The following is a 57220-nucleotide window of genomic DNA, read 5'->3' on the forward strand; positions in this document are numbered from 1 at the left end:
CGGCGCGGCGCCGGGCCGTGTAGTCGACGTACTCGTCGAGGGACTTCGGGTCGAGGAGGGCGCCGGGGCTGGCGACGGACTCCGGGTCGGCGCCCTGCACGATGCGTTTGACCGGGACCTCGAGCTTCTTGCCCGTGCGTCCGATCGGGATCCTCGTCACCGGCACGATCTCGTCGGGCGTGTGCCGTGGGGACAGGCGGGTCTTGAGCTGCCTGCGGATCGTCGTGGCGAGTTCGGGGGTGAGGTCGATCCCGTCCTCGCACCGGACGAAGAGCACGAGATCGCCCATCCCGCCCTCGGGATCCTCGAGGTGGATGACCAGGCTGTCGGCCACCTCGGGGAGGGTGTCGAGCACGGTGTAGAAGTCGGCGGTGCCCAGGCGGACCCCGCCCCGGTTGAGGGTGGCGTCGGAGCGGCCGGTGACGATGATCCCGCCATCGGAGCTGAACCTCGCCCAGTCGCCGTGCCTCCACACCCCCGGGTACTTGTCGAAGTAGGTCTGCTCGTAGCGGTCGTCCCCGCCCTCGCCCCAGAACGTCACGGGCATCGAGGGGACGGGCTCGGTGATGACGAGCTCACCGAGGGCGTCGCGGACCTCGCGGCCGTCCTCGTCGAAGGCGGTCGCCGCGAACCCCAGCGTAGGGCTCGACATCTCTCCGGCGTAGACGGGGGTGATCGGGGCGGCGTGGAGGATGCCGGTGCACACGTCGGTGCCGCCGCAGCCGACGTTGAGCAGGACCTCTGGCCCGAATTGCTCGAGCACCCATTCGAAGCCCTCCGCCGGCAGTGGGGAGCCGGCGACGCCGACCTGCTCCACTCTCGACAGGTCGAACTCCGCGGTGGGGGAGAACCCGGTCTTGCGGGCGGCCATGATCGCACCGGGGGAGATGCCGAGGAAGGTGGCGCGGGTCCGCGCGGCGATGCGCCACAGCTCCTTGGCGTCGGGATGATTGGGATTGCCGTCGATCATGACGATCCCGGACCCGAGCACGAGGGCTCCGACGAGGGCGTTCCACACCATCCAGGCCGTGGTGGAGAACCAGCAGAACTGGCTGCCGGGGCCGAGATCGAACTGGAGCCCGTGGCCCTTGAGGGTCTCGAGCAGGATTCCGCCGTGACTGTGGACGATGGCCTTGGGCCGGCCGGTGGTGCCGGAGGAGAAGAGGATGAACAGGGGATGGTCGAAGGGCACGGCGACGAAGTCGAGCTCGGCGGACTCCTCGCCCATGTCGCGGTAGTCGAGCACCTCGAGCGGATGATCGAGCCCGTGTCCGGCGGTCAGCGCCTCCCGCAGGCTGTCCGGGAGTTCGAACTCTCCGTAGTCGACGGCGATGACGCCGCTCAGGCTCGGCAGTGCGGCGACCACCTCGGCGAGTTCCGCGGAGCGGTCGATCGCCTTGTCCCCATACCGGTAGCCGGGCACAGCCAGCAGCACCGTCGGGTCGACCTGGGCGAAGCGATCGATGACGCTCTGGGTGCCGAACTCCGGGGCGCAGGCGGCCCAGATCGCGCCGAGGCTCGCCGTGGCGAGGAAGGCCACAAGGGCCTCGGGCTGGTTGGGCAGGTATCCGACGACGCGGTCGCCCGAGCCGACCCCGGCGGCGGCGAGGGCCGACCGGACGCGAGCGACTTCGGCCCGCAGCTCGGCGAAGGTCAGAGTGATGTCGTCGCGGGTCTGGGACACCGCGGTGACGGCCACGTCGCCGGCCTGCTCGGGGGAGCCGAAGGAGTGCTCGGCGTAGTTGAGGCTCGCCCCGGGGAACCACTTCGCGTGCGGCATGATCCGCTCCTCGAGCACCGCGGTGTGGGGAGTGTGGGACCTGACCCCGAAGTAGGTCCAGATCGATTCCCAGAAGTCCTCGATCTCGGTGACCGACCAGGCGTGGAGATCGTCCCAGCCGGAGAAGTCGTGACCGTGTTCGGTGTTGAGCCAGCGCAGGTAGTGTCCGATGCGACTGGTGTCGAGGGCGTCGGCGGGGACCTCGCGGAGGATGGTCGACATGAGTGCTCCTTGAGCGATGGTGGGATCAGTGGTGGGAGCGGGGCTGGTCAGCGGGTGACCTTGGCCCCGGTGCCGTCGAGGAAGGCGCGCATCAGGTCCTTGGCCTCGGTGCTCGACTGGGCGACCGTGGCCATCAGCGCCTCCATCATGTACCCCTCGTCCCGGCCGGATTCGACGATGCGCGGCAGCGCCTGGGTCACGGCGTAGTTCGTCACCGGGGAGTTGCCGGCGATCGTTCTCGCGAGCTCCTTCGCCCTGCCGGTGCCCTCGCCCGCGGCGACGAGGTAGTTGACGAGACCGAGGGATTCGGCCTCGGCGGCGGAGAAGGAGCGCCCGGTCAGCATCATGTCCTGGACCCGGGAGAGACCGATCAGCCGGGGCACCCGCACCGAGGCGCCGCCGCCGACGAAGAGACCACGCCGACCCTCGGGGAGGGCGAAGTAGGCGGTGTCCTCGGCGACGCGCAGGTGGGCGGCGCTGGCGAGTTCGAGTCCTCCGCCGATAACCGCTCCCTGGAGGACGGCGATGACGGGGATCGCGGAGTCGGTGATGGCGTTCATCGCCGCGTGCCACATCCGGGAGTGGTGGAGACCGGCAACGGCATCGCGGTCGCTGAGCTCGGACAGGTCGAGGCCGGCGCAGAAGTGATCGCCGACCGAGTTGAGGACGATGGCCGCGACCGCGGGAGGGCGGCGGAAGAAGTCGCCGAGCCCGATGACGGTGGCATCGTCGAGGGCGTTGCGCTTGTGGGGCCGGTCGAGGGTGAGGATCCCGATGTCGCCGTCGGTGTCGAAGTGCAGGGTGTCGGGGAGATCGGTCATCGCTCGTCCTTGGTCGTGTCTGTCTGGGTCGTCTCGGTGGTGCTGGTCGCGGCGGGGGTCGAATGGGCGCCGAGGGCGCCGGTGCGGCGCAGGGTCACCTTGTGCACCTTGCCGGAACCGGTGCGAGGGAGGGAGTCGACGATGTCGAAGTGCTTGGGCACCTTGTACTTCGCGAGTCGGGTCAGCAGGAAGGCGCGCAGGTCCTCGGGATCGGTGTCGGGTGCGGCGACGACGAACGCGTGTCCGACCTCGCCCCACCGCTCGTCGCCGGCGGCGACGACGGCGGCCTCGGTCACGGCAGGGTGCTCGAAGAGGACGGATTCCACCTCGGCGGGGTAGACGTTCTCGCCGCCGGAGATGAACATGTCCTTGAGCCGGTCGACGATGAAGAGGAACCCGTCCTCGTCGAGGTAGCCGACGTCCCCGGTGTGGAACCATCCGCCGGGGGAGAAGGCCTGGGCCGTGGCCTCGGGGTTGTTCCAGTAGCCGGAGGTGACGTTGGGTCCGCAGACGACGATCTCCCCGCGGATCCCGGCGGGGCAGGAGTTGCCGGCGGGATCCCGGACCTTGACCTCGGCGAAGGGCACCGCCCGGCCTGCCGACCCGGGCTTGTCGAGGGCGTACGCTGCGGGGAGGAACGTCGCTCCGGGGGCGGTCTCGGTCAGTCCGTAGCCCTGGCAGAACATGATGTTCCTGGCCTGATAGGCCTCGATCAGGGAGACGGGGATCGGGGCCCCGCCGGAGTTGACGAACCGCAGTGACGACAGGTCCGTGGTCTCCCACCGCGGCGAGTGGAGGAGGTCGGCGTACATCGTCGTGACCCCCGCCATCCAGGTCAGTCCCTCCGTCTCGATGGCGTCGAAGGCGCGATCGGCGTTCCACTTGGATTCGAGGAGAACTCGGGCCCCGCGCAGGTAACTGGTCAGCACCTGCTGATTGAGCCCGACGACGTGGAACAGCGGCGCGGCGACCAGGGTGACGTCGTCGGCGGTGAGGTCGGTGTTGAGAAGGAGGTTGAAGGAGTTCCACAGCAGGTTCGCGTGGGAGAGCACGGCCCCCTTGGGCCGACCGGTGGTACCGGAGGTGAAGAGGAGGAACGCGGCTTCGCTGCCCTCGACGTCCGCGGCGGGCACGGCCGGCACCCGCGCCGAGGTGGCCGCCGGGTCCCAGTGCACCGTCTCCTGAGCCACGGCCGCGGTGAGACCGGCGGCGGTCTCGGCCAGCTCGGGGGCGACGAAGAGGCGGGAGACCTCGGCGTTGGTGACCTGGTAGTCGAGTTCTGCCGCCGCCAGGCGCCAGTTGAGGGGGATGAAGATCATCCCGAGGCGCAGGCAGGCGAGCATGACCACGACGGCCGCGGGATGGTTGGGTCCGAGGTAGGCGACGCGGTCGCCTCGGCGCAGGCCCCGGGCCAGGAGGTCGGCGGCACAGGCGAGGGTGCGTTCGTGTATCTGCGTGTAGGAGTAGTCGACCCCGGTGAAGGTGATCGCGGTCTTCTCGTCGTAGTCTGTGGCCTGTCGTTCGGAGAGCCGGGCCAGGCTGGGATGGGTGAAGGTCACGGGAGGGCTCCATCGGTCGAGGCGGTTTTGGCGACATCCGTCGTCGCAGGGCTGTGCGTGCTCTTGCCTGTGGAACCACCTGTGACGTCGGAGAGGCTGCGGGTGCTGGTCTCGCCGAGCTTGAGGATGCACAGGACCGAGATCACGGCGAAGCCTGCGATCAAGAGGGAGAGAGGGATGGTGGTGTCTCCGCCATTGCTGCTCATGATGCCGGCGAAGAGAACCGGTGAGATGCCTGCCCCCATGCCGGCGAGCTGATACCCGAGGGAGGCGCCGGTGTAGCGGTGCTCGGTGTCGAACAACTCCGTGTACAGGCCGGCCAGCGGGCCGTAGATCATCGGATGGATGATGCCTCCGCCGACGACCATGCCGATCGCGATGAGCACCCCGGACCTCGTGTCGATGATGGGGAAGAGGACGAAGCCCCAGACCGCGATGAGCACCGCGCCGGCGATGACGAGAGGGCGCCGACCGATCGCATCGGAGACTCGTGACCAGACGAGAACGCCGATGATCGCGGTGAAGGAGGTGATCGACAGAGCGTTGAGGATCGTCTGCCGTTCGACGCCCACCTGCACACCGTAGGCGACCGAGTAGGTGGTGAGCAGGCCCTGGAAGATGAAGGCGGAGAGACCGACGCCGATGGAGAGGACGAGGGTGAGCGGCTGGCGGCGCAGCGTCGCGAAGATCGGGATCGTCGTGGGTGCTTCTGCCGAGGTCCGCTTCCGTTCCTGAGCCAGGAGGAACTCTGGGGACTCATCGACCTTGGCGCGGACGATCATGCCGACGACCAGGAGGAGGATCGACGCCAGGAAGGGCAGGCGCCAGCCCCACGCAATGAAGTCGTCGACGCCCATGACCGCCATGGTCACGGTGACGACGAGGGAAGAGGCCAATGTTCCGCTGGGGCCTCCGGCGTTCGTGAAGGAGGCCCAGAAACCGCGGTTCTTCGTCGAGTGCTCGGCGGACATGAGCACCGCACCGCCCCACTCGCCGCCGATGGCGACGCCCTGGGCGACGCGGATGAGGATGAGGAGGATCGGGGCGATGACCCCGGCCTGCTCATAGGTGGGCAAGAAGCCGATCGCCGTCGAGGAGATGCCCATGACGGTCATCGTGAGGACGAGCATCTTCTTACGGCCGAGCTTGTCGCCGAAGTGCCCGAACACGATGCCGCCGATGGGCCGGGCAAGATAGCCCGTGGCGAACGTCGCGAGGCTCGCCAGAGTTCCGACCAGGGGAGGGAGATTGGAGAAGAAGATGTCCTTGAATACAAGGGCGGCGCAGACCGAGTAGATGAAGAAGTCGTAGTACTCGATGACGCTGCCGAGATACGCCGAGGCGGCTGCTCGCTTGAGCATGGAGGGGGATTTCGTGGTCGCCATGAGGTCCTCGCTGATCGTGTGGCTGAAGTTGTCTGTCATCCGTGCGAACGGAAAGCCGGTGAGTCCGGGCCACGGTGACCGGACTCACGAACAATACTATGCAATTTCATGCCGGGTCGTCAACAGAATGCGATATAAAGATCGGCCGACGACGATCGTGCCAGATCGGGACCTAGAATCGGGTTATGACCGTCCACCCGCAGTCCCTGTTCCTCTCGCTTGCCGGCCAGCACCTGCTCGATGTTCAGCACCCGCTCAGCGGAGCCTCGATCGTCGAGGTGATGAGTGAGCTGGGTGTGGGGGCTTCGGCGGCACGCTCGGTGCTGCATCGGATGGGCGTCAAGGGGCTCATCGACCGGACCAAGCTCGGGCGTAGGACCTACTATTCGCTCTCGAAGCGCGGACGGAGCATCCTCGCCGAGGGGCGCGAGAAGATGTTCAAGGGCGGGGGTGGCGATGGCTGGGATGGGACCTGGACCCTTGTGCGCGTCCAGGTGCCCGAGGCCAAGCGAGCCCTGCGCCACCGGGTCTCGACGCGTCTGTCCTGGTGCGGTTACGGTCAGCTCGACGGCAGCACATGGGTGGCTCCGGGGCGACACGCCTTTCTGGAGTCGCTCGGCGACCTCGGTGACGAACTTGCCCCGGTTGTTCTCGTGGGGCGACCGCAGCCGCCGACGACCGACGAGCAGCTGGTCGCGGCTTTCGACATCGACGACCTCGCGAAGGCCTATCAGCGCTTCGGTGAGAAGTGGGACGGTCTCGACACCACCGTCCTGACGCCGCGCCAGTCACTGATCGCCCGGGTCGAACTCCATCACGACTGGCTCACACTCACTCGTACCGATCCGCAGCTGCCGATGGCCCTTCTGCCTCAGGGGTGGCCTGGCACGACCCAGGAACGGCTGTTCCGAGCCCTCGACGGCCGATTGACAGAGGCCGAGTCGAGCGTGCTCGACGCGTTCTTCGCCGGGGAGCTGCCCGCTGACGAGGATTCAGCAGGCGTCTGAGGCGCGGAGGGGTGCAGAGTGACTTTCGCAGGGATCGACCTTGCAGCTGAAGCCGACCGGACCGGGCTCGCGATCCTCGGTGAGGTCGGCTCCTCGTGTGTCATCGAGAGAGTTCACGTCGGGGTGGACGATGACGCCATCGTCGCAGAGTTCCTCGCCGCCGAATGTGTCGGCGTCGATATGCCCCTCGGGTGGCCGGTGAGCTTCGTCGACTTCGTCACCGCTCACACGAATGGAACTCTGCCGCGACCCGAGTCCTCCGGCCGCGAATGGCGAAAGAGCTTGGCGATGCGCACGACGGACCTGGTGGTGCGCCGTCGGACCGGAAGCACGCCGCTGAGCGTCTCCACCGATCGCATCGCTCGCGCGGCCATGCGGTCGGCACGAGTCGAGGCGCGGTTGCGCGATGCAGTGGTTCCGGTGGCGAGAGACGGTTCGGATCGCATCGTCGAGGTGTGCCCCGCGGCGGGCCTGAAATGCTGGTCGATGGTCAACCGCGGGTACAAGGGATCGGCGAATCTCATCCGCAGGTCGGAGCTGGTCGTCCGCGCGGCTGCAACCGGCGGATGTGAGCCTCCGCCGGAAGACCTGCGCGACGTCACTCGCCGAGAAGGATGGATCTGGCTTCCTCGCCCGGGCGGCACCGCGCGGGCATGATGGTGCTACTTGTCGACGACGACACCGTCGGCGTCGGCGAAGACCATTGCCCCGGGCCGGATCTCGGCCCCGCCGATGGTGACGGTGACGTCGACCTCTCCCTGGCCGGTCTTCCCGCTCTTGCGGGGGTTGCTGGCGAGCGCCTTGATGCCGAAGTCGAGGGTGGCGAGTTCTACCCGGTCGCGGACCGCGCCGTTGATGACGACTCCGGACCAGCCGTTCTCCATGGCGGTCCTCGCCACCATGTCGCCCATGAGGGCCGCGCCGATCGAGCCCTGGCCGTCGACGACGAGGACAGCACCGTCGCCTTCCTGGGCGACCAGCGATTTCACCAGGGCATTGTCCTCGAAGCAGCGGACGGTCCGCGCGGGTCCCGAGAAGGCGATCTTGCCCCCGAAGTCCGTGAAGTCCAGTGCGATGGAATCGAGCTCGGGACCTCGTTCGTCCCAGAGGTCTGCGGTTGACACGGTCATGGAACTCCCTTTCGAAGCAGCGACGTCACGATCGATGCTCGCATACTTCTTCGGCCTGTCACCAGGCCTCCAACACGACGCAGTGGCGGCCGATGGGTGAGAGACTGCCCCGTCACCTCGGCGCCGGTCGCGTGCTCGCGTCCGGAATGAGCGAATCCGAGGTCGATGAACTCCTGTCAGACCTCGGAGAGATCGACATGCAGTCGGGCATCCTAATTCCGGGCCTCGCTCGATGAGATCCGCGGCAGCGGGTTACCTCGTCGTCAGGAGCTGACGTGCCGCCGGCGTCACCTCGGTGGCGGCACCTGTGGTGAGCATCGAGGTCGACATATCGGAGCCGTCATCGTCTCGGGCACCGAAGCGGGCATTGACGAATCGGCGATCACCCGGGCAGTCTCCGAAGTGCGGCAGGCTGCGCGAGTCAGGGTGCGGCGACGTCCTGGCTCTGGCGCTGATCCATGGTGGGGGAGGTGTCGATGCCACGGGCGTTGAGCTTCTTCTTCACCAGCGGCCAGAACACGACGAGGGCGACTGTGGCGATGAGGCTCGTCGAGACCTGTGCCCGCCCGGTCTCGCCGAGGCACATGATGATGACGACCCCGAGCACGACGGCGATGAGGAAGAAATTGAGGATCGGGGTCATCCACGATCTGATCGGCAGGGCAGCGCGCTCCTCGGGAGTGAGCTTGACTCGCATCCGCCACTGGGCGAGGGCGATGAACACGTAGACGAAGAGCGCCACGAGGCCGCCGGAATTCATGATGAAGTCGAAGATGCCAGATGAAGGAACCGCGAAGTTCGCGACGACCGCGGCGAGAGCCCCGAGGCTGGAGGCGATGAGGGCGGCCACCGGGACGTTGTTCTTCGACCGCTTCGTGATGAAATGAGGTGCGTAGCCCTTGTCCGCGAGCGAGACGAACATGCGTGAGGCCGAGTAGAGTCCGGAATTGAGCACGGAGATGACGGCCGTGAAGAGGACGATCGTCATGATCTGCTCGGCGCCGGGCAGGCCGAAGAGTCCGTAGACGTAGGCGAACGGGGCGACATCGAGCGGGTCGGGGAGCTGGTTCCACGGGGTCGCCATGACGATGATGAGCACGGCGCCCACGAAGAAGAGCATGATGCGCCAGATCACGGTGACCGTCGCCTGATTGATGCCGCGGGCGGGATCGACGGATTCCGCGGCTGCCATGACCGCGATCTCAGTGCCGAAGTAGGAGAAGATCACCGTGGCCACCCCGATCATGACCGCGCTGTAGCCCATGGGGGCGAAGCCCCCGTGGGACCAGAGATTCGGAACGGCGAAGTCCGCGTCCGGCCACAGGCCGAAGGCGAAGAGCGCACCGACGACGAGGAAGACGACGATGGTGATGACCTTGATGCTGGCGAGCCAGAACTCGACCTCGCCGAAGACACGCACGGAGAGGATATTGGTGCCGATGAAGACGAGGACGAGGATCAGCGCCCAGAGCCATTCGGGAAGCACGGGGAACCAAGCGACCAGCAGTCCGCCGCCGACCACCGCTTCATAGGCGATGACTCCCACCCAGAAGTACCAGTACAGCCATCCGACGAGATAGGCGGCCCAGCCGCCCATGCTCTCATTCGCATACTCCATGAAGGATCCGACAGAGGGTTTGCGCGCGGACATCTCGCCGAGCATGCGCATGGCGAGGAACACGAGCACGCCGCCGATGAGGTAGGACAGGATCGCCGCCGGACCCGTCGAGCGGATCACATTGCCCGAGCCGACGAACAGGCTGGCGCCGATGATCCCGCCGAGGGTGATCATCGTGATGTGCCTGTTGCGGAGCTTCGCCTTGGTGACGACGGGCGCGCCGCCGTCCGCGTCTGATGACGAGGTGTGCATGGAGTTCTCTCTCTGCGTGTCGAGAGGATCCGCGCCGTCGGCGGCGGGCCGGTCGTGGCGAGGATCCTGTGGTTCGAAGTGTGATGACGAGATGGGATCTTACCCGTCTCGGGCCATGTCCGGAGTCGCTCCGACCGACCCGGACAGCTCCTTCTACCGCAGCACGGGATCCGTCCCGCCGGCGATGAACCCGTCCAGTTCCTCCGGCGTGGGGGAGGCCTCCCAGTCGCCCGGTATGGTGCACATCAACGCACCGCACGCGTTCGCTCGGGTCAGCTTCTGGTCGATCGGCCAATCCTGCACATCTCCGCTGAGGTATCCGGCGACGAAGGCGTCACCGGCACCCACCGTATCGACGACATCGACCGGATGGCCGGCAGCGATGAACGAGGAGCCGTCGAAGCAGCTGGTGGCGCCGAATGGTCCGCGCTTGACCACGACTTCGCGTCTCCCGTCGGGATCGAAGGTTCGCACGAGGCCGTCAATCCCCTCGTCGTCATCCTCCAGGTTCCTGGCTCGGGCGAGCAGGGACTCGAGAGTTTCGTTCGCCGTCCCGGGCGTCCTCGGGGAGACGAGTGCGATCTCCTCCGGTGACCCGAACACCAGATCCGCAGACGAGGCCAGTTCGCCGATGACCTCCGCCGCCTCATCCGCCGACGCGAGCGACGGCCGGTAGTTGATGTCAAGACTGATCCTGACCCCGGCGACGCGAGCACGTCGGGTGACGTCGAGGCAGGCGGCTCGAGCGGAGTCCGACAGCAGCGGAGTGATGCCGGTCAGGTGCACGAGGGAGGCGCTCTCGACCACCCCGGGTCCGACATCGGTCGGATTGAGGCGGGACCCGGCGGAGTTCGCACGGTAGTAGCTGACTCGGGAGGTCCCGCGGCCGCGGAACTCCTTGAGCATGAGCCCGGTCGGAGCATCCGGGTCGAGGGTGGCTCGGACGTCGACGCCCTCCCCGCGGATCTCGCGCACGACGCGGTTGCCCAGGGAGTCGTCGCCGACCCGACCGACCCACGACACGGGGACCCCGAGGCGGACGAGTCCGACGGCGACATTCGATTCGGCGCCGCCGATTCCCACTTGGGCGTGGGCCACGTGTGCGAAGGACCCCACATGTGAACCGGTGATGAGTCCCATCGTCTCACCGAGGGTGAGGACGGAACCGTCGCTCGTCAGCATCGGGAACGACTCCCCGTCCCCGTGCACACCTCGACGAACGCGCGCGTCCGCTCGGCCAGTTCACCGAGGTCGCCGCCCTTGAGGGCGTCTCCGAGCAGGGGACCGCCGACGCTCACCGCGGCCGCGCCTGCGGCCAGCCATTCGCGCGCAGAGTCGAGGTCCACCCCGCCCGAGGGCACGACGACCATGTCCGGGAACGGCCCGCGCAGGTCCTTGACGTAGCCGGCGCCGAGCCGGCCGGCCGGGAACACCTTGACCGCGGCAACCCCGCGGCTCCACGAGGAGAACAGTTCGCTGGGAGTGAATCCGCCGGGGATCAGCGGCACGGACCTGTCCAGGGCGCGGTCGATGACGGCAGGGTCGGTGACCGGAGTGACCAGGTACTTCGCACCCGCGGCGACCGCCTCGTTGACCTGCTCGGGCGTCGTGATCGTCCCGACCCCGAAGTCGACAGTTGGGCCGTGCTCGGTGATCAGCGTCGGAAGGAGAGCGAAGACGTCGGGCGTGGTCAGGGTCAGTTCGAAGCTCCTGACCCCGGCCTCGGCCATGGTGGCGATGACCGGGGGAAGGTCCTCGGCGCGCTGTCCGCGGAGGACGACGACGAGGCGGGATTCGGAGGTGTTTTCGGGAAGTGTCTGTCGGGTGGTCATCTTTGGTCCTTTGCTCACCAGTCGTGCAGGGAACCGTCGAGGAGACGGTTGACCGGCAGATACGCGGCGGTGTAGGGGTACTGGGCAGCGAGTTCCTCGTCGAGTTCGACGCCGAGGCCGGGAGTCTCACCGGGATGGAGGAACCCACGGTCGAAGGCGTATGAGGTCCTGAACACCTCGAGTGTCGTGTCGCTGTGGGGCATGTACTCTTGGATCCCGAAGTTGTGGATGGCCAGACCCAGATGCAGGGCCGCGGCCATGCCGATCGGGGAGATGTCGGTGGGACCGTGCATGCCCGAGCGGATCCCGTAGATGCCGGCGAAGTCGAGGAGCTTCTTCATCGCCGTGATCCCGCCGGTGTGCGTGACCGCCGATCGGACGTAGTCGATGAGGCGGTCGGTGATGAGGGTCTGGTAGTCGAAGACCGAGTTGAAGACCTCGCCGGTGGCCAGGGGAGTCGTCGAGTGCTGACGGATGAGGCGCACGGCTTCCTGGTCCTCGGCGGGGGTGGAGTCCTCGAGCCAGAACAGATCATAGGGCTCCAGCGACTTCGCCAGCCGTGCCGCCTCGATCGGCGAGAGCCTGTGATGTCCGTCGTGGAGGAGGCGCAGCCCGGGCCCGAACTCCTCCCGCACCTGGGCGAAGACCTGGGGGATGTGGTTGAGGTAGGCGTGGGTGTCCCAGTCCTCTTCCTGCGGCCGGGTCGCGGCTGCTCCGTCGACGCCGCGGTGAGCCGGTTCGTAATCGTACTTCTGGCCGGGCTTCGCGGTGGCCGAGACCCCGTACACGGAGTTGAGGCCGGGTACCCCGGTCTGGATCCGCACGGCGGTGTAGCCCTGGTCGACGTATCCGCGGATCGCGGCCGACAGCGCCGCGTAGTCGGACCCCGAGGCATGGGCGTAGACCCGCAGCCCGTCGCGGCTGGCTCCGCCGAGGAGCTGGTAGAGGGGCACGCCTGCGCGTTTGGCCTTGATGTCCCACAGAGCCATGTCGATCGCGGCGATCGCGGCCATGGTCACCGGGCCACGCCGCCAGTACGCTCCCCGGTAGAAGTACTGCCAGGTGTCCTCGATACGGTTCTCGTCGCGCCCGATGAGCGCGCTGACGAGGTGGTCGCCGAGGTAGGACGCGACGGAGAGCTCACGACCATTGAGCGTCGCATCGCCCCAGCCGACGAATCCGTCGTCCGTGGTGATCTTGAGGGTGACGAAGTTGCGTCCGGGACTGGTGACGATGACCTCGGCGTTCGAGATGCTCACAGTGGTCGCTTCCTTTCGTGGGATTCGGTGGTGTCTGTAAGAGATGACGTGTCGAGTTCGTGCTCATGGTTGTCGTCTGCTTGCCATTGAGCGTATTCCAGTCCATCACGGCGACTCGGAGCGGTCTCGGGGAGGAACTGGATCGCAACGATACTGATGATCACGAGTGCGGCAACATACAGTGCTGACCAGAGATAGGACCCGTTGCCGACGACGAGCAATGCGGTAGCAACAACCGTGAATGGTCCGCTCGCAAGCATCGCACCGAACTGCCACACCACGGATACTCCCGAGTATCGTGCCTGAGCGGGGAAGAGCTCGGGGAAGAACGATGCTTGCGGTGCATAGGTGCCGGCATGACCCAGGGCGAGGCCGGCCGCGAGCAACGCGGCGATCACTGCGAAGTTCTCTGTCTCGACAGCGAGAAACGCCGGCCAGATGAGGACGAGGTTGATTACGGCGGCTGCAAGGTAGACCGGTTTGCGGCCCACTTTGTCGGTGAGTCGGCCGAGCAGCGGAATAGCCACGATTTCGCAGATGATCGCCACGATTACGGCGTCAAGGATGATCTGCGAGTTGTATCCGGAATTGTTCGCATAAGCGACGAGGAATACGGTGTAGAACGGGAAGACCGCCGCCTCGACGAACTTGGTGAGCATGCCGCCGATGACTTCGCGTCGATTGCGGGTCATGATCACTTTGAGCGGTGCTTTGGTCGACTTCTGCTTCTTCTTGATGTTCTGGAAGGACTTCGATTCGGGTACTCGGCTGCGAATGTACAACCCGATTGCAACGACGAATATGCTCAGGAGGAAGGGAACACGCCACCCCCATTCCATGAAGGAGTCGTGGTCCATCGCACCCATCAGCCAGGCGAAGAGGACCGTCGGGATGAGGTAGGCGACGGGAGAGCCCAATTGGACGAAACTTGCGTAGAATCCTCGACGGTTCGGTGGAGAAGCTTCCGCGGTTAGCAGCACCGCTCCACCCTGTTCCCCGCCGACTCCGAATCCCTGGATAAGCCGCACAATGACGAGAATCACTGCTGCCCAGATCCCGATAGTGTCGTAGGTCGGCATCAGTCCAACGGCGAAAGTTCCCAGTCCGGTCAGCAGGAGAGTGAAGACCAGTGCTCGTTTACGCCCGATTCGATCGCCGATGTGTCCCCAGAAGAGACCTCCTAATGGGCGTGCGAAAAATCCGACTGCGTAGGTTGCGAAAGCGGCGAGAGTTCCGACCAACTGATCAGTTTCCGGGAAGAAGATCTCATTGAACGCAAGTGCGGAAGCAGTTCCATAGATGAAGAAATCGTAGTATTCGGCGATGGTGCCGACGACAGATGCACTGATTGTCCGTCGGAGATCCTTCGGCGTAATGGGTGATTCGACCTGGCTGGTCATGTCGTTTTCCTCTCTGAATCTGTCGCCTGTGACAGTTCTGGGCTGTATCGAAATTTCAGACCGCGTTGCGAGGATCGCGCAGGTCGCGGCCGGCCACCTCGGGCATGAGAAATGTGCCGATGAGCGGGCAGGCGGTGAAGAAGGCGAGCATCACGGCGACCGGGATCCACGATCCGGTGGTCGCGCCCACCCAGGCGGCGGCGAGGACGGGGCCGATGCCGGTGGCGATCATCGCCGCGATCTCCCGGATGATGCCGGTCGCGGTGTAGCGGTGACGGGATCCGAAGATCTCGGGCAGGGTGAGGTTCTCCAGCGATGCCAGGGCCATCACGGAGACGTTGTGCATGACGACGTAGCCGATGAGCACGGCGGGCATCTCGGCCCCGGCGATCGCCATCATCGTCGGCACGATGAGGATGAGCGAGATGATGCTCATCACCTGGTACATCCGGCGGCGGCCGAACCGGTCGCCGAGCGCACCGATGATCGGCACGGTGGCGAAGGCGAAGAGCGAGGACACGATGACGACGCTCGTGCCCACGGAGGCGGACATGGCGAGGGTGACGGTGATGAACGAGACCATGTAGGTCTGGAGGATGCCCGAGTTGCCGGCCTGGCCGAAGCGCAGGAGGAACGCGGGGACCATGGCCCGCCACTTGTTCTGGGACAGTGCTTCGAGCATCGCGGTGTCGTTCTCGGCTTCTGCCTTGGACCGGACCTCGTCCTTGGTCAGGGCGATGCCGTGCTCGACGTGGGTGCTGTCCTCGAACACCGGGCTCTCCTTGAGGCGCAGCCGGATCCACACGGCGAACAGGAGGATGAGGGCGCTGGCGAGGAACGGGATGCGCCAGCCCCAGCTGAGCAGCTGCTCCTCGGTGAGGACGGCGACGAGGATGCCCCAGATCGCCGAGGCGCCCAGTGTCCCGCAGTTGGTGCCGAGGGCGACGAGGGAGGCGATGATTCCGCGGCGGTTCTTCGGCGCGTACTCGGCGAGCATGACACCGGCGCCCGAGATCTCGGCTCCGGCGCCGAATCCCTGCACCAGGCGGAGGACGACGAGGAGGATGGGGGCGAGGATGCCGACCTGGTGAGCGGTGGGCAGGGCGCCGATGAGTGTGGTGGCACCGCCCATCAGGGCGATCGTGATGAAGAGGACCTTGGTCCGTCCCACCTTGTCGCCGAGGCGGCCGAAGTACCAGGCGCCCAGCGGCCGGGCCAGGTAGCCCACCGCGTAGGTGGCCATGGCGGAGACGACGGCCAGGGCCGGGCTCTCGCCGACGAAGAAGAGCTGCCCGAACACGAGCGCGGCGGCCAGCGAGTAGAGCTGGAAGTCCATGAACTCGAGGGCGGTTCCCAGCCATCCGGACATTGCGGCGCGCACGAGGTCCGTGGTGCTGCGCTTCGCGACGGCCGGATCGTCCATCGCGGGCTGATTGGTGGAAGCAGACATCATTGTTCCTTCAGTGATCGGTCGGCGCCTTCGTCGGCGCCGGTGAGCTTGGCAGTGCTGAGAACTGGTTCGGCCGGTCAGCCGGTGGGTTCCTCGAATTCGATGAGGACCTTTCCGGAGGCGGCCGAGTCCTTGGCGATTCCGAATGCGGATTCCGCCTCGGCGGCGGGGACGACGTGGGTGACGACCTGGCCGATCGCAGGCTCGGCAGCGAGCAGCTCGATCGCGTCGTCGATCTCGGTGGAGAAGCGGAAGCTGCCGCGCAGCTGGACCTCCTTCGACACGAGGGCGGCGAGATTGACGCTGATCGGGGCGTCGGCGAGCATCCCCACCTGGACGACCACGCCGGCCCTCGTCGCCGAGGTCACCGCCTGGGACAGCGAGGCCGGCGCGGCCGAGCATTCGAAGACGAGCGGGAACGAGGAGGTGGGAATCTCATCGGTGCCGATGAGAAAGGTCTCATGGGCGCCGAGGCCGCGGGCGCGGTCAAGCGCCGGCGTCTGGATGTCACCGACGGCGACGTGCTCCACCCCGCGGGCGACCAGGGCCGCGACGACGAGGAGCCCGACCGGCCCGGCGCCGAGGACGAGCGCCCGTCCGCCCAGCTGCTCTCCGGCGACGGTGAGCGCATGGAGGGCGACGCCGAGGGGCTCGGCCAGAGCCGCGTCGCGCAGTGACAGTCCTGCGGGCAGGGCGCGCAGCATGTGTTTGTCGACGATGAGGTACTCGGCGGCACCGCCCTGCCGGTGAGGCACGGTCGCGGCGCTGCCGAGGTAGTCCCCGCCCGGCCACAGATGCGGGTGCGAAGGGATCTCCTCGACGGGTTCACCAAAGCGGGCGGGGTGGACGGTCACCGGGGTGCCGACCGTCCACTCGCCGGACGGGTCGGTCACGACCGTGGCGGAGAGTTCATGACCGGGCGTGAAGGGCTCACGGATGAGGTTCTCGCCGTTCCTGCCGTGGAAGTAGTAGTGGAGGTCGGAGCCGCAGATGCCGACGAAGCGCACGCGCAGCAGGACCTCACCGTCGCCGGGTTCGGGAACGGCGCGGTCCTCGAGGCGCATGTCCTCGGCGCCGTGGATGAGTAGGGTCTTCATGGTCAGCTCCTGCGATCGTCTGCGGGTCAGTGGGCGGCGTCTGCGGTTGCTGCCGGCACGCCGTCGCGGGTGAGGACGGCGAGCAGCTCCGCCACCCGCTGTGTGAACGAGTCCTCGGCGGCGAGTTCGGCGGGGAAGAAGCCACCACCGAGGATCCGGCGGACATGGTCATCGGTCGTGACCGCGCCGCTGACCGCTTCCGCCAGGGCCTCCCTGGCAGGGTCGCGGATGTCGGCGGCGAGCGGGCCGGGGGTGAAGCCGAGGGGCGGCGCCACGCAGGCGATCCAGGCAGCCGTGCACAGCGCCAGGTGGTGGGGCATCCGTCCCTGTCGGAGGTGGAAGAGGGCTGCGTCCGGAATGCGCTGGAGGAGTTTGAGCGAACCATCGGAGCCGACCTGGGTGGTGGCATGGCCGATGAGCGGATTGCGCCAGCGGGCGTCGAGCTGGGCGACGTAGTCCGTGGCGTCGAAACCGGTCGGCAGCGTGAAGGTGGGAAGGTAGTCGTGTTCGATGCCGCCGAGCACTGCCGAGCGGACGCTGTCGAGGCTCCAGGAGGCGTCGATCGTCGCGGCGCCGGAGAGCACGCCGAGGTAGGCGATGAGGGAATGGGAGCCGTTGAGGAGGCGCAGTTTGACCATCTCGTACGCCTCGACCTCGTCGGTGAAGAGGGCCCCGGCCTGGTCCCAGGCGGGGCGTCCGGCGGCGAAGTCGTCCTCGAGCACCCACATCGTGAAGTCCTCGGCGGGGACGGGGGCCTGGTCCTCGACGCCGAGGAGCCCGGCGACGGCGGCGGTGTGCGAGGCGGTGGTCTTTGGCACGATCCGGTCCACCATCGCGTTGGGGAAGGACACCGACTTCTGCACGAAGTCGACGACATCCTGGGAGGCTCCAGCGGCATCGAGGTAATCGGTGACAGCGGCGCGGGTGACCTCACCGGCGGACTGGAGGTTGTCGCAGCTGAGGACCGTCATGGGTTCGCCGGATTCAACGCGGCGGGTGAGCCCGCGGGCGATCATCCCGATGGTCGACCTCGGAGTCTCGGCGGACTTGAGTTCGGCGGTGAGGGCGGGCGAGTCGACGGCGAGTCGACCGGTGACGGCGTCTCGGGTGTAGCCGGCCTCGGAGACGGTGAGGGTGACGATGCGGTGAGCGGGATCCGCGATGGCCGAGACCACGGCATCGGGATCCGCCGAGGCGATCCCCAGGTTGCGGTGGACATCGATGAGTCCCGCCTGAGCGCCGGATTCGGTGAGCTGGAGGATCGAGTAGAGGTTGTCCTGGGCGCGCAGTGGGGCGACGACCCGGTCCGAGGAGTTCGCGAAGCCGCGGATGCCCCAGTCGCCTCCGGCGGCCGCCATCGCCTGGGCGGTGTAGACCGCGGCGTGGGCGCGATGGAAGTTGCCCAGCCCGAGGTGGACGATTCCGGTGCGATCCGGGGCCGAAGCGCCGACGAGGGCGTCGAATGGTGCATTGGAGCGATTGAGCGCTGCTGTCATGACGTCGTTGGCTTCTCCCCGGAAAGGTCCGATCGATCTGCTATAATTTCGATATACGAAACGCACGTTTCAACGTGCAAAATGGACTGTACTCGCGTGGAGGCGAAGGCGCAAGGCCCTCGGGCCCGCCGGGCAGCGAAGGGAAGCGGAACGATGGCGACGACACGGAACAATGGCCGCATGACTGCAGATCCCTCTTCCCCACCGCCGGTGACGAGCCTCGACCGTGCTCTCGATGTTCTCGAGGCGGTGGCGTCCGCGGGTCCCGAGGGGATGGCGCTCGGCACCGTGGCCGCGCGGACCGGCATCAACAAGGGGTCGGTTCATCGCCTGATCAGCGGGTTGGTGCGGCGAGGGTACGTGGTTCAGAACGACGAGGATCGGACCTACGTCCTCGGTGAGGCCCCGCACCGGCTCGTCCGGTCCTTCAGCGCCGAGGCGAACCTCCCCGTGCTGTTCCGGCCTCTGCTCCTCGAACTCTCCCGGCGGACGGAGGAGCTCGTGCATCTGGGCACGCTCGACGGCCGGCGAGTCGTCTACCTCGACAAGATCGAGCCGGAGCGCTCCGTGCGCGTGTGGTCGCGGGTGGGCCGCCGGGTCCACATCGCCACCACGGCGCTGGGGCGAGCACTCACCGCCGCCGGACCGGACAGCGACTCGCTCATCGACAGTCTCGTCGCCGAGGCGGACCCCGATGGGCGGCAGCCCGATCTGGGATCGCGATTCAAGGCTGCCGTGGATCATGCCAGGCGGCGAGGCTGGGCGATCGAGAACCAGGAGAACGAGGCCGGCATCGCCTGCGTGGGCATCGCGCTGGTGTCGTCGACGTCGAGCGACGTCGCCATCAGCGTCACCGGGCCATCGGAGAGGATGACGGCCGAGCGCCTCGACGAGGTCGGTCGTCTGCTGCGTGAACTGGGGGAGCGGTTGGCACCGGAGGGCTACCGGGTCGCCGGGTGAGGCGCATCCTGTCCGTCGTCGCCGCGACCGAGCGTTCGATCATGACAGCGGGTCTTCGGCTACGGGCTCAACCGCTGACGATCTGCAGGCCCGACCTTTCGACGATCACTGCGATCCGCACGCGGTTGTTGGCATCGAGCTTCGCTCCGACCCGTGCGAGATGAGTCTTGACCGTGGCCTCGCTGGAATAGGTCGCCTCGGCGATCTCCCGGTTCGAGAGGCCCTGGGCCACGAGGACGGCGATCTCCCGTTCCCTGGCGGTGAGGGTCGCCGCGAGGTCGACCGCCTCACGGTGGGCACGACGGTCCTGTTTGGCGACGAATGATCTGATGATCCTCTGCGTCGCGCGGGGAGCGAGGATGTTCTCTCCGCGGTGAACGATTCTGATCGCCTCGGCGAGGTCCGTCGGTCCGACGTCCTTGAGCAGGAATCCCGACGCTCCCGCCTCCAGGGCCTGGAACAGGCAGTCGTCGGAGTCGAAGCTCGTCAGCGAGATGACCTTCGGCGCGCGCACACCGTTGACGATCCGCGCGGTGGCCTCGATCCCGCCGATGCCCGGCATGCGGACGTCCATGAGCACGACATCGGGAAAGTGGAGCGCGGTCTGCTCCAGCGCCCCTTCACCGTCGTGAGCACAGCCCACGATCTCGATGTCTTCGAATCCGGCCAGAATGGCCTGGATCCCGGTGAGGACCATGGAGTCGTCATCGACGAGGAGCACGCGGATCGAGGCGTTGGAGTGAGGCATGGGAGCAGACTACAGGAGGGCTATGACATGGCTTCGGAACTCCTTCCCACTTCTCCCTTCCGCCGCTCGACTGCAGGCCTATCGGTTGTCCATCGCTCCGATCATCTGTCTGTCTGACCGATCAGGTCCGTCCGACGGGGAAAGGGCGGGAAACGGACATCGACGATGAACTCGTGTCCCTGCGGACCGATCTCCGCGCTGCCGTCGAGCATGCGCGCCCTTTCCCTCATGCCTTCCAGTCCCGCGCCCATGCCCGTGCTCCCGAGTTCGCTGTCCTCGTCGACGCGCGGGTGGGCGTCGATGGGATTGGTCACGAGGACGCGAGCGCCTTGGTCGGCGGACACCGCGACGTCGAGTTCGACGGGTGCACCATGCGCGTGCTTCATCGCGTTGGTCAGGGCTTCCTGGACGATGCGGTAGACGGCCTGGTCGAGGACGGACGGGGCGCTCTCCACATCCTGCATGATCACCGTCGGATGCACCGCGGTGCCGGTCGCCTGGACAGACGCGATGAGCTGGGGGATCGACTTCATCGACGGGTGGACCGGGGGATTGGGTCTGCTGCGTTCGGTCTCGAGGGTTCCTTCCCGCACGCCGCCGACGATGTGCCGGAGGTCCTCGAGGCTCGCGTGCGCTTCCTGACGCATCGCCGAGGCGGTCGCCGCAACCTCATCTGCCGATCTCCCGCCGAGCTCGAGCGCCCCGCTGTGCAGGGAGATGACGGAGAGCCGATGAGACAGGGTGTCATGGAGTTCGCGGGCGAGGAGTTCACGTTCGGCCCGGCGTGCCAGTTCCGCCGTCAGAGATTCGTTCTTCTTCGTCTCCCGCTCGGCCACGGTTTCGATGGCCTTCATCCGTCGGGTTCGCCGGATCAGGAAACCGGCCCCGATGCTCACGACCAGTCCGATGACCCCGGCCAGCACGGTGACCACGACCATGCCGAACAGTGAGTCCTCCGATGGAATCGAGGCTTCGACAGCCGGAATCTGATTCGGGTCGGAGAGGTAGAGAAGCCCGAAAGGGTTGAGCGCAGCACTCTGCAGGCAGATTCGCAGCACGCCGGCGACGACGAGCGCGGAGCCGATCACTGCACACGTGACGGCTTGCCGGCGCGGTGCCCGGACGATGAGATGGAACATGCCGATGAGCAGGAGGAGGCTGTCGCACCAGGCAGCGGAGAGAACCGCGCCGATGACGAACGGCACCAGCGGCCAACGGCGGCGGACGAATACCGAGAGCCAGAGAACGCCGACGAGCAGGGCGAAGACGACTCCCAGCACAGTCAGTTCGCCCGCGTCGTCGAACGCCAAGGGGTTGGCGGTCAACGCCATCCACGAGGTGAGCGCGCCGATAGCGTAGATGACCGAGCCGACGATGAGGTCCACAATGACCTGCAACACACGCCGCATGCGACGAGGGCGCCCGGTCGACCGGAGGGTCGACGACATGGTCACGTCGGCCGACCGGGGCCCTGGCGACATGGGGGCGACGGTCGGACGCGGCGGGATCGGCGCCGATCGCTGCGTCGCATCGCGCGGAGGATGAAAGGGATGACTTGGCACACGTCGAATCGTAGTCGGGGGTTCTGACACGCGTAGTCACCCGATCGGCCAGTGCCACCCAGCCGGTCGGTTGCCGAAGTCCGACCGTTCGGTCGATGCCGGGCGACCACGATCGCGGAATGCTGAAGAGGTCAGTCAATGACTCGCCGCCGGCAATAGATTCGGCCACCAGATCACAGCACCCGTGCCACCGGCACCCCACTTCGGAGGAAGACCATGTCCACACCGCACAACTCACAGCAACCCGGTCCGCAGCAGGGACACCCGTATCAACAGCCCCAATGGCAGCCGCAGCAGCCTCAGGGACAGATGCTCGGCGGTCAGTATCCGCCTGCGAACGGCCAGTTCCCGGGTGGATACCCGGGCGGGAAACCGCCGAAGCAGAAGAAGCCGCTGCTCAAACGGTGGTGGTTCTGGGCGTTGGTCGTCGTGTTCCTCTTCATCGGCCTCGCCAGCCTCGGCGGGGGAGGCGACGACACCACGGAAACCACGTCGACCTCGACAACCGAAGAGAAGCCCGCTGCCGAAGAGCCGACGGCCGAGGAGCAGGCCGCTGAGGAACCGGCGGTTGAGGAGAAGGCCGCCACATATGCGATCGGCGACGCTGTAGCTGCCGATGGATGGGAGATCACCGTCAACGAGGTCAAGGACGGGGTGTCCGAGGTCGGAAACGAGTTCCTCAGTGAGAAGGCTCAGGGCCAATTCGTCACGGTTGACATCTCTGTGAAGAACATGGAATCGAGTCCTGAGTACTTCTTCGAGGACAACATCAAACTCGCGGACAAGGACGGCAACGCCTACTCCTCGGACTCGGAAGCGGCGATGTACGCCGATGAGGACTCCATTCTCTTCTTGGAAGAGATCAACCCGGGCAATACGGCCAAAGGTGTCCTCGTCTTCGATGTGCCGAAGGACGTCTCCCCGGACCGGCTCGTCTTCGAAGGCGGCATCTTCTCGGACCCGATCGAGATCGCAATCGACTGAGAGGATCCCGAATCACGGTGGCCCAGAGCTCGTATAGAGGTCGGGGCCACCGGGGCCGTCTTTGAGCCGGGATTCAACCCGGATGCTCACACCGGCCCCAACCTGGTCGGAGAATCAGTCACCATGCGATGGGTCAGGTGAGCTTGGCGAATCGGGAACTGCCGAAACCTGTCTGATCAGGAGTTCAAAAGTCAGTTAGTGAAAATACCCGAGATCTGCTTGAGGCTCCCAATAAGGTGGTACTCGAGCCGGCGTAGCGCTTCTTCCCGGTCGAAGTCCGCCAGAGCCTCGGCGATCCTGGCGTGTTCGTTCACGGCATCACATGGCCGCCTCGAGACCGCACCGAACATCGCGATGCCGATCCTCACCTGCCGGTCATGAAGTGAGTTATAGAGTTGAGCGAACTCAGTGTTACCCATCGCCTTGACCAGGGTCCAGTGGAACTCTTTGTCGATAAGGACCATTTCGACGATCTTGTCCGGATCAGATTCGAGTACTCCCGTCTGTTCGTTCACCAAACGCGTCAATTCGTCAGCGACGGGAATTTTGTTCTCGCAGATCTGTTCGATCCCGTAGCCTTCCAGCACCAGTCGAGTCTGGGCCTGTTCCTGAATATTCCTCAAACTGATCGCCGGTACGGAGGCACCTCGGCGGGGGAGCAGGTCGAGGAGTTTCTCGGCCTGCAGCCGGAAGAATGCCTCGCGGACGGGAGTCCGCGACACACCTGTGGCCGCTGCCACTTCAGTTTCAGTGATGATCGTCTGCGGCGCGATTTGAAGCGTGACGATGAGCTCTTTGAGATATTGGTACGCGTAGTCGGCTGCTTTTACCGACGGATCACGAACGCCCGGTGGCAGCTTAGCCGAAGTCGACCAGCCACCGAACCGGGCTTTCGCGGTGTCATGAAATTGACTCATCTACTCATTGTCGGTCAAGTGGAGTTACTCCGAACCGTCGTCCTTTAAGACTCGGGTTCGTCGCGCGGACGGATTCGATTCTGTCTGATGAAACGATACCCGAAGCGATTGCGCCGGCGGCTTCTCCTGCCGAGGCGATCGTGACACCCATCGGATCGACGATCATACTGTGCCCTGCGCACGATGGACCGGTCTGTCCACTGCCCACCATATAGATCGTGTTCTCAATCGCACGAGCGCGCAGTAAGGTCTCCCAATGAAACTCCTTAGCTGGCCCTGAGGCCCACGCTGCGGGCAAGGCGATGAGATCGGCACCTTCGTCGGCGATCCATCGGAATATCTCCGGGAACCTAAGGTCGTAACATGTCGCCGCGCCGACCTTTATTCCAGCGATTTCGAACATGAGCGGCCTGTCGATCCGTGCCGCAGTGACCTTGTCCGACTCCTTGTAACCGAAGGCGTCGTAGAGATGTATCTTCCGATAGACATCAACGAGTTGACCTTGTGAATTGACGTACACCAGAGTGTTGAACGGACGACGAGGATCGTCTGCATTAGTTTCGGTCATTCCACACACAACATGGACCCCGCTGTTTGCAGCAGATTTCATAAGTGCAGCTACGAACTGTCCGTCGACCGTCTCGGAGTAGCAAAGGTCGGGTTGAGTCTTTCCGGGGTCTGAGTACATCGCGTTTTCGGGGAGCACCACCAGATCTCCGGTGGGGGCGGCGGTAGCGATGAGTTCGGTGACAGCCAAGCGATTGGCTTCAACATCGGTGCCGGCCTCGAACTGGGCAGCGGCGACTCGCAGCGTACTCATGCGACTGGTTTTCCTTTCATGAATTGTTCGGCGGCGCCTGACCATTCCGCAAGGGAGTGCCCAGCGCTGATCCTCGATTTCAAGTCCGGTTCAGCCCCCTCCTTTTGTTTGAGTATTTCGACCACCTCATCGATCTCATCCTCCTTGAGCACCGCAATCCCATCAGAATCAGCAACCACAGCGTCGCCGGGTTCGACAATGCATCCACCCACTGTGACGGGGACGTTGATGCTTCCTTCGACCCCGAGGATCCTCGTTGTTCGAGCGGAAACTCCATTCGAGTACACGGGCAGGCCGAGCTCGAGGACTTCATCGAAGTCATTCATCGCCCCGGCTAAAATCACGCCCTCTGCCCCTCTTGTTTTCGCGGTGAATGCGACCATGCCCCCAAAGCACGAGCGTGGGTCGCCGGATTGTTCGACGACGAGGACGTCACCTGGTCGAAGCTTGTCCGCAGCGACATGAAGGGCAGTTGAATCGAGATGTGGGAGACGCACGGTCACTGCCGTTCCGGCAAACGCGATCGGTCGATAGTTTGGGGTCAGGCCCAGCACGAAACCGTGATCACGCAGGTGCCCGAGGGTGGAAGTCTGAACTTCGAGCAGGGATTTTCGTCGACCATCGTCAATTTGTACAGGCATAGGGTTGTCGATGAACATCAGTGTCCTTTCGCTGTGACCACCCGCGAAAAGCCCGAACGACTGTAGCGTCAGAATGGGGGCGGGCGGGGATGTGAGCACCATCGAATCGTGATTTGTATCAGCCGGGATCAATGCACGAGACGGTGTGTGTACCCAATGTATACACAGGATGTACGTGGAGGCAATAGTTCGTTCTGAAGTTTTTTGTTTCGTGCTGGAAAGTGAGAATTTCTTCATCGAACCCTTGATCGGGCAGGGTGATCGTGGCACTATCGACTCAGCCGGGGTCAATGACCGAGATGGAACCCATTGCGCAAGTGAAGATGCTTGCGGGACGAAGGAGTTCCATCATGTCAAAGAAATCCCTCCTCTCTGCCGCAGTTCTGGTCGCGGCCATCAGCGCAGTTTCCGCGTGTGGTGGATCGGGTTCGGACGCCGGTGCAAACACGGAAGTCAATATCCTTGGCTACGCTGCGCTCTTCGAAGACAAGTACACCGAGGCAGTCATCAGCAAGTTCGAGGAAGAGCATTCCGAGATCGATGTCAATTTCGTGCCGGCTCAGAACAGCGCTGAAATGCTGGGCAAGCTGCGAAGCGAGAAGGCCAATCCCACAGTCGACGTGGCGATAATCGATACCTCCGTTGCCAATACGGGGAACAAGGAAGGTATCTTCTCGAAGATCACAGAGGACGAGGTGCCGAATCTCGCCAATGTTGTCGACATGGGCAAGAGCGCGGATGGATACGGGCCGGCCGTAACGTTCGACAACCTCGTTGTCCTGCACAACACCGAGAAGGTTCCGCAGGCACCGAATGAAGTCGGCGATCTCTGGAATGCCCCCGACAAGTCGGTTGCGATTCCGGCGCCGCCCGACATCCAGGGCATCGCTCTCACCGTGCTCACTGCGAACAACCTCGGCGACGACTACAAACAGTCTATCGATCCGGCCATAGCGAAGCTCGGGGAACTGGCGCCAAAGGTCACGACCTGGGATCCGCAGCCGGACGTCTACCAGACTGTGATTTCGGGTCAGGCCCAGTACGCCATCGGGTGGAACGCTAGAGCACAGGTATTCAGTGATGAATCGGGCGGGACACTTGGGGTAGTCCAGCCCGAAGACGGTGTAGCTTTCCAGATCAACACAATCAACGCAGTGGAGGGAGCGAAGAACGCAGACGCTGCGAAGACCTTCATTGACTTCGCCCTGTCGAAGGAGGCGCAGGAGTCCTTTGCTGACACGATGTTCTATACTCCGACTGTCTCAAATGCCGAACTCTCGGAGGACACGAAGAAGCGGGTCGCGTCGCCGGAGGATCCGAACATCGTCGATATTGACTGGAACTGGATGTCGGACGAGCGCGACTCTTGGACCGAGCAATGGCGCCGCGGCGTCATCGGGGGCTGAGGGATGAGCATCAACACAGCGCACCTGAGTATCAGGAATCTGCAGAAGACCTATCCGAAGACCACGGCGCCGGCTGTCGACGACGTCTGCCTCGAAGTAGCTGAAGGGGAGCTAGTGGCCCTGCTCGGTCCATCGGGTTGCGGAAAGACAACCACCTTGCGCATGGTTGCGGGACTGCTCGACCCAAGCGCTGGTGAGATCGTCGTCAATGGAAAGGACGTCGTCTCGACACCCGTTCACAAGCGCGGAATGGGCATGGTGTTCCAGTCATACGCCCTCTTTCCGCATATGAATATCGCAGAGAATGTAAGCTTCGGTCTGCAGATGCGCAGACTGTCTCGAGCAGAGGCGACGAAGAAGGCTGACGAGGCGCTCGACATGGTTCAGCTGGGACATCTCAGGGACCGCCGTCCGGCTGAACTCTCTGGTGGTCAGCAACAGCGAGTCGCTCTTGCACGCGCACTCGTCATCGAACCAACCCTTCTGCTTCTCGACGAACCTCTATCGAATCTCGATGCGAAGCTCCGTGAGGCGATGCGACACGAGATTCGATCGATCCAACAGCGGCTCGGTACCACCACATTGTTCGTGACCCACGATCAGGACGAGGCGCTTGACATGGCCGATCGAATCGCAATCCTCAACAACGGGCGGATCGAGCAGTACGCCCCACCGAGCGAAGTTTACGACCGACCGGCCACAAGGTTCGTCGCAAATTTCGTCGGAAAAGCCAATTTTCTCGATGTCGAGAACGTCGAGAAACTCGGAAATGACACCTACCGAGTAAAGACTAAGGAATTCGGGATGCTCGATGTGGGCGGTGTCGACGGACTTGATCCCACTCGCGCGAGCCTCGTGATCAGGCCGCATCGGCTCATGACCACCAAGGTCGATGACAGTGCGAAGAGTTCTCGTCCTGCATCGATCGGCGAGGTCATTGCAACGAGTTACACGGGCAATGTTCAGAGCTACGAGGTTCGGCTCAACGAATCCGCGGTTCTCCGCGTGGACCAACTCACTGACACCCTGAGAGATCTGCGGATGGGGGACCGGGTGCAGCTCACCTTCGATCCGGCAGAAGCCTATCTCGTCTCGGACCAGTGAGGAGAGCGCCATGACTTTGACACAGATGGGAAGCCGGAAGCGAACGACCGGATTCCGCAGTAGAAGGCGTTGGGAACTGTTCGGACTGTTGTTCCCTGGACTCCTGGGCATATTCGTCGGTTTCGTCCTTCCCGTATTCGTGATGTTCAGGATGTCCCTGAATACTCATGGAACAGGCGGCCAGCTGGTCGAATCTGTCAGCCTCGGTGCCTATCGGGCTGCCCTGACCGATCCGTTCTACTGGGAGGTCATTGGAAACACTCTCGTGCTCGGACTCGGATGTGGCGCTGCAGCCACAATCCTGTCCTATCCGCTGGCCCTCTTTCTGGTGAGGACTACCTCGAAATGGAAGGGCGTGCTAATCGCGCTCGCCATCGCCCCGCTTCTCACCTCGGCAGTCGCTCGCACCTACGGTTGGATCGCGATCCTCGGTGACCAGGGAGTTGTCAATGACTCCCTCATGAGGATCGGCGTCCTCGATGCGCCGATCCAGCTGAGCAACAATCTGCTCGGGACGACGATTGCGCTCGTCGAGATTCTCATGCCGTACGCGATCCTCGCGATGATCTCCGGATTCGGACGGATCAGCCCCTCGCTCGAGGAAGCTGCTGGTTCCCTTGGAGCGTCGAAGCTCAAGACCTTTGTGCGGATCACCTTGCCGTTGTCACTTCCCGGAGTATTCACGGGATTCCTCCTGGTCTTCGTTCTGGCGATCAGTTCGTTCGTCACACCGAGACTGTTGGGTGGCGGGCGAGTATTCATCCTCGCGACCGAGGTCTACAACGAAGCCACCCAGACTCTTAACTGGCCATTGGCATCGGCGCTGTCCGTGATTCTTCTCGTGGTCTTCGGCCTCATGATTGCCGTGTATCAGCGCCTCATCGCCAAGTTCGAAGGATAGGGAACTGCCATGTGGAAATTCTTCAACCAGGTCCTCGTTACCGTCGTCTACCTGTTCCTCCTGGCCCCAATCATCGCCGTCGTCCTCATTTCATTCAACGGATCGGCGAAACTGTCAATCGATCTGGGTTCTCCGTCGTTGCAGTGGTACGAAAGCATGCTCATGAACGAAGGGTTCATCGAGGGAGCGAAAGTCAGCTTCATCACGGCGAGCATCGTCGCCCTCGTCGTCCTGTGCTTTGGAGTACCGGTCGCTCTAGCCATTGCTCGTTATGACTTCAGGGGCAGGAGCTTCGTTTCCGGACTCTTCCTGTCACCGCTGCTCGTTCCCACGGTGGTCCTTGGACTCGGCCTACTGTTGGTTTTCCAACCGATCGCCCTGACGGGAACATACGCGGGCATTATCATCGCTCACTTCGGAATCACGGTGCCCTATGTTATCCGAACGACTCTCATGAGCTTGACCACAAGCGACGTCTCCTGCGAGGAAGCGGCCAAAGTCCATGGGGCGAACAGCTGGGAGACCTTCCGCCGAGTCACTTTGCCGATCATCTCCCCAGGCCTGATCGCCGGAGCAGTCATGGCTTTCATCATTTCCTTCGACGAAGCGGTCATCTCCCTATTCGTCGCAGGAGCGGGTCGAACGACCCTGCCCGTCGAGATGTTCAGGTACCTGCAGTACAGGTCAGACCCCGGGGTGGCAGCACTGTCCGTGATACTTATTGCGATCTCGGTGGTCATAGTCATCGTTGTCGAACGAGCTGTCGGACTGAGGAAAGTGATGAACAGTTGACTATTTCCTGTTCTTGGATTCAGCGGGAATCAGACGGATATTTCCGTTAGAAGACTTTCACCTCAACGAATGAGGCAGTACCAGCCCGACGCGACACGCCGGTGCTCGGCAGGACCGACACGTCGTCCTGCCGAGCACCGGCGTCGTCGGTCAGTCCCCGCTCACCAAAGAGAGCCGCTCACACATGAGAGCGGGGTGGCAGTGGTCGGGCTGGATCATTCACCCTCGCAGGAGAAGGACCACATCACTCCGAACTTGTCGAAGACCTGGCCGTACCAGCCGCCCCACGGAGCGATCTCGAACGGCATTCCCTCGCTGCCCCCGGCTGCGATGAGCTTCTCGATGTAACCGCGTGCCTCGTCGGGGGTGTCGGTGGTGTAGAGCAGCGAATACGCGGTGCCCCGCACGGCATATTCGTTGCCGTCTTCCATGGCATCTCCGCCGGCGATGATGCCCGACGGCATCTCCAGGGTCGCATGGGCCACCGCCTGCGGATCGGGCTCGAAAGGCATCTCTGGCATCGACATGTCACCATAGCGGAGGATGTTCAGCTCACCCCCGAACACCTCATGCCAGTGTTCCATCGCCTCGCCGGTGGTGCCGGGAAGAGAAATGTACGTTGCGAGTGAATGCGCCACAGTGGTCTCCTTCGTCGCTCTGAGCTGGTCTTCTCAGTATGCGCCCGTTCGGGGGCCCGCGGAACACCTCACCGAGGAGAGCTCACCGACGTCCCCGAGTTCAATGCCGGTCGACGATCCGCCGCCCCGAAAGCCTCCTCCAGGGTGAGCGCGAATTCGAGGAGCCGCTGTTCGCTGCGGGGCGGACCGATGACCTGAAGCCCGACCGGCAGCCCCTCGGAGGTGAAACCGGCGGGCAGGGACAGGGCCGGGCACCCGGTCATGGTCACCGCCGACGGCAGGGTCATCCATTCCAGGTAGTCATGCATCTCCACCCCGGCGACCGAATGGGGGTAGTCGAGGTCGCCGTCGAAGGGCACGACCTGAGCGACCGGACAGACGAGGAAATCGTGCTGGGTGAAGAACTCCCGGATCCGGTCGCTGATGACGGCGGATGCGAGTTCGGCCCGTGACACTTCAGGCCCGGACAGCCGGCGCCCGACTTCGACATTCCAGTGAATCGATTCACCCAGTTGGTCACCGTGGGTCTCGACCAGAGACCCGAGGGCGGCCTCGAACTGCCAGGCTCGAAGGACCCCGAACGCATGAGCGGCACCGGTGAGGTCGGGATGGGTGTCGTCGACGATGACCCCCAGATCGGCGATGGAGCCGACCATCGATGTCAGCGCCTCGATGACCGCGTCTTCGACCGGGATGCCCAGACCGAGGTCGCGACTCCAGGCCACCCTGATCCCATTCGGGTCGAGACCATGGTCGAGGCCGGGGAAGTGCGCACCATAACCGACGGGTGATCGGGGATCGTCTCCGGCCTGGACCGAGAGCAGAAGGTAGAGATCACGCACCGTCCTGGCCAACGGTCCCTTGACCGACAGCCGCGTCCACGGCTGCTTCTCCGGCCAGCTCGGGACGGTGCCCAGGCTCGGTCGCAGCCCGACCACATTGCAGAAGGACGCCGGGGTCCGCAACGACCCTCCGGTGTCGGAGCCGTCGGCGATCGGCAGCATCCGGGCCGCGAGCGCGGCGGCGGCTCCTCCGCTGCTGCCGCCGGCACTGCGTGCGAGGTCCCAGGGGTTGTTCGTTCTGCCGTAGACGGGGTTGAAGGTGTGAGACCCCAGCCCGAGCTCCGGGACATTCGTCTTGCCCACAGTGACGACGCCGGCGGCCTTCTCCCTCTCCACGACACTGTGGTCGACCTCCGGGACGGTGTCGGCGAAGACCGTGGACCCGGATGTCGACAGCCAGCCTCGAACCGGCAGCGTGTCCTTGTGCGCGATCGGCAGCCCGTAGAGCGGCGGCAGGTTCTGCCGATTCCGGGTGAAATGCTTGTCAAGGTCATCGGCCGCGGCGCGCGCCCGCTCACCGTCGAGGGCGACGATCGCGTTGACCTCTGGGTTCACTTCGTCGATGCGAGCGAGGTGGGCATCGAGGACCTCGCGGACGGATGCACTGCCTGAACGCATGAGCTCGACGAGTTCGACGGCGGTGAGGTCAGTGAGATCGGTCGGTGCCACTGAGGAGTCCTTTCGTGAAGCGGGGCGGAAATGTCCTCAGGGGTCAGCCGGAGTAGAGGCCGAGCGACTCGAGGACTTGGACGACGGCGAGGAAGCCGAAGAGGAGGAGGCAGGCGACGAGCGCGATGTTCGACAGCCAGCCGTTGCGCAGGCGCTGCGGCAGTGAACTCCGGTTGAGCAGGCGCAGGAGTGCGAAGGACAGGATCGGCAGCACGAAGGCGCTGACGGTGGCGTAGACGATGACGAGTGTCACCGGTTTGCCCAGGGTCGAGACGGCGAACGTGCAGACGAGTGCGTAGACGAGGGCGACGCGGAACGGGATCGAAGCCGGAGCCATCTCGCGATCGGCGTGCTCGTCGGCGATGCCGCGCAGAACGCGGATGCTGTCGGCGGTGAGATAGCCGATCGCCGAGAACCCGCCGATGATCGAGGTGTAGACGATCGCGACGAGACTGACGAGGAACATGATCCGGCCGATGTCGCCCGCCAGGGGCTCGAGCAGATTCGCGATGGGGATGATGGCCTCGCCCTCGGTGATCGACGTCTGCGTGGTGTAGAGCAGATGCGTGCCGACCACGGACATCGCGATGGCGAAGATGCCGATGATGACATAACTGGTCCCGGAATCGAGGCGCACGACGGACTTCCACTCCTGACCGCTCCAGCCCGACTCCCGGACCCAGTACGAATAGGCGAGGATCCCGATCGCTCCTCCGACGCCGCCGATGAGGGAGAGGACGGTGACGAATGAGCCTTCGGGCAGCGTCGGCAGGAGCGTGCTCGTCGCGGCCGCGGACGCTCCCTCACTGCCCGCCGAGCCGAAGGCGATCCAGATCATGCCGATGAACATGATCACGCCGAAACCGTACATCGCCTTCTCCACGACGCTGTATCGGCCGATGCCGACGAGGACGACGGCGGAGACGACGACGGCGGCGAACGCGGGCCAGTAGGGCAGACCAGGGAAGATCGCCTGGAGGGTGAGAGTGGTGATCGCTGTGAGGCCGGAGCCGTAGAAGAAGCCGACGAGGAGCACGATGACGAGGAAGAGTGCCGGGAAGAACCGACCGCCGAGGTCCGTGAGGTGGGAGAGGAACGTCCGGTCGGAGGTGAGCTGAAGCCGTGCGATCGCTTCGGACAGGGCGAACTTGAGGATGAGACCGACGACGAACACCCAGACCAGCCCGAGGCCGAACTGCGAGGCGGAATTGAGCGTCGTGACCATGTCGCCTGCGCCCACGCTCGCCATCGCCAGGACGATGCCGGGGCCGACGAAGCGGAGCCGGGCTGCCCAGGAGCGTGGGGGAGCGTCCGCCGGCTTGGGGTTGATCTGAGGCTGAGTATTTGCGTTGGCCATGTGTCCTCTTTGACGGTGTGGTCCGATGCGAACGTGCAACAGTGGGATGGGATGGCATGTCTGACGACAACGATGTGTTGCGTCGATTTCATCGTAGGACTCTGCCCGGATCCTGACATCGGCCTGTCGAAGATTGACGGAATCTGACAGAATCGAGGCCTATGTCCTCCAGTTCGTTCGACCCTTTGTCCGAAGACCGGCGTATCCGGGATCCCTCTGTCGCCGCCGGCAGTCGAGATGCGGTCGCGGGTCGGGACAGTGACACAGCACGGATTCTCGCGGCTCTGCAGGTGCATCCGCGAGCTTCCTGGCCGCAGATCGCCCAAGTCCTCGGGATGAACGAGCGCACGGTGGCCCGCAAAGGTCAGGACCTTCTCAGCAGGGGCGTCGTGAGAGTCTCGGTGGTGTCCGTGGGTGCGCGCGGCTCTCTTGTCGAGGTGGTGGCCGAACGGGGTGCCATGCGCATGGCGGCGAAGTATCTGGCGGCTCGCCAGGAGGTCCTCTGGCTGCACATGACGACAGGGCCGCAGGACCTCCTCGGCGAAGTCAACGTGCCCGACTGGGAACTGGCCGACGTCGTCATCGACGAACTGCAGGCAGTGCCCGGAACCCAGGCGGTGCGGACCTATCCCATCCTCGACTATCTGCGACTGGCCAAGGACTGGGACCCGGGGCTGCTGTCCGCGGAGGAGAGAACCGCGCTCGACGAGCAGAACGAGTTCCGCACCCCCTTCTATGAGATGGGGTTCGATGCACCCGCTCTCGATCCGATGGACAGGCGGATCGGAGAGGAGTTGGCCCGCAACGGTCGGGCGACGTTCGTCGACCTCGGCCGTGCTGCCGGAGTGTCCGAATCGACCGTGCGCAGACGGGTCGCGCGGCTGGTCTCGACAGGGCGGATCGCCTTCCGGGCCGTGTTCGACCCGAAGCACCTCGGACTGCCGCTGACGGCAGTGCTGAAGCTGTCGGTGGCGCCGGTCCACCTGACTTCGGTGTGCGCGGCGGTCGCGGGTGATTCCCGGATCCGCAACGCCCTGGTGCTCACCGGTTCCGCTGCGGTCCTCGTCCAGGTCGATGTCACCACTCGCCGGGACCTCCTCGATCTCCTCGCGACTCATCCCATGATGGAGCACGTCGGCTCGGTCGAGACGTCGGTGGTCCTGCAGTCGGCGAAGAGGTCGAGAACACAGTTCGACGTGTGAGCCGATGACGTCTCACCCGCGGACGTTACTGAACCGCGATTCAGTGATCTATGTTACTGTCTGTGGTCATGGCGACAACTTCAACCGCTCACCTCTCCGCCGACTCCCCACTCGCGCACCGCGATCCTGGGGAGCGGGAACCGGTCGAGCTTCCCTCGGCCCGCCGCTACCGGACCGATCCGCGGCCGGTGACGGTCATCGAACACACAAGAATCCCGCTCTCCGACGGTGTCGAGCTCGCTGCCCGCGTCTGGCTGCCCGCCGACCTCGGAACGGACAGTGTCCCCGCCGTCCTCGAGTACATTCCGTACCGCAAGAACGACATGACCGCCGGCCGGGATCAGACGATCCACCCCGAATTCGCCCGCGCGGGCTACGCGAGCGTACGCGTCGACCTCCGCGGCGCGGGGGACTCCACCGGGATCATGACCGATGAATACTCCGCCACCGAACTCGACGACGGCCTCCAGGTGCTCACCTGGATCGCTGCCCAGGACTGGTGCAACGGGAAGGTCGGGATCATCGGCAAGTCCTGGGGAGGGTTCAACGGACTCCAACTCGCGGCTCTTCGACCACCTGAACTCGCCGCTGTCATCACCGTGTGCTCGACCGACGACCGCTACGCCGACGACGTGCACTACAACGGCGGCGCCATCGTCGGCGATCAGATGCTCTCCTGGGCTTCGACGATGTGGGCCTACAACGCCCGACCCCAGGACCCGCTCACCATGGGCGAGGGGTGGGAGGAGGACTGGAGGCGCAGAATCGACGAGTCACCGGTCAACATCGAGGACTGGCTCGGTCACCAGCGTCGCGACGACTACTGGAAGCACGCATCGGTGTGTGAGGCGCCGGACGCCATCCAGGTCCCGGTCCTCGCGGTGGGCGGGCTCCTCGACGAGTACCGCACGGCACTGTTCCGCCTCATGGACAACGCCCACGAGCAGCGGAAGTCCGACCCGGACTGCCCGCCGGTCCACGCGCTGCTCGGGCCCTGGGCCCACAACTACCCCCACCAAGCCGCACCCGGACCGGGAATCGACTTCATCGCCGAGGCGGTGGCCTGGTGGGACCACTGGATGTCCGGGATCGACAACGGGATCAGGGAGCAGCCGCAGCTGCGCGCCTTCGTTCCCGACAGCGCTCCCGTCCACTCGGATCGAAAGCTCAGGCAGGGGCGGTGGATCTCCGAGGACCGCTGGCCCTCACCGCATCTGACCGAGACGACCTTCGACCCCGAGGCCGCTATCCTGGCCGGCCCGACTGAACTGGACAGCACCGCGCTCATCGGATTCAACGGTGGCAGCTGGCTCCAATTCGGAGAGGCTGCAGGAATGGCAGGCGACCAGGCGGTCGATGACGCCCGCTCCTGCACCGAGACGTGGCGCCTCGAGGAGAGCCTCGAGATCGTGGGGATTCCACGGGTCACGATGAGGCTGAGCTCGAGCACGGACAGGGGCGTCGTGGCCGCCAGACTCTGCGACGTCGCACCGGACGGCAGCTCACGTCTGCTGACGATCGGCCTGTTCAACCTGACTCACCATTCAGGTCACGAGCACCCCGCGGCACTGACTCCGGGCGAACCCGTCGACGTCGAGTTCCCGCTGCTGGCGCTCACCCACCGATTCGCCGCCGGACACCGTCTGCGGCTGAGTCTGTCGGCGAGCTTCTGGCCGAACCTGTGGCCCTCTCCCGAAGCCACGACGATCACCGTTGTCGCGGCACCGGAACTGACGCTGCCCGTGCGGGCCGTCGCCTCGGTGGACGACGACGCCGAACGCACCCGTGAACTCACCGCGGCCCTGGGCGTCCCGCCGACTCCGCCGCGCTCGACCATCGACGCCGGCGGAGCACCGATGACCCGGGAACTGGTCGCCGACCTCGTCGCGAGAACCGCCACGGTCACGACCGTCGTCGAGGACTGGCAGACGAACTCCGGCGACGGGCTCTTCTACTCCACCCTCGAACGCGACTCATACGAGCGCAGTGAAACGGATCCACTCTCACCGCGAGCCGTGTGCGAACGGGTCATCCGGTACCGCAGGCCCGCGCTCGCCGCCCCGCTCAGCAGTGCCGGCCAGGACCAGTGGACCGCCGGAGACGCCGAGTCGGCAGCCGACCACGGCTGGGATGTCGAGCTGCGCACCCGCAGCACTATGACCGGGGATGCCGTGAACTTCCTCGTCACCAACGAGCTCGTCGCCTACAAGGACGGGAAGCGGTTCCACTCGCGGACCACCTCGGCGAGCATTCCCAGAGAACTGAACTGAGGGTCCATGCGCACTATCACCAGACGCACCGCTCTGTCCGCACTCGCCGCCCTGGGCACCGGGGCCGCCGCGACCGCGATGGCCGGATGCACGCCGCCCTCGGCCGCGACGGTCGGAGAGCGGAAGAAGGACGTCCGGACGATCACGATCGGTTCGAAGGGATTCGCAGAGAGCTGGATCATGGGTGAGCTCTACGCCCAAGGACTGAGGGCGCTCGGCTATCAGATCGACCTGAAGACGAACGTCGGTTCCAGCGACATCATCAGCGCCGCTCTCACCTCGGGACAGATCGACATCTATCCCGAATACACCGGGGTCATCCTCGTCAGCTTCATGGGGGAGGAGAGCCTCATGGACTCCGCCGAGGCCACGTATGACCTCGCGGGACGCTGGGCGGAGGAGAACTCGATCCGGATGCTCAATGCGACTCCGTTCGAGAACAAGAATGCGATCGCCGTGCGCAAGGAATTCGCGGACGAGCATGATCTGGCGCGAATCTCCGACCTCCAGGGCATCGGCGACTTCCTCTACTCCACCTACCCCGACAACGTCACCGGTGCCCAGGGGTACGAGGGGATCGTCGAGGCGTACGGGCTGGACAATATGGAGCTGAAGACCCTGAGCATCGGGCTCAACTACCAGGCGATAGAACGCGGAGAGATCCAGGCCGCGGACGTCTTCACCACCGACCCGCAGCTGCTGCGCTCCGATCTCGTGGTTCTCGACGATGACAAGAAGCTCTTCGGGTTCCAGAACGTCGTGCCGCTGATCAGAGACGACGCATATTCAGCGATGGATGAGGACGGCCCCGAGTTCCTCAACACCCTTCATTCGCTGCTGACGCTCGAAGCCATCCAGGCACTCAACGAAGCCTCTGCCATCAACAGGATCGACGCTGCACAGGTGGCCAAGGTCTTCCTCAACGACAACGGATTGATGTGAGAATGCGATGACCGAATCACCGAACACCACCACAACGACGATCTCGACGAAGCGGTCGGCGCCCTCGACGGTCAGGTCGACCAAGAACTCCTCCATCGTCTTCGACAACGTAACGAAGACCTACCCGGGCCAATCAACCCACGCACTCGACTCTCTCAGCCTCGAAGTGGCATCAGGCGAGCTCGTCTGTCTCGTCGGACCCTCCGGTGGCGGAAAGACCACGGCATTGCAGCTGGTCAACCGGCTCGTCGACCTGACGAGCGGAGAGATCCGGATCGGGGACACGGACATCAAGGCCCTCTCGCCGATCGAACTGCGACGCACGATCGGCTACGCGATCCAGCAGTCCGGTCTCTTCCCGCACTGCACGGTCGCCGAGAACATCGCCATCGTCCCCACGATCCTCAAATGGGACAGGAAGCGGATCGAGGAGCGCACGAAGGAGCTGCTCGAACTCGTCGGTCTCACACCGATCGAGACCTGGCTGGGACGCTATCCCGGGCAGCTCTCCGGAGGCCAGCAGCAGCGCGTGGGCATCGCCCGCGCACTTGCGGCCGATCCTCCAGTCATGCTCATGGACGAACCATTCGGCGCCCTCGACCCCATCACGAGGGCGGCGGTGCAGGACGAATTCCTGGAGATCCATCGCGCCGTGGGCAAGACGACGCTGTTCGTCACCCATGACATCGACGAAGCGATCAAGATGGCCGATCGCATTGCGATCCTCAAACCCGGCGGTCTCCTCGCCCAGTACGACACACCGGCAGCAGTGCTCGCCCGACCCGCCGACGACTTCGTCGCCGAGTTCCTCGGGGCCGAACGCGGTCTCAAACGACTGGCCCTCACGACCGTCGCCGAGGTGCTCATTGACAGCCAGGCGCGACGGAACGGATCGTCAACCCGCTCGGAGTCAGGTGCGAATTCTCGAACCGAGGCTTCTCCGGCTGCGGACTGGCCGGAGGTCGCCGCCACCATGACACTGCGTGAGGCACTGTCCGTGGTCTCTGCGGCCCACGCCCAGGGAGCGCGCGTCATGGATGCCGGCAACCACCTCGGCGATGTCACCCTCCACGAGCTCGTCTGCCCACCATCGGACGAGCTCGGACGGCAGTCGGAAGGTGCCGGAGTATGAGCGGATTCGCTCCTGCCGGAGACCCCGTCATCCCCGACTACGGGCAGGCCTCTGAATGCGTCATCGACAACGGCGTCTTCTGCACTGACTGGTTCGCCTCTCAGTGGTCGACGGTCTTCTGGCCGCCCCTTGTCGATCACATCTACATGGTGCTCATCGCCGTGGTGGTCGGATTCGTCATCGCATTCACCGCTGCGCTCGTCGCCTACCGGAGGAAGTGGCTGGCAGGCCCGATCGGCGTTGCCGCCACGTTCCTCTACACTCTGCCGCCCCTGGCGCTGTTCCAGCTGCTGGTCCCATTCACCGGCCTGACCCTGCTCACAGTCGAGATCGCACTGGTCTGCTTCACCCTCGTCATCATCTTCCAGGCAGTGCTCGCCGGACTGGCGGCGGTGCCCGACGATGTGAAGAGGTCAGCAGTCGGCATGGGACTCGACAGCAGGCAGCTCATGCTCAAGGTGGAACTGCCCCTGGCGCTGCCGTCGATCATCTCAGGTGTGCGAATCGCCACCGTGCTGACCGTCAGCGTCGCCACCATCGCCGCGTTCGTCGTGGACAGCGGCCTGGGATCGCCGATCCTCAAAGCGGTTTCGTCGCCATTCAACACGCAGTTCATCGCGGCCGGTGCCCTCGCCGTGCTGCTCGCATTCGTCCTCGACGGGCTGCTGGTACTCATCGGCCGAGCACTGACCCCCTGGACGAGAGCGAGAATCTGATGGATGTCGTCGTCGGCGCATTCCCATTCATGACTGCGAACCTCACACTGCTGCTGGAGAAGACCGGCGAGCACCTCGTGATCAGCCTCGTCCCACTGCTGGCGGCCATCCTCGTGGGAGTGCCGCTCGGAGTATGGCTCGGGCACATCCACCGAGGAGAATTCCTGGCGGTGAGCATCACGAACATCGGGCGCGCACTGCCCAGCCTGGCACTCATCGCCATCCTCATCGGCATCGTGGGGATCGGGATGCTCAATGCGATGATCGCGTTGTTCCTCCTCGCTTTCCCGCCCATCCTCAGCTATGCGTTCCAGGCGGTGAACTCGGTGGACGCCGACCTCACCCGGGCCGCCCGCGGAATGGGCCTGTCACCGCGGCAGGTTCTCACGAAGGTCGAGCTTCCCCTGGGACTTCCGATGATCATCAGCGGAATCCGAACCGCCGCCGTGCTCACGGTCAGCTCTGCGACGATCGCGACGATCGCCGGCAGCGGCGGTCTGGGGGACGTCATCCTCAATCAGGTCGCCTACGGAATGGAAGGCGTCATCGCGGCGGCTCTCTGGGTCGCGGCCCTCGCGATCCTCGTCGACCAGTTCTTCGTTCTGCTCCTCAAGATCGCCTCGCCCGCAGGGGTCAGATACCTGCAGGCGGTGGTCGCGCCCTAGATGTGCGAGGGTGCGCCTGTCGGGTTCAGTTCTGAACGGACGGCCGCCGCAGGAACACGATCCCGGCGATCAGCTGCCATACGAGGATCGCATAGAAGGTCATCCGCTCCCAGACACCATCGGGCAGCAGCGTCATCGACAGGACCCGGACGTCGACCTGGAGCATGATGAGGCCGAGCAGACCGAGGGTGCCGAGGACGATGCCGCCCCAGCCGGGCAGTCGTCGATTCCCGGTGCAGACCAGGGACGCCCCGGCCACGACGGCGACGAGGTTCCCGGCGATGAACGCGAGGAAAGCGCCGAGCATGTGGAACGTGTCGAGTCCGAGCTCGACGTTCTGTCGACCCCCGTGGACGAGTGCGATCGTCACCATTCCGACGGCATGCGCGAATGAGAGGACGAGGAAGCTGCGACGCAGTGGGAAGCGGTGAGCCCGGAAGACTCCGACCGCACCGACGGTGAACAGCATTCCCTGGACGATGAACGCCGCCGTGACGAGGAGGTGCAGCGGAGAGTCGATCTCACGACCGGCGAGAACCTCGACATCGGGAACGGCGAGGTCGCTGATGTAATTCGTCGCATACGAATAGCCAGGGAACGTCGAGGCCGCGACCGCCTCGGCGAGGAACCAGAACCCCGCCGCAACGACCCAGCAGACAGCCGGGACTGCTGAAGCCGTCGCGGTCTCCGGCGGCAAGGTGGGTATCCGCATGCCGTCCATGCTAGGGGCACGGCCCCGGGCAGTCAGCCCCTCCCGTCGCCCATGCAGACCTCCAGCGCTGCGGGGCGGATCCGGATCCGGGCGCTGACGATGGACATCCCTGGTCGAGTCGGCGGCGGCCAGGTCGGCAGCCGGATCAACCGTTTCCTCTGCGTCGTGGTCGGGGACGTCGTCGAAGGAGCTCATGGCTTCAGTCCATGGACGCGAACGGACCACCGGCGATGCGTGTTCACCGGTGGTCCGTCGACTCACGGTCGCTGCCAGACTTAGAGCCCGCTGTCGAGCTGCGCTCGCTGATCAGTCCGAAGGCGTGCGCGTCTCGGCACTGAGGAACCAGGCCTGCTGCTCGAGCTTGGCGATGAACTCGTGGAAGATGTCCGCGGTGGTCGGATCGGCCGAGTCGACCTCGTCATGGACCTGACGCATGGTTCCGACCGTCGCCTCGACCGCGCGGACGGTGAGATCGATGGCGTCATGCGTGGTGATCTCCCCGGCGGGGAACTCGGGCAGGGCGGTCTGCTCGGCGACGACGGCCGGGCGACCGTCGGCGGTGGCATGCAGAGCCCGCATCCTCTCGGCGATCTCGTCCGCACCGTCGCGTGCGATGGCGACGACCTCGTCGAGGTTGAGATGGAGGTCGCGGAAGTTGGGGCCGACGATGTTCCAGTGGGCCTGCTTGCCCACCAGCTGGAGGGCGATGAAATCGACGAGCACGGTCTGCAGGTTCTTGGCCAGGGACGGCGAGGCGGTGAAGCCTCGTTCGGCGTTCTCCCGTTCCGTGGTCGAGGTCCCGGCCGGTTGGGGCACTTTGACGGTATCGCTCATGATTCGTTCCTCCCTTGTTGAATGCAACGGAATGCATCGACGTGTCACTGGGGGACACCGATATCCGTCACGTTAATCCGCCTTCTTGAGTATTCGATCAGTACCGGCTGAATGCCGAGCGCACGGTCCCCGCCGCAGACAAAGGGGCTTGTCACCGGATATCAACCGTGCAACTATGAAATGAATCCAGTGGATTCCGACAATCGAATATCTGGAAAGGGAGGAATTTCATGAATACCTCAACCATCATCTGGATCATTGTGGCGATTGTCGTCGTTCTGATCATCATCGGAATCATCGTCGCCGTCATGCGGAAGTCTCCGGACAGGAAGCGCCAGGAGGCGGCGCGGATCCGTGAGGAGGCCGCCGAGAAGCAGGCCGCCGTCCAGGCGAGAGAGGCCGAGGTCAACGAGCAGAGGGCACAGGCGAAGAAAGCGGAGGCCGACGCGGAAGCCCATGCCGCCGAGGCGAAGCGTCGAGAGGCCGAGGCCCAGCAGCGCGCCGCCGAGGCCGATCAGCTCCACAACGACGCCGGAATCCGCGACCAGGAGGTCCAGGAGCAGCGCCGCGAGCAGGAGGAGCGGCTCAAGCGCGCCGACGAGCTCGACCCCGACGTCGACACTCGCCGAGGCGAGGGCACTCAGCTGACCGACGGCCCGTCCCGGGGCCGCCATGAGGGAAACACCACTCGCGACGAGAGCGTCGGCACTCGTGACGAGGGCGTCGACACCCGGGACGAGGGCCTCGACACCCGCCGAGGCGACGGCACCGACCGTCGAGACGACGATGTCGACCCCCGAGGCGTTGGCAGCGAGCGCAGCGGCGCTCACCCTGAAAGGCGACCGGACCTTCCGCCGGACACCGACTCCGGGCACGGCAGACACTGATCATCACACCCGCCTGCTGAGCCGGCACCCGCCGACACAGCCGAAGAATCGAGGTACGTCATGGCAACAATCCTGTGGATCATCGCGGCGCTGCTGGTCATCTCCGGCATCTTCGCCCTCTTCCGGCGGCAGATCGTCTGGGGCATCGTCCTCATCGTCCTCGGTTGCCTGGTGGGCCCCGGGGGCGTGAGCATGTTCGCCTGATTCGGCCGCGTTCGCACAGACGAATGCGGCCCCCCAGGGCGGTGTCGACCCATCCGCTAGACTGCCGATGATGTCGAGAATCACCTGCCCCCAGCTGTCCGAGAAGATCACGTCCGCCGAGGCCGCCGCGGCGGAGATCACGCTCGGCGACCGTGTCGCCATGAGCGGCTTCACCGGCTCCGGGTACCCCAAGGAGGTCCCCGGGGCCGTTGCCGTCCGGGCCCGTGAGGCGCATGCCGCCGGGCAGGACTTCGCGATCGAGCTGTGGACGGGGGCGTCGACCGCACCTGAGCTCGACGGGGTCCTCGCCGAGGCGGGTGCGGTGAGCAAACGGCTGCCGTTCCAATCCGATCCCACGATGCGCAGGTCGATCAACAGCGGGCGGACCGAATACGTCGACACCCACCTCAGCCACTCGGCGCAGCAGGCATGGTTCGGCTTCTACGGGAACCTCGAGGTCGCGGTCGTCGAGGTCGCGGCCATCCTCCCGGGCGGGCTGCTCGTGCCCGGCAGTTCGGTCGGCAACTCCAAGACCTGGCTCGATCTCGCCGACAGGGTGATCCTCGAGGTCAACTCGTGGCACCCCCGCGCCTACGAGGGATTCCACGACGTCTACTACGGCACTCGCCGCCCACCCGAGCGCCTGCCCATCCAGCTGCTCGAACCGATGCAGCGCATCGGCGACCCCTACCTGCGCGTCGACCCCTCGAAGGTGGTCGCGGTCGTCGAGACGAACTCGCCCGACCGGAACCTGCCCTTCAAACCCGTCGACGAGGACTCCGCGGCGATCGCCGGCCACCTCGTCGACTTCCTCCGCCATGAGATCGGTGCCGGACGTCTTCCCGCGCACCTGCTGCCGCTGCAGTCGGGCGTCGGCAACGTCGCGAACGCGGTCATGGCCGACCTCGCGGCGAGCGAGTTCGAAGGACTCACCGCCTACACCGAGGTGATCCAGGACGGAATGCTCGACCTCCTCGACAGCGGCAAGCTCACCTCCGTGTCCGCGACGGCGTTCTCGCTGTCGGCGGAGAGGGCCGCGGATTTCAACGAGCGCATCGAATCGTACAAGGGCAGGATCCTCCTGCGGACGCAGGAGATGTCGAACCATCCCGAAGCCATCCGGAGACTGGGGATCATCGCCATCAACGGTATGGTCGAAGCCGACATCTACGGCAACGTCAACTCGACGCACGTCATGGGCAGCTCGATCATCAACGGCATCGGCGGCTCCGGGGACTTCGCCCGCAACGCCTACCTCAACTTCTTCGTCTCCAACTCCCTGGCCAAAGGGGGAGCGATCTCCTCGATCGTTCCCTTCGCCAGCCACATCGACCACACCGAGCACGACACCCAGATCCTCGTCACCGAACAGGGACTGGCCGACCTGCGCGGCCTCTCACCCCAGGCCAGGGCACGGCGGATCATCGACAGCTGCGCCCATCCGGACTACCGCGACCGACTCCGGGACTACCTCGACCGAGCCGTCTCCGCGAATCCGGACGGTCAGCACACCCCGCACCTCCTCGCCGAGGCCCTGTCCTGGCACGGTCGGTACCAGGAGACCGGAACGATGCGCGCGTGATATGCATTCACCGACTCAGCAGAGTCGGTATCGCGGCGACGACCCACGCCAGTGCCGGTCCGATGAGGCACATGAGCCCGGCGTATCCGATCATCTGCCGATAGTAGCGATCGCGGATCGTCTGATCGACATTGGCGAGGAGCATTGCGCCGTTGGTGGAGAACGGACTGATGTCGACGATCGTGGCGGAGATGGCGAGCGCTGCGACGAAACCTCCGACATGGACTTCGCCTGATTCCAGGAACGGCACTGCCAGTGCGATGACCACACCAATGATGGCCAATGACGAAGCCAGTGCCGAGACGATGCCGGATAGGTAGAAGAGCAGGAGAGCAGCGAGGAGCGGAACACCGATCGCTGTGATGGATGCGGAGACCCATTCGACTGTCCCTGCTGATTGGAGCACTTCGATGTAGGTCAGGACTCCGGTGATGAGAATGACGACGGACCACGAGACCTTCGTCATCGCCGCTCGTCCGGCCGACGGATAGATCGCCGCCAGGAACACGGCGATGACAATCGTCACCAGGCCGACGTCCCAGCTGAATACGAGCACCGACACGGCCATGAGCGCCAGACCGATCAGGGTGAGCACCTGCTGACCATTCAGCTTCGGCCGGAGGACGGTATCTGTCGGGTTGCCTGCTTGCTCGACCAGCGTTGAGTCCTCGTCGTCGTGCGGGGCACGCAGACCTTCTCTACGGTGGAGAACGAGGTGGACGACGGCGGAGAGAACGGCATTGAAGATGAACGGCGCGAAGAACAGAGTGGTGGGTGCCGGCTCGAAACCCTTGCTGTCGAGATAGTCATTGATGAAGATCCCGTACACACTGATCGGAGAGAAGGCCCCAGCCAAAGCGCCGTGAACGACCATGAGGCCCATCATGAACTGATTGATGCGATGTCGCCGGGCGAATGACAGTGCGAGCGGTGCGACGATGGCCACGGCGAAGAGCGCTCCGAATGCGATGAGCACGGCGGTGAGGACGAAGAAGACCCACGGCATCGCGGCAGTTCTGCCGCCGACGAGCCTGACGCACCAATCGACGAGGATCTCGATGGCTCCGTTGCTCTGAGCGAAGCCGAACAGATAGGTGAGGCCGACGAGGGTGAGGAACAGGTCGACGGGGAAGCCGGAGAGGAACTCCTCTGGGGCCTGACCGAGGACGAGGCCTCCGAGTCCAGCCGCCGCGATGAACCCGAGGAGGCCCATGTTGATGTCACGCCACGTGGCGATGATGAACATCGCAGCGAGAACGATGATCGAAATCAACTCAGCGTGCAACGATATCTCCTCGTCCCGTCCGACCTTTGCCGACTCCGGAATGCATGGTCTCTGCGCTCCGACCACACCAGAAGATATTCGAAAGTCTCCGGCTTCGAAACTGTGTCTCAGATTCCAGTTGTCCCCAGTCGGACGGCGACGGATCTGCGGCTGACGCTCACATCCGATCGTCGTCGGACCGGTCCTCATCGTCGCGGAGGTTGACCTTCTTCACCCCGTCGAGATCGAGGAGCTCGGGGATCAGCGCCTGCAACGGGGGTTTGCCGAGGAATTTCACGTCGATCTGGACGAGTCGGGTGCCGTCCTCGCCCTCGATCCTGTCGGTGTCGAGAATCGAGTTCGTGAACCCCATGGTGCTGGCCACGCCGAGGATCTTGCGGAGGAGGCCTTCGCCGTCGACGTAGGTGATGCGCAGCAGCCGGTGCTTGTTGTGGTCGGGCAGCTTGGCGATGAGCGGGGCGATGACGAACAGGGTGAGCAGGTGGACCGCTGTGACGATCGCGGCAAGGGACAGCATTCCGGCCCCACACGCCATGCCGACTGCAGCCGCCACCCAGATGGTCGCGGCGGTCGTCAGCCCGCGGACGACATTGTGGCCCTTGAAGATCACGCCCGCGCCGAGGAAGCCGATCCCGGACACGATCTGCGCGGCGATGCGCGAGGGGTCGAGGACAGTCTCCTTGTCGAGGACGGCGGCGAAGCCATACGTCGAGACCAGGGTGAAGGCACAGGACCCGATGCCGACGAGCACGTGAGTGCGGTACCCGGCCGCCTTCTGCCGGAACTGGCGTTCGAAGCCGATGAGCGAGCAGAGGACGAAGCTGGCCAGCAGCAGCTGAGCCTCGACGAGGCTCGTGGATTCGAAGAACCCGACGAGCGACTGCGCGGTGTTGTCCATAGTGAGCTACATTAGCGCGCAATCACGCGAATGGGGACGTCTCAGTCGCAGCCCTCGGGACCGCACGCGGCGCCACCGGTCGAGTCGGAGCCGGAAGGGTCACCGGCGAGGACCGAGAGCTTGCCGCTCTCCTGCCAGGAGGTCTCGAGCGCCTCGGCGAACACTGCAGACGGCTGCGCTCCGGAGATCCCGTATCGGCGGTCGATGACGAAGAACGGGACTCCGCCGATGCCGAGGGCTCGGGCCTCGGCGATGTCGGCCTCCACCTCGGCGACGAACTCGTCCGAATCGAGGACTCGGCGGACCAGTGCGGGATCGATGCCCACCGCCTGCCCCACCTCGGCGAGGTAGTCGTGGTCGGAGATGTCGCGACCCTGCTCGAAGTGGCCGGAGAGGAGGGCCTCCTTGGCCTCGCCCCCGACTCCCTGGGCCTTGGCCAGTTGGAGGAGCCGATGAGCGGTGAAGCTGTTGGCGACGACGACGGAGTCGAAGTCGAAGCGCAGCCCCTCGCCGGCGGCCTGTGCCTCGACATGCCTGAACATCTGCTCGACCTGGTCGAGAGCCATCCCCTTCGAACGGCTGAGGTAGTCGGCCTCGCTGCCGTCGGCACGTGTGGGCAGCGTCGGGTCGAGCTGGAAGCTGTGCCATTCGACGTCGACCTCATCCCTGTGGACGAAGGCGTCAAGAGCGGCCTCGAACCGGCGTTTGCCGATGAAACACCACGGGCAGGCGATGTCGGACCAGACGTCGATTCTCATGTCGGTGCCAACCGGTGCAGGGGAGGCGATATTCCGCTGGGGATCACTCGGCGATGTTCTTGAATGAGCTGCGATGGAAGACGAGTGCGTCGGGGGACGTCGAGGTGGAGGCGTCGAGGATCTCGAGCAGCGCAAGGGTGTGATCGCCGGCGGGCATCTCACTGTGGACGTGGGTCCACAGGTGTGCCGGGCTGTCGGTGACGGTGAGGGCTCCGTCGAGATCGACGGCGGTCTCGATGCCGGTGAACCTGCTCGCGTGATCGGGGGAGGCCAGCTGACGTACGAGCCCCGACTGATGCGATCCGAGGAGGGAGACCCCGATCGATGGGGCGGCGCGAAGGCGGTCCCACGTCCAGGAGCCGAGTTGGATGGCGACACTGGCCAGGGGAGGGTCGAGCGAGATCCCGACCGTGAAGGTGGAGGCGATGAGGCCGTGCCGGACGCCGTCGACCTCGGCACCGAGCAGGACCACTCCCTGCGGGAAGTGGGAGAACGTCTCGCGAAGGGTGTGTGGGGTGAGTCCTGTGTCGCCGATGGTCGTGGTCACCCAATCGCTCCTGGTGCTGACGGTGCTGTTCCCTGCTGGTGGGGTAACGGCTGAGCGCCGTGCGCTATTCCCGGACGTTCCGGCGTGGGCGCAGGGTCACATTCGGTCCTCGGCACAGCGAGTGCTGCTCCGGCGCAGGGTCACTGGCCCTGCCGAGCCTCAGAACAGTGCGTCCTGGACGGGTGGAGGCGGTGCCGGCCCCCATTCCTCGCCGCTCGCCGGACGCAGTTGATCCTGGTCGGTCGGGCGCAGCCGCATCTGCTCCCGGCGAGCTCGGAACCGCCGCCAGCTCATCGGCCGCCGGGCCGCCGGAGGACCGCCGGCCGCCAGGTCGCGTGGAGCCGGATCGTCCGCGTCGGCCCCGCGCAGCCCGTACCTGTCGATGAGAGGATCGATCCGCGCGGCCAGCCACCGCCGATACTCCTTCGAGGCGTAGGCCGAGTTCGCGTACATGCGCCGGTAGCGGGGGATGAGCTGCGGATGCTCGCGTTCGAGCCAGGTGAAGAACCACTCGCGGGCGCCCGGGCGCAGGTGCAGGGCGCCGTAGACCACGCGCGCCGCGCCGGCCTCCGAGATCGCCCGGAGGGCGGCGTCGAGGTGGTCCATCGAATCGGTGAGCTTGGGCATCACGGGCATGAGGAACACGGTGACGTCGAAGCCGAGCTCCGCGGCGGCCGCGACCGTCGCCAGACGTGCGGTGGTCGTCGGGGTTCCCGGTTCGATCGCCTGCTGGAGCTCGTCGTCGTGCACGGCGATCGACATGCCGAGCTCGACCGGCACCTCCTCGGCGGCGCGGGACAGCAGCGGCAGGTCGCGGCGCAGCAGGGTGCCCTTCGTGAGGATCGACATCGGGGTGTCGTGCTCGGCCAGCGCCGAGATGATGCCGGGCATCAGCCGGTACCGGCCCTCGGCGCGCTGATACGGGTCGGTGTTGGTCCCGAGCGCGACGAGGTCGTGTGCCCACTTCGGCTTCGCCACCTCGGCGGCAAGCACCTCGGGGGTGTTGATCTTGACGATCACCTGCCGGTCGAAGTCCGCCCCGGCGTCGAGGTCGAGGTAGCGATGAGTGCTGCGGGCGAAGCAGTAGACGCAGGCATGCGAGCATCCGCGGTAGGGATTGACCGTCCACGAGAACGGCATGGAACTCGAGGCCGGCACCTTGTTGAGGGCCGACTTCGCGAGCACCTCGTGGAACGTCATTCCGGCGAACTCGGGGGTCGTGACGCTGCGCACGAGCCCCTTGACCCCGAAGAGCTGCCCGGTCGGCTGTTCCCACCTCATACCTACATTCGAACACGTGTTCGATGGTTCGTCAATGTGCGAGTTCGATCACCGAACTACCGCGCGCACGCGCGCATCGTGGATAATGGTCTGCGGCCATTTTCTCAGCAGACCCGAAGCCCCCAAGCGCCCGGACCTTCGCCTGCCGAACTCCACGAGGACACCCATGACAGCCGCCACGCCCAATACCCCCGGCGCCCCCGAGGCGACGACCGACCCGCAGCCCCGGTATCGGGTCAAGGCGCTGTTCGCGGCGGCGGTCGGCTACGGGCTCGACGGCTTCGACCTGCTCATCCTCAGCTTCGCGCTCAGCGGCATCATCGTCTCGTTCGGGCTCACCGACGTCCAGGCCGGATCGCTGTCGACGATCACCCTGCTCGGCGCGGTCCTCGGCGGAGTGGTCTTCGGAGCGCTCGCCGACCGCCTCGGTCGCATCCGCGTCCTCACGTGGACCGTCCTCATCTTCGCCGTGTTCACTGGGCTGAGCGCGTTGGCGCAGGGGTACTGGGACCTCGCGGCATATCGGTTCATCGCCGGCATCGGCATCGGCGGTGAGTTCGGAATCGGCATGGCCCTGGCCGCCGAGGCGGTCCCGGCGAACCAGCGAGCGCGAGCGACATCATGGGTCGGGGTGGGCTTCCAGCTGGGCGTGTTCGTCGCGGCGATCATCTCCGCGCCCATCATCGCCCTCTGGGGCTGGCGGGCACTGTTCGTCGTCGGCCTGCTCCCGGCCGTCTACGCCTTCGTCGTCCGCCGAGGGGTCGACGAACCGGAGAAGTTCAAACAGGCCCACGCCGAGGACAAGGCCGGACCGAGCCACGAGACCTTCGCCGCGAAGATCTCGGCGCTGGTCAAGGACAGAGCGACCGTCAAGATCACCATCGCCCTCATCATCCTCACCACCGTGCAGAACTTCGGGTACTTCGGCATCATCACCTGGCTGCCGAACTACCTCTCCGAGCAGATGGACCTCGGTGTGACGAAGGGATCGCTGTGGACCGCGGTCACCGTCGTCGGAATGCTCACGGGGATCCTCGTCTTCGGCCAGGTCGCCGACCGCCTCGGCCGTCGGCCCGCCTTCTGGATCTTCCAGGCCGGTGCGATCGTCTCGATCCTCATCTACAGCCAGATGGAGAACCCGACCGCGCTCCTCGTCGGCGGATTCTTCATGGGAGCCTTCGCCAACGGCATGCTCGGCGGCCATGGGGCACTGCTCGCCGAGATGTACCCCACCCACGTGCGAGCGACCGCTCAGAACGTCATCTTCAACATCGGGCGCGCACTCGGCGGGCTCGCGCCCGTCGTCATCGCGGTGCTCGCAGGTTCCTTCGGCTTCGGCGTCGCGCTCGCCCTCCTGCCGGTCATCTACCTCATCCAGTTCCTCGCGATGTTCCTCCTGCCCGAGAAGCGCGGCGTCGAACTCGACTAGCCGCCGAGGCGCGGCCGCCGTCCGGTGGCTCGCCTCACGTGAGGTCGTCGAACTCCCCGGAGACCCACCGGGCATAGCGGTCAGCGGACTCCCGGACCGCCGCATGGGCGCCCTGCGCGAGCTGCTGACCGAAGTTGCCGTACATGCGGTCGAAGTCGAGATCCGCGACCGAGGACGCGATGCGCCGGACCACGGCGGCCGAGAGCGGCAGATAGTTGGGGAAGCTGCGCATGAACGTCACCCACCCGGTGCGGGCCACCGGCCCGATCGAATCGCCGCTGAGCATCACACCGCGACCGTCCGCGCCGGTCCACAGCGCCACGGCGCTGCCGGCGAAATGACCGCCGACGCGTCGCACGCGAACACCGGGCAGGACCTCGGCTTCATCGTCGTAGCAGACGATCGCCTCACCTCGGCGCTGGAGCCACGAGGAATCCGCCGAGCACACGTGGACCGGGGCGCCGTCGAACGCGGCACTCCATTCGAGCTGGACGCCGTACATGTGCGGATGACTGGGCACGATCGCGGAGACCCCGCCGAGGGCCGAGACGGCGGCGACCGCGTCGGCGTCGATGTAGGGCGGGACATCGAAGAGCAGATTGCCGTGCTCCGTCTGCGCGAGGTAGCAGGTCTGGCCGATGGCGAACCGCGGTTCGACGCGGACGGCATGGAGGCCGGGCTCGCGCTCCTCGACGACCACGGAATGGCCGGCGGAATCGAGCTCGGCGCGGGTCGTCCACTCCTGACCAGAAGCGGGCACGAACTGGCGGTCGTCCGCGCAGATCGGGCACACCGGGGGAGTGGGCTCCGCGAACTCGACACCGCACGTCCGGCAGAGCGTGACATTCGTCAATGGGGGCATTCGCCGTCACCTCCTGTCCTCCGAGCATAGTGTCCGGGCAGGTGCCGGCCATGCGCGGCGATCCGGACGGTTCCCTCCCGCGCCAGCCACTGACGGCACGACTTGCTCTCAAGGGCACTGGTCGCACACAGTGCCCTTGAGAGCAACCAGTGCCGCAGCCTACCGTGACGGAGTATGACGGTGCGCGTCCGCGATCGGACGGTCCGGCTTCACACTGGACCCTCGTGACTGAATCAGATCCCACTCCCGCATCAGGGGGCACCGCACAGACCGCGAACGAGCACTCCGTCTCGACCGAATCTGCCTCGACGAACCCCGCCACCACCTCGACGACACGCGTCGTGCGCTCGGCCACGGACGTCAACTCCCTCCTGGCCGAATTCGGCTCGCAGGGCACGAAGACGACCGCCGTGATCATCCTCGCTCTCGGCGGGATCTTCATGGACGCCTACGACTTCTCCTCCCTCGCGTTCGGAATCACCGCGATCAAGGAGCAGTTCGGGTTGTCCGGCTTCATGACCGGCCTCGTCAACGCCTCGATCATGGTCGGCGCCGTCATCGGCGCCCTCTTCGGCGGGTACCTCGTCGACCGGTTCGGCCGCTACAAGCTCTTCATGGCCGACATGGTGTTCTTCGTCGTCGCCGCGATCGGCTGCGCCCTCGCCCCCGAGGAGTGGACGCTGATCTTCTTCCGCTTCATCATGGGCATCGGCGTCGGCCTCGACCTGCCGGTGGCGATGGCCTTCCTCGCCGAGTTCTCCAAGCTCAAGGGCAAGGGCAACCGCTCCCAGCGCGTCAACGCGTGGTCGCCGGCCTGGTACATGGCCACCGGCATCGGCTACCTCATCGTCCTCGTCTTCTTCGTCTCGCTGCCGTATGACCAGCACGACATCCTCTGGCGCATCGTCGTCGGGTTCGGCGCGGTTCCGGCCGTCATCGTGCTCCTCGTCCGCCGCCGCTACCTTGCCGAGTCGCCCCAATGGCTGGCCGACCAGGGCGATCTCAAGGGCGCCGTCGACGTCATGCGCTCCCATCACGGTCTCGACGTCGAACTCGCCCCCGAGACCGCGGCGCCGGCGTCGGCCGAGCGCGCCGACAAGCGGTGGGCCGTCTTCGCCGAGCTGTTCTCGCCCAAGTACCGCATCCGCACGATCGTCGCCCTGTGCGTCTCCGTGTTCTCGACCTTCGGCTACAACGCCGTCGCTTACGGCACCCCGCTGATCATCTCGACCCTGTTCCAGCAGGGACCCTTCGTCACGATCGTGTCGTCGCTCGTCATCAACCTCGGGTTCGGGGCGATCGGCGGTCTGCTCGGCATGTCGATCGTCAACCGCTTCGGCAGCCGGACGATGACGCTGATCGGATTCTCGATCCAGGCGGCCTCGCTCCTCCTGCTCGCGATCGTCGGCATCCCCTCCGGCGCACTCGTGCTCGTGTCGGTGGCGATGCTCGCCGCCTTCGTCTTCGCCCAGGCCGGCGGCCCCGGTGCCAACCTCATGAACTACGCGACCCTGTCCTACCCGACGAGGCTGCGCGGCGTCGGCATCGGCTTCAACCAGTCGGTGCTGCGGTCGTTCTCGATCGTCTCGCTCATCATGTTCCCGATCCTCGCCGCCTCGCTGGGCACCGGGGTGTTCTGGATCGTCGCGTGCGCACCGCTGGCCGGAGCGATCGCCGTCGGACTCATCACGTGGGACCCGACCGCCAAGGACGTCGATGCCGAGGTGTGAGTCCGCTGAGGTGTGAGCCTGCCGAGGTGTGAGCCCGCGGAGGTGTGACGATGGAGCCCGCGGAATCCGCGCGGCCCCATCGTCACATCGGTCGGCGAACCGCTGCGGGACCTCAGTCGGCGAACGGGTCCGTGATCACCTCGAAGGGCCCGGCCGGGGGCGTCTCCCGGAAGTGGGACTCGACGTAGAGCGTCTGTCCGCGCAGCTGCGCCACGGTCGTCAGCACCCGGTCCGGGTCGGTGTTCTGCTGCCGGGCGGAGCGCACCTGAGACCCGTCGGCGCTGATTCCCAACGTGCTCAGCCTGTGATTGAAGTTCTGGACCACCTGCAGCGTGGTGCCGCGGAGGAGGAGTCCATCGGCGTTGGTCAGATCGACATCCTGCGTGTCGATGGCGGTGGCCCCACCGGTCCGAGCGTCGAAGCGCCAGAGCCGGCCGGTGTTGCCCTGCGCGACGACGAACCCGGAACGGTCCTGGCTGAGCACGATACCGCCGAGGTTGAAGCCCGCCTGCCTCGTGATCGTGCCGGAGGCGTCCGCCCACAGCTCGACGCCGAAGCGCCCGTCTTGGTCATCGGACCCGGCGAGGTCGGCGGAGACGCGGAAGATGCGCGGATCGTTGGAGTCGGTGAAGTAGGCGGCTCCGTCGGCCCCGATCGTCACATCGTTGAGGAACACATCGTCGCCGGGGGCCTGGAGAGCAGCGAGCAGCTCGCCCTCGGGGGAGTAGACCCAGAGATCCGGCGCTCCCGGGTTGGTGATCCCGTTCGGGCCGCCGGCGATGTAGAGGTTGCCGTCCCCGTCGACGGTCATGCCGCGGGCGGTGAAGCGCCCGTCGGTGCCGTCTCCGGGAAGCCATTCCTCGGTGTCCTCGGTGCCGGAGCGCCCGCGGTGGATCTCCCCACCGGTGGTCTCACTGACGTAGAAGGAGCCGGACTTCTCATCGGCGGCGATGCCCTCGAACATCGATCCGCCCTCATCGGCGTCGAGCAGGTAGGTCGAGGCGCGGCCGGAATCCGGCTGCGCGGCCGCGGACCCGACGGCGCCGGCGGGCGAGGTGATGAGAGTGACGGCGGTCAGGGCGCCGGCGAGGACGGCTCCCGACAGCAGAGTGCTGGTCACGACGTGGCTGCGATTCACTGAGATCTCCTTGACAGGTGGACGGGCATTCCGATCGGTGGTCCGATCACCACCGATTCTTCTCGCCCTGCGTTCCCCGCGCGTCTGGCACTCGGCCAGCGGTGAATGGCCGATCGGATGATGCCGGCAGCTCTTCAGCCTCCTTATGCTTGAGTACGATGCCCGCTCTGCTCGCTCCCGTCCGCCGCCTCGACGTGTGGCTGTTCGTCGTCCTCGTCGTCCTGCTCGCGACGAGCTCCCTGCGCTACATCGTCCGCCATGGACTCTCACCCGTGGGCGTGCTCATCCTCCTCGGTGCGGCGGCGCTGCTCGCGTGCTCCGCCCTGCGGCCGATCCTGCCGGAGGAACCTGCCTGGCCCCGGGCCTGGGCGCTCACCCTCGCCCTGCTCGTCGCCTCGCTCACCGTCGCCGCGCCGTCGTTCGCGTGGTGTGCGGTCCCCGTCGCGTTCTCCGTGCTGCGCACCCTGTCCTTCACCTGGGCGACGGTGTGCGTGAGCGCGCTGATGATCGTCGTCACTGCCTCCTGGCTGCGGATCAGCACCCATCCTGACCCGACCCTTGTCGTCGGTCCCCTCGGCGTCGCCCTCGTCACCATCATGTCCTTCCGCGCCCTCGATCGGGAGTCGAAGGCGCGGTCCGAGCTCATCGACCGCCTCGTCGCCGCCCAGGACGAGCTCGCCGCCGAGCAGCGGCGGGCCGGTGCTCTGCGCGAGCGCACCCGCCTGTCCCGGGACATCCACGACTCCATCGGCCAGGACCTCTCGAGCATCCACCTCCTCCTCCAGGCGGCCGAGCGCAGCTGGGACGCCCGGCCCGACATCGCCCGGTCGAACGTCTCGACCGCGATCGACGCCGCGCGCACCGGCCTCGAGGAGATCCGCACGGTCATCCACGACCTCAGCACCGAGGTGCAGAGCGCGGACCTCGTCGACGTCGACGAACTGCGCCGCCGCCTCGGCGATCTCCTCGAGCGCCGGCACGGCACCGCCGAGGTTCGACTGCGCATCGACGGAGCTCCCGTCATGCTGCCCACCCGGGTCGCGGCCGCGCTCATCGCGAGCACCCGCGGAGCACTGGCCAACGTCGAGGAGCACGCGGCCGCGTCCCGCGTGATGATCACGCTGACCTTCACCTCCGCCGAGGTCCGCCTCGACATCCGCGACGACGGACGCGGCTTCGATCCGCGCGTCCTCGCGGCAGGCTCGGCTTCGGCAACGCCGAGGCGGGGGCTGGGCCTGCGGGGCATCCGCGAGCGGGCGGAGGAGCTGGACGGTGGCGTCGAGGTGGACAGCGAGCCAGGCGATGGGACGATGGTGTCCGTGTGGCTTCCGATCACGGGGACGACGCCGACCGCGGTGCCGGCCGTCGACGAGGCCGAGGAAATCGGGACGGCGAATGAGTGAGGACGGGGAATGACTGCGGACCGGATCCGGATCCTCCTGGTCGACGATCATCCGATCGTGCGCGCAGGATTGGCGGCGCTCATCAACGGGCACGGGGACATGAGCGTCGTCGCCGAGGCGCAGGACATGGATTCCGCCCTGCGCGCGGTGGCAGGTCACCGGCCCGACGTCGTGCTCATGGACCTCAATCTCGGCGCGGCAGCGCACTCCGGCGCCGCGATCACCGCCGCCATCTCCGGCGCGGACGCCGCGACCGAACGCCCTCCGCGCGTCCTCGTGCTCACGACCTATCAGACGGAGTCCGACATCCTCCGCGCCCTCGATTCCGGCGCCAGCGGCTACCTGCTCAAGGACGCTCCGGCCGAGGAGCTCTTCGCCGCGATCCGAGCCACTGCCCGGGGCGAGACCGTGCTCTCGCCGGCGATCGCCTCGACGCTGGTGCGCCGCAGCTCGCAGCCGGGTCCGACCGTGACGGAGCGCGAGGTCGAAGTGCTCGAACTCCTCGCCCGAGGTCTGGGGAACAAGGAGCTCGCGAAGGAGATGCTCATCTCCGAGGGCACCGTGAAGGCACATCTCGCGCACATCTACACGAAGCTCGGCGTGGACACCCGGACCGGTGCCGTGGCCGCTGCGATCGAGCGACGCATCATCCGTCCGCAGGGATGAGACGGCCTCAGACGCGCAGGAGATTTCTCGTCACGATGGTGATCGGCTGAGGTCGTGATCCGAGTTCGGGGCGGATTGCTCGGCCTCACGCAGGCTCTTCTCGCTGTGCGCGATGTGCCGCCGCTGACTGGACTCGAGATGATCGAGCACGAGAGCGCTGATCCCGCTGACATCACGCCGGGCGATGGCCTCGCAGAGCCCGGCGTGCTCCTCGGCGACGTGGGCGAGGTCGTCGTGCTGGCTGAGCAGCCAGCGTTTCCGTGAGCTGAGGAGCCCGCCGATCTCCACGAGGAGCACGTTGCCCGCCAGCTCGGTGACGATCTCATGGAAGTCCGCGGCGGCGCGGCGCGCACCGATCGCGTCGCCGCGCGCCGCGAACTCACGCCCGCGCGCGACGGCGGCCTCGAGGTCGGCCAGCCCCTCCCGGGTGTGCCGCTGCGCCGCCAGCTCGAAGGTCATCACCTCGAAGGCCCCGAGGACCTCGTTGAGATCGGCGATGTCGCTTGCCGTGAACTCACGCACCGTCGACCACGTGTTGGGTCGAGGGCTCACCAGGCCCTCGCCGGCGAGCTGTTTGAGGGCCTCCCGGATGGGCACGCGGCTGACGCCGAGCTCCCTGGCCAGGTCGCGTTCGACGAGCCTGCTGCCCGGCTTCCGGACACCGTCGATGATCTCATCGCGGAGGATGTCGGTGACGCGGACCGTCTCCGAACGTGCTGAATCGCTGGTTCTCATCGCAGACATTCTCTCACTCGCCGAGTCCTCACCGAAAGGTCGGGCCTCCGGAACCGCCGGGAGCGATACCGGGTCAGCAATATTGGATTGGTATACAGTTCCTCGAGCTCAGAACCTGATTATTCTGGGGCCTCTTGACATCTTGTGATTCCGATCATACTTTTGGAATACCATTTCAGTCAACGATGTTGACGCGTTCTCGAAGAGGAGACCTCGGCGATGACCATGTCCCAGCAGTCCGGTCCGTCCACGGGCAGAGTTCCCTTGGCCGACCAGATCGAATCAGCCTATGACCGGATCGGGGTGACGGGCGCCCACAAGCATGTCGTGCTCATGATCCTCCTCGGCGTGTTCTTCGACGCCCTCGAACAGAACGCGGTCGGCATCACCGGCCCCGTCCTCCAGGAGCAGTGGGGGATCGGAGGCGCCGAGATCGGGTTCCTCAACACGATGACCTTCACCGCCACGGCGCTCGGGCGGGTCGCGACGGGCCTGATCGTCGACAAGTTCGGCCGGCGCAACATGCTGCTCATCAACCTCATCATCTTCGCCGGCGGGTCTCTGCTCTGCGCTCTCGCCCCGAACTACGCGGTCCTGGCCATCGGACGCTTCATCGTCGGCTTCGGACTCGGCGGTGAGATCGCCGTCGCCGTGATCATGATGGCCGAGTACTTCTCGGCGAAGCACCGTGGA

The 57220-nt window shown here is 65.5% G+C and carries 53 protein-coding genes (1 of these 53 cut by a window edge); 22 read left to right on the forward strand and 31 right to left on the reverse strand.

Annotated features, from left to right (window positions below):
• The 4 genes from DFO65_RS04360 to DFO65_RS04375 all read right to left on the reverse strand — a co-directional run.
• Window positions 1-2002: acetoacetate--CoA ligase (locus DFO65_RS04360; RefSeq protein WP_113903220.1), on the reverse strand; the 2002-nt coding region annotated here is incomplete at its 3' end.
• A gap of 47 nt (window positions 2003-2049) precedes the next feature.
• Window positions 2050-2823, reverse strand: a complete 774-nt coding sequence (locus DFO65_RS04365; RefSeq protein WP_113903221.1) for a crotonase/enoyl-CoA hydratase family protein — start codon at window positions 2821-2823, stop codon at window positions 2050-2052.
• The gene (locus DFO65_RS04370; RefSeq protein ID WP_181778619.1) at window positions 2820-4382 is read right to left on the reverse strand and encodes an acyl-CoA synthetase; all 1563 of its coding nucleotides are present in this window, start codon (window positions 4380-4382) and stop codon (window positions 2820-2822) included. The genes DFO65_RS04365 and DFO65_RS04370 overlap by 4 nt, the downstream gene beginning before the upstream one ends.
• The gene (locus DFO65_RS04375; RefSeq protein WP_245940474.1) at window positions 4379-5806 is read right to left on the reverse strand and encodes an MFS transporter; all 1428 of its coding nucleotides are present in this window, start codon (window positions 5804-5806) and stop codon (window positions 4379-4381) included. The genes DFO65_RS04370 and DFO65_RS04375 overlap by 4 nt, the downstream gene beginning before the upstream one ends.
• A 146-nt stretch (window positions 5807-5952) precedes the next feature.
• Between DFO65_RS04375 and DFO65_RS04380 the strand changes: the two genes are divergently transcribed.
• Window positions 5953-6774, forward strand: a complete 822-nt coding sequence (locus DFO65_RS04380) for a PaaX family transcriptional regulator (RefSeq protein WP_113903223.1) — start codon at window positions 5953-5955, stop codon at window positions 6772-6774.
• Window positions 6775-6792: 18 nt separating this feature from the next.
• A complete protein-coding gene (locus tag DFO65_RS04385) occupies window positions 6793-7431 on the forward strand; it encodes a DUF429 domain-containing protein (RefSeq protein WP_113903224.1) in 639 nt (212 codons plus the stop codon).
• A 5-nt stretch (window positions 7432-7436) separates the two neighbouring features.
• Here DFO65_RS04385 and rraA read toward each other — a convergent pair whose 3' ends face one another.
• The 9 genes from rraA to DFO65_RS04430 form a co-directional block, all read right to left on the reverse strand.
• On the reverse strand, window positions 7437-7904 hold the full coding sequence (gene rraA, locus DFO65_RS04390; protein ID WP_113903225.1) for a ribonuclease E activity regulator RraA: 468 nt from the start codon (window positions 7902-7904) through the stop codon (window positions 7437-7439).
• 421 nt (window positions 7905-8325) lie between these two features.
• Complete coding sequence (locus tag DFO65_RS04395; RefSeq protein ID WP_245940475.1) at window positions 8326-9774, reverse strand: amino acid permease; 1449 nt, start codon at window positions 9772-9774, stop codon at window positions 8326-8328.
• Between the two features lie 153 nt (window positions 9775-9927).
• Window positions 9928-10956, reverse strand: coding sequence for a sugar kinase (locus DFO65_RS04400; RefSeq protein ID WP_113903578.1), 1029 nt, complete (start codon window positions 10954-10956; stop codon window positions 9928-9930).
• Window positions 10950-11606, reverse strand: coding sequence for a bifunctional 4-hydroxy-2-oxoglutarate aldolase/2-dehydro-3-deoxy-phosphogluconate aldolase (locus DFO65_RS04405; protein WP_113903226.1), 657 nt, complete (start codon window positions 11604-11606; stop codon window positions 10950-10952). Before DFO65_RS04405 ends, DFO65_RS04400 begins: the two co-directional genes overlap by 7 nt.
• Window positions 11607-11620: 14 nt before the next feature.
• Window positions 11621-12865: a D-mannonate dehydratase ManD gene (manD, locus tag DFO65_RS04410; protein WP_113903227.1), complete on the reverse strand. Its 1245-nt coding sequence runs from the start codon at window positions 12863-12865 to the stop codon at window positions 11621-11623.
• Window positions 12862-14265: an MFS transporter gene (locus tag DFO65_RS04415; protein WP_113903228.1), complete on the reverse strand. Its 1404-nt coding sequence runs from the start codon at window positions 14263-14265 to the stop codon at window positions 12862-12864. The genes manD and DFO65_RS04415 overlap by 4 nt, the downstream gene beginning before the upstream one ends.
• A gap of 55 nt (window positions 14266-14320) precedes the next feature.
• Window positions 14321-15715 carry an MFS transporter gene (locus DFO65_RS04420; RefSeq protein WP_181778620.1) on the reverse strand — a complete coding sequence of 465 codons (1395 nt, stop codon included), beginning with the start codon at window positions 15713-15715 and terminating at the stop codon, window positions 14321-14323.
• Between the two features lie 77 nt (window positions 15716-15792).
• A complete protein-coding gene (locus DFO65_RS04425) occupies window positions 15793-16812 on the reverse strand; it encodes an L-idonate 5-dehydrogenase (protein ID WP_113903230.1) in 1020 nt (339 codons plus the stop codon).
• 26 nt (window positions 16813-16838) lie between these two features.
• Window positions 16839-18308, reverse strand: coding sequence for a mannitol dehydrogenase family protein (locus DFO65_RS04430; RefSeq protein ID WP_113903231.1), 1470 nt, complete (start codon window positions 18306-18308; stop codon window positions 16839-16841).
• Between the two features lie 180 nt (window positions 18309-18488).
• Here DFO65_RS04430 and DFO65_RS04435 point away from each other — a divergent pair, with 180 nt between their 5' ends.
• A complete protein-coding gene (locus tag DFO65_RS04435; protein WP_113903232.1) occupies window positions 18489-19268 on the forward strand; it encodes an IclR family transcriptional regulator in 780 nt (259 codons plus the stop codon).
• 67 nt (window positions 19269-19335) lie between these two features.
• On the opposite strand, the gene DFO65_RS04440 is transcribed toward DFO65_RS04435, so the two are convergent.
• Together DFO65_RS04440 and DFO65_RS04445 are read right to left on the reverse strand one after the other, a co-directional pair.
• Window positions 19336-20016, reverse strand: a complete 681-nt coding sequence (locus DFO65_RS04440; RefSeq protein WP_113903233.1) for a response regulator — start codon at window positions 20014-20016, stop codon at window positions 19336-19338.
• Window positions 20017-20117: 101 nt separating this feature from the next.
• Window positions 20118-21425: a sensor histidine kinase gene (locus DFO65_RS04445; RefSeq protein ID WP_428844215.1), complete on the reverse strand. Its 1308-nt coding sequence runs from the start codon at window positions 21423-21425 to the stop codon at window positions 20118-20120.
• Window positions 21426-22007: 582 nt separating this feature from the next.
• Here DFO65_RS04445 and DFO65_RS04450 point away from each other — a divergent pair.
• Window positions 22008-22562 carry a DUF4352 domain-containing protein gene (locus DFO65_RS04450; RefSeq protein WP_245940503.1) on the forward strand — a complete coding sequence of 185 codons (555 nt, stop codon included), beginning with the start codon at window positions 22008-22010 and terminating at the stop codon, window positions 22560-22562.
• Between the two features lie 191 nt (window positions 22563-22753).
• On the opposite strand, the gene DFO65_RS04455 is transcribed toward DFO65_RS04450, so the two are convergent.
• Genes DFO65_RS04455 through DFO65_RS04465 form a run of 3 tightly spaced genes read right to left on the reverse strand, consistent with a single transcriptional unit; the run spans window position 22754 to window position 24958 of the window.
• Window positions 22754-23479, reverse strand: a complete 726-nt coding sequence (locus tag DFO65_RS04455; RefSeq protein ID WP_113903235.1) for a GntR family transcriptional regulator — start codon at window positions 23477-23479, stop codon at window positions 22754-22756.
• 4 nt (window positions 23480-23483) lie between these two features.
• On the reverse strand, window positions 23484-24299 hold the full coding sequence (locus tag DFO65_RS04460) for a carbon-nitrogen hydrolase family protein (RefSeq protein WP_113903236.1): 816 nt from the start codon (window positions 24297-24299) through the stop codon (window positions 23484-23486).
• Entirely contained in the window at window positions 24296-24958 is a 663-nt protein-coding gene (locus DFO65_RS04465) for an RraA family protein (protein ID WP_113903580.1), read from the reverse strand. The genes DFO65_RS04460 and DFO65_RS04465 overlap by 4 nt, the downstream gene beginning before the upstream one ends.
• 332 nt (window positions 24959-25290) lie before the next feature.
• Here DFO65_RS04465 and DFO65_RS04470 point away from each other — a divergent pair, with 332 nt between their 5' ends.
• Genes DFO65_RS04470 through DFO65_RS04485 form a run of 4 tightly spaced genes read left to right on the forward strand, consistent with a single transcriptional unit; the run spans window position 25291 to window position 29143 of the window.
• Complete coding sequence (locus tag DFO65_RS04470; RefSeq protein ID WP_181778621.1) at window positions 25291-26346, forward strand: extracellular solute-binding protein; 1056 nt, start codon at window positions 25291-25293, stop codon at window positions 26344-26346.
• Between the two features lie 3 nt (window positions 26347-26349).
• A complete protein-coding gene (locus tag DFO65_RS04475; protein WP_220151231.1) occupies window positions 26350-27450 on the forward strand; it encodes an ABC transporter ATP-binding protein in 1101 nt (366 codons plus the stop codon).
• Between the two features lie 10 nt (window positions 27451-27460).
• On the forward strand, window positions 27461-28351 hold the full coding sequence (locus DFO65_RS04480) for an ABC transporter permease (RefSeq protein ID WP_220151232.1): 891 nt from the start codon (window positions 27461-27463) through the stop codon (window positions 28349-28351).
• 9 nt (window positions 28352-28360) lie between these two features.
• On the forward strand, window positions 28361-29143 hold the full coding sequence (locus tag DFO65_RS04485; RefSeq protein WP_113903238.1) for an ABC transporter permease: 783 nt from the start codon (window positions 28361-28363) through the stop codon (window positions 29141-29143).
• Window positions 29144-29358: 215 nt separating this feature from the next.
• Here the strand turns inward: DFO65_RS04485 and DFO65_RS04490 are convergent, their stop codons facing one another.
• The 3 genes from DFO65_RS04490 to DFO65_RS04500 form a co-directional block, all read right to left on the reverse strand.
• Window positions 29359-29781, reverse strand: coding sequence for a VOC family protein (locus DFO65_RS04490; protein WP_113903239.1), 423 nt, complete (start codon window positions 29779-29781; stop codon window positions 29359-29361).
• 68 nt (window positions 29782-29849) lie between these two features.
• Entirely contained in the window at window positions 29850-31292 is a 1443-nt protein-coding gene (locus DFO65_RS04495) for an amidase (protein ID WP_220151233.1), read from the reverse strand.
• A gap of 43 nt (window positions 31293-31335) precedes the next feature.
• Window positions 31336-32649, reverse strand: a complete 1314-nt coding sequence (locus DFO65_RS04500) for an Nramp family divalent metal transporter (RefSeq protein ID WP_113903240.1) — start codon at window positions 32647-32649, stop codon at window positions 31336-31338.
• Window positions 32650-32810: 161 nt separating this feature from the next.
• Here DFO65_RS04500 and DFO65_RS04505 point away from each other — a divergent pair, with 161 nt between their 5' ends.
• The 6 genes from DFO65_RS04505 to DFO65_RS04530 all read left to right on the forward strand — a co-directional run bounded on the left by DFO65_RS04505 (window position 32811) and on the right by DFO65_RS04530 (window position 39576).
• On the forward strand, window positions 32811-33851 hold the full coding sequence (locus DFO65_RS04505) for an Lrp/AsnC family transcriptional regulator (protein WP_113903241.1): 1041 nt from the start codon (window positions 32811-32813) through the stop codon (window positions 33849-33851).
• Window positions 33852-33919: 68 nt separating this feature from the next.
• On the forward strand, window positions 33920-36121 hold the full coding sequence (locus DFO65_RS04510) for a CocE/NonD family hydrolase (protein WP_113903242.1): 2202 nt from the start codon (window positions 33920-33922) through the stop codon (window positions 36119-36121).
• Window positions 36122-36127: 6 nt separating this feature from the next.
• Window positions 36128-37063, forward strand: a complete 936-nt coding sequence (locus DFO65_RS04515; protein WP_220151234.1) for an ABC transporter substrate-binding protein — start codon at window positions 36128-36130, stop codon at window positions 37061-37063.
• 7 nt (window positions 37064-37070) lie between these two features.
• Complete coding sequence (locus DFO65_RS04520; RefSeq protein WP_113903243.1) at window positions 37071-38195, forward strand: ABC transporter ATP-binding protein; 1125 nt, start codon at window positions 37071-37073, stop codon at window positions 38193-38195.
• On the forward strand, window positions 38192-38911 hold the full coding sequence (locus tag DFO65_RS04525) for an ABC transporter permease (protein WP_113903244.1): 720 nt from the start codon (window positions 38192-38194) through the stop codon (window positions 38909-38911). Before DFO65_RS04520 ends, DFO65_RS04525 begins: the two co-directional genes overlap by 4 nt.
• A gap of 29 nt (window positions 38912-38940) precedes the next feature.
• A complete protein-coding gene (locus DFO65_RS04530) occupies window positions 38941-39576 on the forward strand; it encodes an ABC transporter permease (RefSeq protein WP_220151235.1) in 636 nt (211 codons plus the stop codon).
• Between the two features lie 25 nt (window positions 39577-39601).
• On the opposite strand, the gene DFO65_RS04535 is transcribed toward DFO65_RS04530, so the two are convergent.
• Entirely contained in the window at window positions 39602-40288 is a 687-nt protein-coding gene (locus tag DFO65_RS04535) for a DUF998 domain-containing protein (RefSeq protein WP_113903246.1), read from the reverse strand.
• A gap of 306 nt (window positions 40289-40594) precedes the next feature.
• Window positions 40595-41122 carry a Dps family protein gene (locus tag DFO65_RS04540; protein WP_113903247.1) on the reverse strand — a complete coding sequence of 176 codons (528 nt, stop codon included), beginning with the start codon at window positions 41120-41122 and terminating at the stop codon, window positions 40595-40597.
• A 230-nt stretch (window positions 41123-41352) separates the two neighbouring features.
• On the opposite strand from DFO65_RS04540, the gene DFO65_RS04545 reads away from it, so the two are divergent.
• The 3 genes from DFO65_RS04545 (at window position 41353) to scpC (ending at window position 43795) form a co-directional block, all read left to right on the forward strand.
• Window positions 41353-42009 (forward strand): hypothetical protein, encoded by a 657-nt coding sequence (locus DFO65_RS04545; RefSeq protein WP_113903248.1) that lies wholly within the window; start codon window positions 41353-41355, stop codon window positions 42007-42009.
• 60 nt (window positions 42010-42069) lie between these two features.
• A complete protein-coding gene (locus DFO65_RS17045) occupies window positions 42070-42213 on the forward strand; it encodes a GPGG-motif small membrane protein (protein WP_181778623.1) in 144 nt (47 codons plus the stop codon).
• Window positions 42214-42283: 70 nt separating this feature from the next.
• Window positions 42284-43795, forward strand: coding sequence for a succinyl-CoA:acetate CoA-transferase ScpC (gene scpC, locus DFO65_RS04550; protein ID WP_113903585.1), 1512 nt, complete (start codon window positions 42284-42286; stop codon window positions 43793-43795).
• 7 nt (window positions 43796-43802) lie between these two features.
• On the opposite strand, the gene DFO65_RS04555 is transcribed toward scpC, so the two are convergent.
• From DFO65_RS04555 to DFO65_RS04575, 5 genes are all read right to left on the reverse strand, one after another.
• A complete protein-coding gene (locus DFO65_RS04555) occupies window positions 43803-45080 on the reverse strand; it encodes an SLC13 family permease (protein WP_113903249.1) in 1278 nt (425 codons plus the stop codon).
• A gap of 157 nt (window positions 45081-45237) precedes the next feature.
• Window positions 45238-45978 carry an MgtC/SapB family protein gene (locus tag DFO65_RS04560; protein ID WP_113903250.1) on the reverse strand — a complete coding sequence of 247 codons (741 nt, stop codon included), beginning with the start codon at window positions 45976-45978 and terminating at the stop codon, window positions 45238-45240.
• 41 nt (window positions 45979-46019) lie between these two features.
• A complete protein-coding gene (locus DFO65_RS04565) occupies window positions 46020-46736 on the reverse strand; it encodes a DsbA family oxidoreductase (protein WP_113903251.1) in 717 nt (238 codons plus the stop codon).
• A 43-nt stretch (window positions 46737-46779) separates the two neighbouring features.
• Window positions 46780-47283, reverse strand: coding sequence for a flavin reductase family protein (locus DFO65_RS04570; RefSeq protein ID WP_113903252.1), 504 nt, complete (start codon window positions 47281-47283; stop codon window positions 46780-46782).
• A 159-nt stretch (window positions 47284-47442) separates the two neighbouring features.
• Window positions 47443-48564: an Rv2578c family radical SAM protein gene (locus DFO65_RS04575; protein WP_181778624.1), complete on the reverse strand. Its 1122-nt coding sequence runs from the start codon at window positions 48562-48564 to the stop codon at window positions 47443-47445.
• Between the two features lie 166 nt (window positions 48565-48730).
• On the opposite strand from DFO65_RS04575, the gene DFO65_RS04580 reads away from it, so the two are divergent.
• Entirely contained in the window at window positions 48731-49993 is a 1263-nt protein-coding gene (locus DFO65_RS04580) for an MFS transporter (protein ID WP_113903253.1), read from the forward strand.
• 34 nt (window positions 49994-50027) lie between these two features.
• Here the strand turns inward: DFO65_RS04580 and DFO65_RS04585 are convergent, their stop codons facing one another.
• Window positions 50028-50855, reverse strand: coding sequence for an MBL fold metallo-hydrolase (locus DFO65_RS04585; protein WP_181778625.1), 828 nt, complete (start codon window positions 50853-50855; stop codon window positions 50028-50030).
• Window positions 50856-51079: 224 nt separating this feature from the next.
• Here DFO65_RS04585 and DFO65_RS04590 point away from each other — a divergent pair, with 224 nt between their 5' ends.
• Window positions 51080-52585 (forward strand): MFS transporter, encoded by a 1506-nt coding sequence (locus tag DFO65_RS04590; RefSeq protein WP_113903254.1) that lies wholly within the window; start codon window positions 51080-51082, stop codon window positions 52583-52585.
• Window positions 52586-52697: 112 nt separating this feature from the next.
• Here the strand turns inward: DFO65_RS04590 and DFO65_RS04595 are convergent, their stop codons facing one another.
• On the reverse strand, window positions 52698-53723 hold the full coding sequence (locus DFO65_RS04595) for an SMP-30/gluconolactonase/LRE family protein (protein WP_220151236.1): 1026 nt from the start codon (window positions 53721-53723) through the stop codon (window positions 52698-52700).
• A 158-nt stretch (window positions 53724-53881) separates the two neighbouring features.
• Between DFO65_RS04595 and DFO65_RS04600 the strand changes: the two genes are divergently transcribed.
• Both DFO65_RS04600 and DFO65_RS04605 read left to right on the forward strand, forming a co-directional pair.
• Window positions 53882-55126: a sensor histidine kinase gene (locus DFO65_RS04600; protein WP_113903255.1), complete on the forward strand. Its 1245-nt coding sequence runs from the start codon at window positions 53882-53884 to the stop codon at window positions 55124-55126.
• 9 nt (window positions 55127-55135) lie between these two features.
• Entirely contained in the window at window positions 55136-55792 is a 657-nt protein-coding gene (locus tag DFO65_RS04605) for a response regulator (RefSeq protein ID WP_113903256.1), read from the forward strand.
• A gap of 30 nt (window positions 55793-55822) precedes the next feature.
• Here DFO65_RS04605 and DFO65_RS04610 read toward each other — a convergent pair whose 3' ends face one another.
• Window positions 55823-56527 carry a GntR family transcriptional regulator gene (locus DFO65_RS04610; protein WP_113903257.1) on the reverse strand — a complete coding sequence of 235 codons (705 nt, stop codon included), beginning with the start codon at window positions 56525-56527 and terminating at the stop codon, window positions 55823-55825.
• A gap of 219 nt (window positions 56528-56746) precedes the next feature.
• On the opposite strand from DFO65_RS04610, the gene DFO65_RS04615 reads away from it, so the two are divergent.
• Window positions 56747-57220, forward strand: partial view of an MFS transporter gene (locus tag DFO65_RS04615; protein ID WP_245940478.1) — the 5' portion only. Its footprint extends 954 nt past the window's final position; only the first 474 of its 1428 coding nucleotides appear in the window; it begins with the start codon at window positions 56747-56749; its stop codon lies beyond the right edge, outside the window.

This window comes from Brevibacterium sanguinis, from assembly GCF_003315415.1.
Lineage (GTDB): Bacteria > Actinomycetota > Actinomycetes > Actinomycetales > Brevibacteriaceae > Brevibacterium > Brevibacterium celere_A.

Bases quoted from the DNA above. Each gene is read 5' to 3' on its own strand.
- DFO65_RS04455 (WP_113903235.1), bottom strand. From the start codon at position 23,479: ATGAGTCAATTTCATGACACCGCGAAAGCCCGGTTCGGTGGCTGGTCG.
- DFO65_RS04610 (WP_113903257.1), bottom strand. From the start codon at position 56,527: ATGAGAACCAGCGATTCAGCACGTTCGGAGACGGTCCGCGTCACCGAC.
- DFO65_RS04575 (WP_181778624.1), bottom strand. From the start codon at position 48,564: ATGAGGTGGGAACAGCCGACCGGGCAGCTCTTCGGGGTCAAGGGGCTC.
- DFO65_RS04375 (WP_245940474.1), bottom strand. From the start codon at position 5,806: ATGACAGACAACTTCAGCCACACGATCAGCGAGGACCTCATGGCGACC.
- DFO65_RS04425 (WP_113903230.1), bottom strand. From the start codon at position 16,812: ATGAAGACCCTACTCATCCACGGCGCCGAGGACATGCGCCTCGAGGAC.
- DFO65_RS04435 (WP_113903232.1), top strand. From the start codon at position 18,489: ATGACTGCAGATCCCTCTTCCCCACCGCCGGTGACGAGCCTCGACCGT.
- DFO65_RS04440 (WP_113903233.1), bottom strand. From the start codon at position 20,016: ATGCCTCACTCCAACGCCTCGATCCGCGTGCTCCTCGTCGATGACGAC.
- DFO65_RS04380 (WP_113903223.1), top strand. From the start codon at position 5,953: ATGACCGTCCACCCGCAGTCCCTGTTCCTCTCGCTTGCCGGCCAGCAC.
- DFO65_RS04560 (WP_113903250.1), bottom strand. From the start codon at position 45,978: ATGGACAACACCGCGCAGTCGCTCGTCGGGTTCTTCGAATCCACGAGC.
- DFO65_RS04585 (WP_181778625.1), bottom strand. From the start codon at position 50,855: ATGCCCCCATTGACGAATGTCACGCTCTGCCGGACGTGCGGTGTCGAG.
- DFO65_RS04400 (WP_113903578.1), bottom strand. From the start codon at position 10,956: ATGCTGACGAGCGACGGTTCCGTCCTCACCCTCGGTGAGACGATGGGA.
- DFO65_RS04395 (WP_245940475.1), bottom strand. From the start codon at position 9,774: ATGCACACCTCGTCATCAGACGCGGACGGCGGCGCGCCCGTCGTCACC.
- DFO65_RS04600 (WP_113903255.1), top strand. From the start codon at position 53,882: ATGCCCGCTCTGCTCGCTCCCGTCCGCCGCCTCGACGTGTGGCTGTTC.
- DFO65_RS04430 (WP_113903231.1), bottom strand. From the start codon at position 18,308: ATGACAGCAGCGCTCAATCGCTCCAATGCACCATTCGACGCCCTCGTC.
- DFO65_RS04520 (WP_113903243.1), top strand. From the start codon at position 37,071: ATGACCGAATCACCGAACACCACCACAACGACGATCTCGACGAAGCGG.
- DFO65_RS04445 (WP_428844215.1), bottom strand. From the start codon at position 21,425: ATGCGGCGTGTGTTGCAGGTCATTGTGGACCTCATCGTCGGCTCGGTC.
- rraA (WP_113903225.1), bottom strand. From the start codon at position 7,904: ATGACCGTGTCAACCGCAGACCTCTGGGACGAACGAGGTCCCGAGCTC.
- DFO65_RS04405 (WP_113903226.1), bottom strand. From the start codon at position 11,606: ATGACCACCCGACAGACACTTCCCGAAAACACCTCCGAATCCCGCCTC.
- DFO65_RS04605 (WP_113903256.1), top strand. From the start codon at position 55,136: ATGACTGCGGACCGGATCCGGATCCTCCTGGTCGACGATCATCCGATC.
- DFO65_RS04480 (WP_220151232.1), top strand. From the start codon at position 27,461: ATGACTTTGACACAGATGGGAAGCCGGAAGCGAACGACCGGATTCCGC.
- DFO65_RS04465 (WP_113903580.1), bottom strand. From the start codon at position 24,958: ATGTTCATCGACAACCCTATGCCTGTACAAATTGACGATGGTCGACGA.
- DFO65_RS04565 (WP_113903251.1), bottom strand. From the start codon at position 46,736: ATGAGAATCGACGTCTGGTCCGACATCGCCTGCCCGTGGTGTTTCATC.
- DFO65_RS04515 (WP_220151234.1), top strand. From the start codon at position 36,128: ATGCGCACTATCACCAGACGCACCGCTCTGTCCGCACTCGCCGCCCTG.
- DFO65_RS04420 (WP_181778620.1), bottom strand. From the start codon at position 15,715: ATGTCTGCTTCCACCAATCAGCCCGCGATGGACGATCCGGCCGTCGCG.
- DFO65_RS04415 (WP_113903228.1), bottom strand. From the start codon at position 14,265: ATGACCAGCCAGGTCGAATCACCCATTACGCCGAAGGATCTCCGACGG.
- scpC (WP_113903585.1), top strand. From the start codon at position 42,284: ATGTCGAGAATCACCTGCCCCCAGCTGTCCGAGAAGATCACGTCCGCC.
- DFO65_RS04545 (WP_113903248.1), top strand. From the start codon at position 41,353: ATGAATACCTCAACCATCATCTGGATCATTGTGGCGATTGTCGTCGTT.
- DFO65_RS17045 (WP_181778623.1), top strand. From the start codon at position 42,070: ATGGCAACAATCCTGTGGATCATCGCGGCGCTGCTGGTCATCTCCGGC.
- DFO65_RS04365 (WP_113903221.1), bottom strand. From the start codon at position 2,823: ATGACCGATCTCCCCGACACCCTGCACTTCGACACCGACGGCGACATC.
- DFO65_RS04530 (WP_220151235.1), top strand. From the start codon at position 38,941: ATGACTGCGAACCTCACACTGCTGCTGGAGAAGACCGGCGAGCACCTC.
- DFO65_RS04500 (WP_113903240.1), bottom strand. From the start codon at position 32,649: ATGGCCAACGCAAATACTCAGCCTCAGATCAACCCCAAGCCGGCGGAC.
- DFO65_RS04580 (WP_113903253.1), top strand. From the start codon at position 48,731: ATGACAGCCGCCACGCCCAATACCCCCGGCGCCCCCGAGGCGACGACC.
- DFO65_RS04510 (WP_113903242.1), top strand. From the start codon at position 33,920: ATGGCGACAACTTCAACCGCTCACCTCTCCGCCGACTCCCCACTCGCG.
- DFO65_RS04525 (WP_113903244.1), top strand. From the start codon at position 38,192: ATGAGCGGATTCGCTCCTGCCGGAGACCCCGTCATCCCCGACTACGGG.
- DFO65_RS04505 (WP_113903241.1), top strand. From the start codon at position 32,811: ATGTCCTCCAGTTCGTTCGACCCTTTGTCCGAAGACCGGCGTATCCGG.
- DFO65_RS04485 (WP_113903238.1), top strand. From the start codon at position 28,361: ATGTGGAAATTCTTCAACCAGGTCCTCGTTACCGTCGTCTACCTGTTC.
- DFO65_RS04540 (WP_113903247.1), bottom strand. From the start codon at position 41,122: ATGAGCGATACCGTCAAAGTGCCCCAACCGGCCGGGACCTCGACCACG.
- DFO65_RS04535 (WP_113903246.1), bottom strand. From the start codon at position 40,288: ATGCGGATACCCACCTTGCCGCCGGAGACCGCGACGGCTTCAGCAGTC.
- DFO65_RS04460 (WP_113903236.1), bottom strand. From the start codon at position 24,299: ATGAGTACGCTGCGAGTCGCCGCTGCCCAGTTCGAGGCCGGCACCGAT.
- DFO65_RS04470 (WP_181778621.1), top strand. From the start codon at position 25,291: ATGTCAAAGAAATCCCTCCTCTCTGCCGCAGTTCTGGTCGCGGCCATC.
- DFO65_RS04475 (WP_220151231.1), top strand. From the start codon at position 26,350: ATGAGCATCAACACAGCGCACCTGAGTATCAGGAATCTGCAGAAGACC.